The organism is Actinokineospora bangkokensis, assembly GCF_001940455.1.
In the GTDB taxonomy this organism is placed as follows: Bacteria; Actinomycetota; Actinomycetes; order Mycobacteriales; family Pseudonocardiaceae; genus Actinokineospora; species Actinokineospora bangkokensis.
In genome coordinates this window covers 237318-294988 of the sequence record NZ_MKQR01000026.1, presented here as the reverse complement: position 1 = coordinate 294988, position 57671 = coordinate 237318, and the positions used below count along the sequence as shown (strand labels likewise).

At 75.3% G+C, this 57671-nt stretch carries 47 protein-coding genes (1 of these 47 only partly in view); 31 read left to right on the top strand and 16 right to left on the bottom strand.

Annotated elements, in window-relative coordinates; all coding sequences use genetic code 11:
* The 4 genes from BJP25_RS23955 to BJP25_RS23940 form a co-directional block, all read left to right on the top strand.
* Nucleotides 1-667 carry the 3' portion of a hypothetical protein gene (locus tag BJP25_RS23955; RefSeq protein ID WP_075977247.1) on the top strand. It extends 218 nt beyond the left edge of the window, so only the last 667 of its 885 coding nucleotides appear in the window; its start codon lies beyond the left edge, outside the window; its stop codon occupies nucleotides 665-667.
* 88 nt (nucleotides 668-755) lie between these two features.
* Nucleotides 756-1352 (top strand): response regulator transcription factor, encoded by a 597-nt coding sequence (locus BJP25_RS23950; RefSeq protein WP_018682728.1) that lies wholly within the window; start codon nucleotides 756-758, stop codon nucleotides 1350-1352.
* A gap of 549 nt (nucleotides 1353-1901) precedes the next feature.
* Nucleotides 1902-2474, top strand: coding sequence for a sigma-70 family RNA polymerase sigma factor (locus BJP25_RS23945; RefSeq protein ID WP_075977246.1), 573 nt, complete (start codon nucleotides 1902-1904; stop codon nucleotides 2472-2474).
* Nucleotide 2475: 1 nt separating this feature from the next.
* Nucleotides 2476-3480, top strand: a complete 1005-nt coding sequence (locus BJP25_RS23940; protein ID WP_084794443.1) for an anti-sigma-D factor RsdA — start codon at nucleotides 2476-2478, stop codon at nucleotides 3478-3480.
* A 149-nt stretch (nucleotides 3481-3629) separates the two neighbouring features.
* Here the strand turns inward: BJP25_RS23940 and BJP25_RS23935 are convergent, their stop codons facing one another.
* A complete protein-coding gene (locus BJP25_RS23935) occupies nucleotides 3630-4097 on the bottom strand; it encodes a DUF5319 domain-containing protein (RefSeq protein WP_158075710.1) in 468 nt (155 codons plus the stop codon).
* Nucleotides 4098-4199: 102 nt separating this feature from the next.
* Here BJP25_RS23935 and guaB point away from each other — a divergent pair, with 102 nt between their 5' ends.
* The 6 genes from guaB to BJP25_RS23905 all read left to right on the top strand — a co-directional run bounded on the left by guaB (nucleotide 4200) and on the right by BJP25_RS23905 (nucleotide 11401).
* Nucleotides 4200-5711: an IMP dehydrogenase gene (gene guaB / locus BJP25_RS23930; RefSeq protein WP_075977245.1), complete on the top strand. Its 1512-nt coding sequence runs from the start codon at nucleotides 4200-4202 to the stop codon at nucleotides 5709-5711.
* A 55-nt stretch (nucleotides 5712-5766) separates the two neighbouring features.
* Nucleotides 5767-6906 (top strand): GuaB3 family IMP dehydrogenase-related protein, encoded by a 1140-nt coding sequence (locus BJP25_RS23925; protein WP_075977244.1) that lies wholly within the window; start codon nucleotides 5767-5769, stop codon nucleotides 6904-6906.
* A 4-nt stretch (nucleotides 6907-6910) separates the two neighbouring features.
* On the top strand, nucleotides 6911-7414 hold the full coding sequence (locus BJP25_RS23920) for a GNAT family N-acetyltransferase (RefSeq protein WP_075977243.1): 504 nt from the start codon (nucleotides 6911-6913) through the stop codon (nucleotides 7412-7414).
* An 80-nt stretch (nucleotides 7415-7494) separates the two neighbouring features.
* Complete coding sequence (locus BJP25_RS23915) at nucleotides 7495-9249, top strand: GMC family oxidoreductase (RefSeq protein WP_075977242.1); 1755 nt, start codon at nucleotides 7495-7497, stop codon at nucleotides 9247-9249.
* On the top strand, nucleotides 9246-9764 hold the full coding sequence (locus BJP25_RS34325) for a plasmid pRiA4b ORF-3 family protein (protein ID WP_084794568.1): 519 nt from the start codon (nucleotides 9246-9248) through the stop codon (nucleotides 9762-9764). Before BJP25_RS23915 ends, BJP25_RS34325 begins: the two co-directional genes overlap by 4 nt.
* A 65-nt stretch (nucleotides 9765-9829) precedes the next feature.
* On the top strand, nucleotides 9830-11401 hold the full coding sequence (locus BJP25_RS23905; protein ID WP_269844574.1) for an FAD-dependent monooxygenase: 1572 nt from the start codon (nucleotides 9830-9832) through the stop codon (nucleotides 11399-11401).
* 186 nt (nucleotides 11402-11587) lie between these two features.
* On the opposite strand, the gene BJP25_RS35795 is transcribed toward BJP25_RS23905, so the two are convergent.
* Nucleotides 11588-11746: a hypothetical protein gene (locus BJP25_RS35795; RefSeq protein ID WP_233158232.1), complete on the bottom strand. Its 159-nt coding sequence runs from the start codon at nucleotides 11744-11746 to the stop codon at nucleotides 11588-11590.
* A gap of 52 nt (nucleotides 11747-11798) precedes the next feature.
* Here BJP25_RS35795 and BJP25_RS23900 point away from each other — a divergent pair, with 52 nt between their 5' ends.
* Nucleotides 11799-13079 carry an FAD-binding oxidoreductase gene (locus BJP25_RS23900; RefSeq protein ID WP_233158231.1) on the top strand — a complete coding sequence of 427 codons (1281 nt, stop codon included), beginning with the start codon at nucleotides 11799-11801 and terminating at the stop codon, nucleotides 13077-13079.
* A 33-nt stretch (nucleotides 13080-13112) separates the two neighbouring features.
* Here the strand turns inward: BJP25_RS23900 and guaA are convergent, their stop codons facing one another.
* Entirely contained in the window at nucleotides 13113-14669 is a 1557-nt protein-coding gene (guaA, locus tag BJP25_RS23895; protein WP_075977239.1) for a glutamine-hydrolyzing GMP synthase, read from the bottom strand.
* A gap of 274 nt (nucleotides 14670-14943) precedes the next feature.
* On the opposite strand from guaA, the gene BJP25_RS23890 reads away from it, so the two are divergent.
* Nucleotides 14944-16401: an aldehyde dehydrogenase family protein gene (locus tag BJP25_RS23890; RefSeq protein ID WP_075977238.1), complete on the top strand. Its 1458-nt coding sequence runs from the start codon at nucleotides 14944-14946 to the stop codon at nucleotides 16399-16401.
* Nucleotides 16402-16467: 66 nt separating this feature from the next.
* Here the strand turns inward: BJP25_RS23890 and BJP25_RS23885 are convergent, their stop codons facing one another.
* Both BJP25_RS23885 and BJP25_RS23880 read right to left on the bottom strand, forming a co-directional pair.
* Complete coding sequence (locus BJP25_RS23885) at nucleotides 16468-16677, bottom strand: hypothetical protein (protein ID WP_075977237.1); 210 nt, start codon at nucleotides 16675-16677, stop codon at nucleotides 16468-16470.
* A complete protein-coding gene (locus BJP25_RS23880) occupies nucleotides 16670-17956 on the bottom strand; it encodes a PspC domain-containing protein (RefSeq protein ID WP_158075708.1) in 1287 nt (428 codons plus the stop codon). Before BJP25_RS23880 ends, BJP25_RS23885 begins: the two co-directional genes overlap by 8 nt.
* Nucleotides 17957-18033: 77 nt before the next feature.
* Between BJP25_RS23880 and BJP25_RS23875 the strand changes: the two genes are divergently transcribed.
* Together BJP25_RS23875 and BJP25_RS23870 are read left to right on the top strand one after the other, a co-directional pair.
* Complete coding sequence (locus BJP25_RS23875; protein WP_084794441.1) at nucleotides 18034-19356, top strand: ATP-binding protein; 1323 nt, start codon at nucleotides 18034-18036, stop codon at nucleotides 19354-19356.
* Nucleotides 19353-20015 carry a response regulator gene (locus tag BJP25_RS23870; protein WP_075977235.1) on the top strand — a complete coding sequence of 221 codons (663 nt, stop codon included), beginning with the start codon at nucleotides 19353-19355 and terminating at the stop codon, nucleotides 20013-20015. The genes BJP25_RS23875 and BJP25_RS23870 overlap by 4 nt, the downstream gene beginning before the upstream one ends.
* Here the strand turns inward: BJP25_RS23870 and BJP25_RS23865 are convergent, their stop codons facing one another.
* Nucleotides 20016-20903 (bottom strand): DMT family transporter, encoded by an 888-nt coding sequence (locus BJP25_RS23865; protein ID WP_075977795.1) that lies wholly within the window; start codon nucleotides 20901-20903, stop codon nucleotides 20016-20018.
* Between the two features lie 140 nt (nucleotides 20904-21043).
* Between BJP25_RS23865 and BJP25_RS23860 the strand changes: the two genes are divergently transcribed.
* Nucleotides 21044-21937, top strand: a complete 894-nt coding sequence (locus BJP25_RS23860; protein ID WP_075977234.1) for a LysR family transcriptional regulator — start codon at nucleotides 21044-21046, stop codon at nucleotides 21935-21937.
* A gap of 57 nt (nucleotides 21938-21994) precedes the next feature.
* Here the strand turns inward: BJP25_RS23860 and BJP25_RS23855 are convergent, their stop codons facing one another.
* The 6 genes from BJP25_RS23855 to BJP25_RS23830 all read right to left on the bottom strand — a co-directional run bounded on the left by BJP25_RS23855 (nucleotide 21995) and on the right by BJP25_RS23830 (nucleotide 28702).
* Nucleotides 21995-23713, bottom strand: a complete 1719-nt coding sequence (locus BJP25_RS23855) for a serine/threonine-protein kinase (protein ID WP_075977233.1) — start codon at nucleotides 23711-23713, stop codon at nucleotides 21995-21997.
* A gap of 25 nt (nucleotides 23714-23738) precedes the next feature.
* A complete protein-coding gene (locus BJP25_RS23850) occupies nucleotides 23739-25064 on the bottom strand; it encodes a serine/threonine-protein kinase (RefSeq protein ID WP_075977232.1) in 1326 nt (441 codons plus the stop codon).
* A gap of 251 nt (nucleotides 25065-25315) precedes the next feature.
* Entirely contained in the window at nucleotides 25316-26191 is an 876-nt protein-coding gene (locus BJP25_RS34320; RefSeq protein WP_075977231.1) for a hypothetical protein, read from the bottom strand.
* Nucleotides 26192-26488: 297 nt separating this feature from the next.
* A complete protein-coding gene (locus tag BJP25_RS23840) occupies nucleotides 26489-27769 on the bottom strand; it encodes a hypothetical protein (protein WP_075977230.1) in 1281 nt (426 codons plus the stop codon).
* Nucleotides 27770-27923: 154 nt separating this feature from the next.
* Entirely contained in the window at nucleotides 27924-28229 is a 306-nt protein-coding gene (locus BJP25_RS23835) for a hypothetical protein (protein WP_075977229.1), read from the bottom strand.
* Nucleotides 28230-28357: 128 nt separating this feature from the next.
* Nucleotides 28358-28702 (bottom strand): chorismate mutase, encoded by a 345-nt coding sequence (locus BJP25_RS23830; RefSeq protein WP_408607192.1) that lies wholly within the window; start codon nucleotides 28700-28702, stop codon nucleotides 28358-28360.
* A 265-nt stretch (nucleotides 28703-28967) separates the two neighbouring features.
* Here BJP25_RS23830 and pcrA point away from each other — a divergent pair, with 265 nt between their 5' ends.
* Complete coding sequence (gene pcrA / locus BJP25_RS23825; protein WP_075977792.1) at nucleotides 28968-31322, top strand: DNA helicase PcrA; 2355 nt, start codon at nucleotides 28968-28970, stop codon at nucleotides 31320-31322.
* Between the two features lie 10 nt (nucleotides 31323-31332).
* Here pcrA and BJP25_RS23820 read toward each other — a convergent pair whose 3' ends face one another.
* Together BJP25_RS23820 and BJP25_RS23815 are read right to left on the bottom strand one after the other, a co-directional pair.
* A complete protein-coding gene (locus BJP25_RS23820; protein WP_075977228.1) occupies nucleotides 31333-32457 on the bottom strand; it encodes a serine hydrolase domain-containing protein in 1125 nt (374 codons plus the stop codon).
* Nucleotides 32458-32699: 242 nt separating this feature from the next.
* The gene (locus tag BJP25_RS23815; RefSeq protein ID WP_233158230.1) at nucleotides 32700-33524 is read right to left on the bottom strand and encodes a M23 family metallopeptidase; all 825 of its coding nucleotides are present in this window, start codon (nucleotides 33522-33524) and stop codon (nucleotides 32700-32702) included.
* A gap of 499 nt (nucleotides 33525-34023) precedes the next feature.
* On the opposite strand from BJP25_RS23815, the gene BJP25_RS23810 reads away from it, so the two are divergent.
* From BJP25_RS23810 to purH, 8 genes are all read left to right on the top strand, one after another.
* Nucleotides 34024-35856 (top strand): hypothetical protein, encoded by a 1833-nt coding sequence (locus BJP25_RS23810; protein ID WP_075977227.1) that lies wholly within the window; start codon nucleotides 34024-34026, stop codon nucleotides 35854-35856.
* Nucleotides 35853-36140: a hypothetical protein gene (locus BJP25_RS23805; RefSeq protein ID WP_075977226.1), complete on the top strand. Its 288-nt coding sequence runs from the start codon at nucleotides 35853-35855 to the stop codon at nucleotides 36138-36140. The genes BJP25_RS23810 and BJP25_RS23805 overlap by 4 nt, the downstream gene beginning before the upstream one ends.
* A gap of 191 nt (nucleotides 36141-36331) precedes the next feature.
* On the top strand, nucleotides 36332-37498 hold the full coding sequence (sucC, locus tag BJP25_RS23800; protein WP_075977225.1) for an ADP-forming succinate--CoA ligase subunit beta: 1167 nt from the start codon (nucleotides 36332-36334) through the stop codon (nucleotides 37496-37498).
* A gap of 6 nt (nucleotides 37499-37504) precedes the next feature.
* Nucleotides 37505-38392, top strand: a complete 888-nt coding sequence (gene sucD, locus BJP25_RS23795; protein ID WP_075977224.1) for a succinate--CoA ligase subunit alpha — start codon at nucleotides 37505-37507, stop codon at nucleotides 38390-38392.
* A gap of 239 nt (nucleotides 38393-38631) precedes the next feature.
* Nucleotides 38632-39342, top strand: coding sequence for a DUF5336 domain-containing protein (locus tag BJP25_RS23790; protein ID WP_075977223.1), 711 nt, complete (start codon nucleotides 38632-38634; stop codon nucleotides 39340-39342).
* Between the two features lie 469 nt (nucleotides 39343-39811).
* Nucleotides 39812-41146 carry a cell division protein PerM gene (locus BJP25_RS23785; protein ID WP_084794438.1) on the top strand — a complete coding sequence of 445 codons (1335 nt, stop codon included), beginning with the start codon at nucleotides 39812-39814 and terminating at the stop codon, nucleotides 41144-41146.
* Between the two features lie 65 nt (nucleotides 41147-41211).
* On the top strand, nucleotides 41212-41844 hold the full coding sequence (gene purN / locus BJP25_RS23780) for a phosphoribosylglycinamide formyltransferase (protein WP_233158229.1): 633 nt from the start codon (nucleotides 41212-41214) through the stop codon (nucleotides 41842-41844).
* On the top strand, nucleotides 41841-43409 hold the full coding sequence (gene purH / locus BJP25_RS23775; protein WP_075977222.1) for a bifunctional phosphoribosylaminoimidazolecarboxamide formyltransferase/IMP cyclohydrolase: 1569 nt from the start codon (nucleotides 41841-41843) through the stop codon (nucleotides 43407-43409). Before purN ends, purH begins: the two co-directional genes overlap by 4 nt.
* Before the next feature lie 99 nt (nucleotides 43410-43508).
* On the opposite strand, the gene BJP25_RS23770 is transcribed toward purH, so the two are convergent.
* Nucleotides 43509-44252: a thioesterase family protein gene (locus BJP25_RS23770; protein WP_075977221.1), complete on the bottom strand. Its 744-nt coding sequence runs from the start codon at nucleotides 44250-44252 to the stop codon at nucleotides 43509-43511.
* A 305-nt stretch (nucleotides 44253-44557) separates the two neighbouring features.
* On the opposite strand from BJP25_RS23770, the gene BJP25_RS23765 reads away from it, so the two are divergent.
* From BJP25_RS23765 to BJP25_RS23750, 4 genes are all read left to right on the top strand, one after another.
* Nucleotides 44558-45268: a hypothetical protein gene (locus BJP25_RS23765; RefSeq protein ID WP_075977220.1), complete on the top strand. Its 711-nt coding sequence runs from the start codon at nucleotides 44558-44560 to the stop codon at nucleotides 45266-45268.
* A gap of 5 nt (nucleotides 45269-45273) precedes the next feature.
* Nucleotides 45274-46812: a DNA polymerase Y family protein gene (locus tag BJP25_RS23760; RefSeq protein WP_075977788.1), complete on the top strand. Its 1539-nt coding sequence runs from the start codon at nucleotides 45274-45276 to the stop codon at nucleotides 46810-46812.
* A gap of 102 nt (nucleotides 46813-46914) precedes the next feature.
* Nucleotides 46915-50256 (top strand): error-prone DNA polymerase, encoded by a 3342-nt coding sequence (locus tag BJP25_RS23755; RefSeq protein ID WP_075977219.1) that lies wholly within the window; start codon nucleotides 46915-46917, stop codon nucleotides 50254-50256.
* 245 nt (nucleotides 50257-50501) lie between these two features.
* Nucleotides 50502-51086, top strand: coding sequence for a pentapeptide repeat-containing protein (locus BJP25_RS23750; RefSeq protein ID WP_075977218.1), 585 nt, complete (start codon nucleotides 50502-50504; stop codon nucleotides 51084-51086).
* A 42-nt stretch (nucleotides 51087-51128) separates the two neighbouring features.
* Here the strand turns inward: BJP25_RS23750 and BJP25_RS23745 are convergent, their stop codons facing one another.
* Complete coding sequence (locus BJP25_RS23745) at nucleotides 51129-55133, bottom strand: glycohydrolase toxin TNT-related protein (RefSeq protein ID WP_075977217.1); 4005 nt, start codon at nucleotides 55131-55133, stop codon at nucleotides 51129-51131.
* Between the two features lie 283 nt (nucleotides 55134-55416).
* On the opposite strand from BJP25_RS23745, the gene BJP25_RS23740 reads away from it, so the two are divergent.
* From BJP25_RS23740 to BJP25_RS23730, 3 genes are all read left to right on the top strand, one after another.
* Nucleotides 55417-56403, top strand: a complete 987-nt coding sequence (locus BJP25_RS23740; RefSeq protein ID WP_075977787.1) for a helix-turn-helix transcriptional regulator — start codon at nucleotides 55417-55419, stop codon at nucleotides 56401-56403.
* 1 nt (nucleotide 56404) lies between these two features.
* Nucleotides 56405-57373, top strand: a complete 969-nt coding sequence (locus BJP25_RS23735; RefSeq protein ID WP_075977216.1) for a DMT family transporter — start codon at nucleotides 56405-56407, stop codon at nucleotides 57371-57373.
* A partial coding sequence (locus BJP25_RS23730; RefSeq protein WP_075977215.1) for a DUF3017 domain-containing protein occupies nucleotides 57370-57671 on the top strand: 302 nt, incomplete at its 3' end. The genes BJP25_RS23735 and BJP25_RS23730, both read left to right, overlap by 4 nt.

The window sequence follows — 57671 nt, the reverse complement described above, 5'->3', positions numbered from 1 at the left end:
CCAGCTCGGCGCCCACGCCGCCGCCCGCGTCCTGGACGGGCGGGGCCTGGCCGCCCTGGCCCGCGTCCCCGCGGACCACCCGCGGCTGCCCGAGGCGCGTTCCGACGTCCTGCTCGGGCTCGCCGCCGACGCGGTCGGCCTGGGGCGCGCCGACCAGGTGCGCAGGCTCCTGGCCGAGGAGGCCCGCGGCCCGGACCCGGGGTGGCGCGGGCGGATCCGGCGCGGCTGGCTGGCCGCGGAGGCCGCGCTGGGGGCGGGCAGGCCGCGGGAGGCGCGGGCCCCGGCGGCGGTCGCGCACGAGCTGGCGGCGGGCAGCGGCTCGGCGCGGCACCGGGCGAAGTCGGCGATGGTGCTCGGAGCGGTGCTGGCCGCTTCCGGTGACGCTGCGGGGGCCCGGCCGTTGCTCAGCGCAGCCCTGGACGAGGCCCGCCGCGGCGGGTTCGCGCCCCTCGGCTGGCCGTGCCACCTGGTCATGGCCGATGTCGAGCCGCCGGCCGCCGACGAGCACCGGCGGGCCGCCGCGGCGCTGCTTCACTGTGTGTTGCGACACTCCGACGCGCGCGGCAGGCAGCTCGCCGCGGACTCACCGTGGGTACCTGACCTCGTGATTCAACCGTTGCTCCGGACGGGTGACGAGGGCGAACCGGTGGGTTGGCGGATTCGTTGACAGATTTACCACCTCATCGTGTCAAGGTTCGGGGGCCGGCGTCCGATAGGGGATATGGAACGTCACTCGGCTGCAGGAAGGAGTCCCCGTGACGACGGTCTTGATCTGCGACGACCGGCGCAGCGTGCGCGAGGGATTGACCCGTGTCATGTCCGCTGTCCCCGGGGTCAGTCGCATCGACTGCGTAGCGCACGGTGACGAGCTGCTCGCCCGCTTCTCCCGCCAGCCGGTGGACGTCGTGCTGGTCGGCACGCAGCGCGCCGTGCCGACGGGCGTCGAGGCGACGCGCAGGCTCGTCTCCGCCAACCCCCAGGCCAACGTCATCGTCTTCGGCGCACCGGACGACGCGGGCAGCATCGCCGCCGCGATCGCCGGTGGTGCCCGCGGCTACCTGCGCTGGGACGCCTCGCGCCCCGAGCTGGTCGCGGCGCTGGCGCACACGCTGGCCAGCACCTCGGTGCCCGCACCCCGCCAGCCCTCGGACCCCGGGGTCCAGCTCACCGACCGCGAGCTGCAGGTGCTGCGCGGCATGAGCCAGGGCAAGAGCAACGGCCAGATCGGCCGCGAGCTCTACCTGTCCGAGGACACCGTGAAGACCCACGCCCGCAGGCTGTTCCGCAAGCTCGGCGTGCGCGACCGCGCGCAGGCCGTGGCGCACGGCTTCCGCCGCGGCCTGGTGTCCTAGCCGCCCGGCTGGTCAGCGACCGGCCGCTGGTCGACGACCAGCGCGGTCACCCGCGTCGGCGGCGAGCCGTGCGTGCCTGAGGGGAGTCAGGCCCGCACGGCTCGTCGTGCGTCCCCGTCCCCACCGCTCCACCCGCCAGACCCCGCACCACAAGACCCAGCCCCACCCGCCAGACACAGCTCCACCGAGCCAGACCCCGCCAGACCCACCCCGGACCGGTCCCGCGGACCGGCCGGGGCGCCGACGACCTCGGTCCCCCTGCGGCGGTCGCCACCACCACGACCTGCGCGGACCCGGCACCCCCGGTGCCCGGCGCGCGGCGACCCCCGTCCCACCGGTTTGGGGAAGGCAGCTACCGTGTTGTCCGTCACGCCGTTGCCCGCGCCACCGCCGCGGGCCGCTCGACCACCCGCCCCCGCGCCACCCGCGCGGCACCTCGGCGCCCCGATCGGCGCGCAGCCGGGCGGTACGGTGGACACCGGGTGTGGTCCGACCACCCCCGGAGCTGCCACGTTGACCCGACGAGTAACACCAGGGCTGCATTCTGCGATGACCACATTGGGGGACGGACTGGACGCGTCCGTGAGCGCCGCGGTCGAGGGAGACCCTCGGGCGATCGAGCGCGTGCTCGCGTCGGTCCGCCCCCTGGTGGTGCGGTACTGCCGCGCCCGTGTCGGAAGGCAGGAGCGCTCGTACGCCTCGGCGGACGACGTGGCCCAGGAGGTGTGTCTCGCGGTGTTGACGGCGCTGCCCGGCTACCGCGACCAAGGCCGTCCCTTCCTGGCGTTCGTGTACGGCATCGCCGCGCACAAGGTCGCCGACGCGCACCGGGCCTCCTCGCGTAACCGATCGGAGCCGGTGGCCGATGTCCCGGATGGGCCGGAGAGCGACGCCGGTCCCGAGCAGCGGGCCATGCAGGGCGAGCTGTCCAGGCGGATGGGCGAGCTGCTGGCGGTCCTGCCGGACAAGCAGCGCGAGATCGTCGTGCTGCGGGTCGTGGTGGGGCTCTCGGCGGAGGAGACGGCCGAAGCGGTCGGGTCCACGCCCGGCGCGGTTCGGGTGGCCCAGCACCGGGCACTTGCCAGGTTGCGCAAGACTCTGTCAGCGGAGGAGGTGGTCTGAAATGCCCGACGAGGGCGAGCGCGACGAGCGCGCGGCGGTGGACGGGACCGCGTCCGGCGCCGGACCGAGGTCGAACGTGACCCCGGTGGTGTTCGGCGGTGGCGACCGCCGCACGGCCTTCGAGGCCGCCGACCCGGACGACTTCGTCGACGACGACGGCGCCGTGGACATCTCGCTGGTGCACGCCGACGACGCCTTCCTCGACGCGCTCGGCGCCGCGCTGCGCGAGCCCGACCGCGCCGAGCACGACTTCGGCGACGACGAGCTGGCCGCGCTGCTGACCTCCTGGCGCGACGAGGTCGACGCCGAGCCCATCGGCGAGCTGGTCGACACCCAGCTCGCCCAGGCCACCGTGCTGCAGGCGCGCACCCGGCGCGGGCACCGCAAGCCCCGGCTGCTGGTGCCCTTCGCCGCCGCGGCCGCCGTGCTGGCCATCGCCTTCACCGGCGCGGGCCTGGCCGCCCGCGACGCCCAGCCCGGCGACACGCTGTGGAGCCTGACCAAGGTCCTCTACTCCGACCACGCCAAGTCCGTCGAGGCCGCCGCCTCGGTGCGCAACGACCTGGAGATCGCCCAGGCCGCGATCAACCAGGGCAGGCTGGCCGAGGCCAAGGACAAGCTGGACGAGGCCGAGAAGGGCCTGCCGTCGATCAGCAACGAGGACGGCCACGGCGAGCTGGCCCTCAAGCACGCCGACCTGGTGTCGCTGCTGAGCCCGCCCGCCGCGGGCCCGGCCACCCCGCCGCCGCTGCCCGCGCCGTCCACGGTCGCCCCGGTGACCACGACGCCGCCGGTGGCCAGCGACCCGACGACCAAGCCGTCGACCACGCAGCCGAGCACGCCGTCGACGACCACCACCCCGCCGCCGCCGTCGACGACCACCGAGGCGCCGCCGACCACCACCGAGCCGAGCACGCCCACCGAGGAGTCGCCCAAGGGCGAGACCGGCGGGTCGGGCACGGAGGGTGCCGTGGTGAACGAGGTGCCGCTGGGCCTGCCCGGCTGACACCCCCGCGCTGACGGGCCGGTGCCCCCCCCACGGGGGTGCCGGCCCGTTCGCTTTCCGGCGCACAGCCACCTGCCCGAGAACGGACGAGAGGGGCGGAACCGCGGTCGCGGTTCCGCCCCTCCGCCGTCCTGGGGTCCCCTGGCGCGCTACCTGGCGCTCTCGCTGGCGGTGACGCCGTCGGCGTAGCCGCGGCAGTACTCCCAGCTGACGTAGGCGTCCGGGTCGGGGTCGAACGCGGGCTCGTGCGGGCGCATGCGGCCGTCGTCGAGCAGCTGCTTGAGGCTGGCCGCCAGCAGCGCCCAGTCGTGGTAGTGGGGTTCGTCGCACTCACCGCAGTCGACGACGATGCCGCGGACGCCGCGGGGCTCCAGCAGGGCCTGGTAGACGGCCAGGTCGGACAGGTCGCCCACCAGGTCCTCGCGCTCCTGCGGGGTCATGGGGCGGTCGTCGTCGTGGTCGTGGTCGTCGTCGAGCAGGTCGCGGGCAGGGTCGTGCGGGTCCCCGGCGAAGGGGTCCGGGGGCAGACCGTCGCCGCGCTGCGGGTCTGGGGGTAGGTCATGCGGCACGAGCACGCACGGTACCCGCCGACCGGGGCAGTGTCCCCCGGATACCATGGGGTGACCGTGCCGCGGGGGCGCTCCCGCGGGTCCACGGCGGGGTGGCCCACCCCGGCCGCGCCCCACACGCCAGCTGTGCAGGAAGGCCCGCGAACCACCATGACCAGCGAACTCAACGCTGACGGAATCCCGCCCAAGTTCGCCACCCTCGGCCTCACCTTCGACGACGTGCTGCTCCAGCCCGCCCAGTCCGATGTGATCCCGAGCACGGTGGACACCTCCACGCGCGTCTCCCGCAACGTCACGCTGCGGATCCCGATCCTGTCGGCGGCCATGGACACCGTCACCGAGGCGCGCATGGCGATCGCGATGGCGCGCCAGGGCGGCATCGGCATCCTGCAGCGCAACCTGTCGGTGGAGGAGCAGGCGCGGCAGGCCGAGACGGTCAAGCGGTCCGAGGCGGGCATGGTCACCGACCCGGTCACCTGCTCGCCCACCGACACCCTCGCCGAGGTCGACGCCATGTGCGGGCGGTACCGGATCTCCGGGCTGCCGGTGACCGACGCCGAGGGCACCCTGGTCGGCATCATCACCAACCGGGACATGCGCTTCGAGGTCGACCACTCCCGGCCGGTGTCGGAGGTCATGACCAGGACCCCGCTCATCACCGCCCAGGTCGGCGTGTCCGCCGAGGCCGCGCTGGGGCTGCTGCGCAGGCACAAGGTGGAGAAGCTGCCGATCGTCGACGGCGACGGCAAGCTGCGCGGGCTCATCACCGTCAAGGACTTCGTCAAGACCGAGCAGTTCCCCAGCGCCACCAAGGACCCGGACGGCCGCCTGGTGTGCGGCGCCGCGGTGGGCGTCGGCGAGGACGGCTACAAGCGGGCCATGACGCTGTTCGACGCGGGCGTCGACGTGCTCATGGTGGACACCGCGCACGGGCACTCCCGGGCGGTGCTCGACATCGTCTCCCGGCTCAAGAAGGAGCTCGGCGACGCCGTCGACGTCGTCGGCGGCAACGTGGCGACCCGCGCGGGCGCCCAGGCCCTCGTCGACGCTGGCGCCGACGGGGTCAAGGTCGGCGTCGGCCCCGGCTCCATCTGCACCACCCGGGTCGTGGCGGGCGTCGGCGTCCCGCAGATCACCGCCATCCACGAGGCCGCGCAGGCCTGCGCCGCCGCTGGGGTGCCGGTCATCGGCGACGGCGGCATCCAGTACTCCGGCGACATCGCCAAGGCCATCGCCGCGGGCGCCTCCGCGGTCATGCTCGGCAGCCTGCTCGCGGGCACCGCCGAGGCCCCCGGCGACCTGGTGCTGGTCAACGGCAAGCAGTTCAAGTCCTACCGGGGCATGGGCTCGCTGGGCGCGATGCAGTCGCGCGGCGAGGCCAAGTCCTACTCCAAGGACCGCTACGCCCAGGACGACGTGCTCTCCGACGACAAGCTGGTGCCCGAGGGCATCGAGGGCCGGGTGCCCTTCCGCGGCCCGCTGTCGCAGGTCGTGTTCCAGCTCGTCGGCGGCCTGCGCGCGGGCATGGGCTTCACCGGCTCGCGCACCATCGCCGACCTCCAGCGCGCCCAGCTCATCCGGATCACCGCCGCGGGCCTCAAGGAGAGCCACCCGCACGACATCACCATGACCGTCGAGGCGCCCAACTACACCACCCGCTGAGCCCAGCGGTCTGATCGGTACCCGCCCCGGCGGGTCGCAGGAAGGACTACGCCCCATGCGGGATCTCGTCGACATCGGCATGGGCCGCACGGCCCGGCGGGCGTTCGGCCTCGACGACGTGGAGATCGTGCCCTCGCGGCGCACCCGCTCGTCCTCCGACGTGGCGACCACGTGGCAGATCGACGCCTACCGGTTCGACATCCCGCTGGTCACGCACCCGACCGACGCGGTGGTCTCCCCGGCGGCGGCGGTGGCGGTGGGCAAGCTCGGCGGGCTCGGCGTGCTCAACGCCGAGGGCGTGTGGGCCCGGCACACCGACCCCGAGGCCGCCCTGGCCCGGCTGGTCGAGGCCGCGGACAAGGGCGAGGACCCGGCGGTGCTGGTGCGCGTGCTCCAGGAGCTGCACGCCGCCCCCATCCAGGAGGACCTGGTCACCGAGGCCGTCCGGCAGGTGCGCGAGTCCGGGGTGACGGCCGCGGCGCGGGTCAGCCCGCAGAACGCCGCCGCGCTGGCCCCGCTGCTCATCGCAGCGGGCGTGGAGATCCTGGTGGTGCAGGGCACGATCGTCTCCGCCGAGCACGTGGCCAAGGGCGACGGCGAGCCGCTGAACCTCAAGAGCTTCATCGGCGGCCTGGACATCCCGGTCATCGCCGGTGGCGCGCACGACTACCGCACCGCCATGCACCTGATGCGCACCGGCGCGGCGGGCGTGGTCGTCGGCTACGGCCACGTCGACGGCGTGACCTCCACCGACGCCGCGCTGGGCATCGGGGTGCCGATGGCCACCGCGATCGTCGACGCCGCGGCCGCCCGCCGCGACTACCTCGACGAGACCGGCGGCCGGTACGTGCACGTCATCGCCGACGGCGAGGTGCACACCAGCGGCGACATCGCCAAGTCGATCGCCTGCGGCGCCGACGCGGTGATGCTGGGCGCGCCGTTGGCCGCGGCCGCCGAGGCCCCCGGCGGCGGCCTGTACTGGACCGCCGCGGCCGCGCACCCGTCGCTGCCGCGCAGCCGGGTGCTGCCGGTGGCCGAGGAGACCGGCATCCCGCTCCAGCAGCTGCTGTTCGGCCCGTCCGGCGAGGCCGACGGCCAGGTCAACCTGTTCGGCGCGCTGCGCAGGGCGATGGCCAAGACCGGCTACTCCGACCTCAAGGAGTTCCAGCGGGTCGGCCTGACCGTGCGCGGCTGAGGCCGTGCGCCGCGAGCCGCTGCGCGCCCGCGACGGCCTGGCCCTGGTCGTGCCGGGCCCGGCCGACGAGGCGGCCACCGCGGGCAGGCACGACGACGACCCGTTCGACGTCGACCCCGATGACCGCCCCAACCCGCCCCCGGCCAGCCTGACCAGGGCCACCGTGCTCGACGAGCGCACCGGCGCGCCGCTGGGCCAGGTGAGCTGGCACCAGGTGGGGTGGGGGCGCACCAGGGCGTGCGCGGCGTGGAACGTCGGCATCGCCCTGCTGCCCGCCGCGCGCGGGCGCGGGGCGGGGGCGCTGGCGCTGCGGCTGGTGGCCGAGCACCTGTTCGCCACCACCGACCTCGACCGGGTGGAGGCGGCCACCGACGTGGACAACCGGGCCGCGCGCGGCGCCCTGGAGCGGGCGGGGTTCCGCTTCGAGGGCACCGCGCGCGGCGCGCAGCTGCGCGGCGGGGTGCGCCGGGACATGGCGCTCTACGGTTTGTTGCGCGACGACGACTGAGCGGCAGGTGTGACTCGAAGTCACACAAAAATGTCCTCCGCCCCTAGCCTGCCGTGTGACCCAGCGCTTAACCTCGGTCCATGGCTGCGCAACTCACCGGTAACGGGCCGGACTACGACGTCGTGGTGGTGGGCTCCGGGTTCGGCGGCAGCGTCGCCGCGCTGCGGCTGACCGAGAAGGGCTACCGCGTCGCCGTGGTCGAGGCGGGCCGCCGGTTCGCCGACGACGAGTTCGCCAAGACCTCCTGGGACCTGCGCCGGTACCTGTGGGCGCCGCAGCTCGGCTGCTACGGCATCCAGCGCATCCACATGCTCAAGGACGTCATGATCCTCGCCGGGTCCGGCGTCGGCGGCGGGTCGCTGGTGTACGCGAACACGCTGTACCGGCCGCTCAAGCCGTTCTACACCGACAAGCAGTGGGCGCACATCACCGACTGGGAGTCCGAGCTCGCGCCGCACTACGACCAGGCGTCGCGGATGCTGGGCGTGGTCACCAACCCGACCACGACCCCCGCCGACGAGGTCATGCAGAAGGTCGCGGCCGACATGGGCGTGTCGGACACCTACCACCCGACCCCGGTGGGCGTGTTCTTCGACAAGCCCGGCGAGCGCACCGCCGACCCGTACTTCGGCGGCGCGGGCCCCGAGCGCACCGGCTGCACCGAGTGCGGCTCCTGCATGACCGGCTGCCGCGTCGGCGCCAAGAACACCCTGGTGAAGAACTACCTCTACCTCGCCGAGCAGGGCGGCGCGAAGGTCATCCCGCTGACCACGGTCACCGCCGTGCGCGAGCGCGAGGACGGCACCTTCGAGGTCGACCTGCGCAAGACGGGCACCCGCTCCCAGCGCTTCCGCACCACCGTCACCGCGGGCAAGGTCGTGCTCGCGGCGGGCACCTGGGGCACCCAGAACCTGCTGCACAAGATGCGCGACACCGGCCAGCTGCCGAACCTGTCGGCCAAGGTGGGCGAGCTGACCCGCACCAACTCCGAGGCGATCATCGGCTCCGGGCGCACCAGCGTCGACCCGAAGGCCAACTACAGCGAGGGCGTGGCGATCACCTCCTCGATCCACCCGAACGAGAGCACCCACATCGAGCCCTGCCGCTACGGCGCGGGCAGCAACGCCATGGGGCTGCTCCAGACGCTGGCCTCCGATGGCGACTCCGCCACGCCGCGGTTCGTGCAGGTGTTCAAGGCCCTGCTGAAGAACCCCAGCTCCATCCGGCTGCTGATCGGCAAGCGCTGGTCGGAGCGGACGATGATCCTGCTGGTGATGCAGTCGCTGGACAACTCCATCACGACCTACACCAAGAAGGGCCTGTTCGGCCGCCGCAAGTACACCTCCAAGCAGGGCCACGGCGAGCCCAACCCGACCTTCATCCGCGCGGGCTACGACGCCAACCAGCACGTCGCCCGGCACATCGGCGGCGTCGCGGGCGGCACGTGGAACGAGATGGCCAACATCCCGCTCACCGCGCACTTCCTCGGCGGCGCGGCGATCTCCGAGGGCCCGGACAGCGGCGTCATCGACCCGTACCACCGGGTGCACGGCCACCCCGGCATCTCCGTGGTCGACGGCGCCGCGGTGACCGCGAACCTGGGCGTGAACCCGTCGCTGACGATCACCGCGCAGGCCGAGCGGGCGTTCTCCTTCTGGCCCAACAAGGGCGAGGCCGACCCGCGCCCGGCGCAGGGCCTCGGCTACGCCAGGGTCGCCCCGGTCGAGCCCGCCCGCCCGGCCGTGCCCGCCGACGCCCCCGGCGCGCTGCGGCTGCCGATCGTCGACATCAGCCGCAACGGCCGCTCGATCGCGAAGGCGGCGCGGGAGAGCTGATCGTCCGGGTCCACGCGAGCCTGATCGAGGCGGTGCCACCGGTGTGGCGCCGCCTCGACCTGCCCGCGGCGATGTCGCTGGCCGAGGTCAGCGACGCCCTGCTCACCGCGTTCGGCTTCTCGGGCGAGCAGCAGCACCTGTTCACCACCCCCTACGGCCTGGCCGCCGACGTCGAGGCCAACCTGCCCGCCGCCGACGAGCGCACGGTGACCCTGGCCGAGGCGCTGGCCCGCGGCACCTTCCAGTACCGCTACGACCTCGGCGACGCCTGGGACGTGCTGGTGCGCGCGGAGAAGCGGCTGCCGGTCGAACCCGGCGCCGAGTACCCCCGCTGCGTCGGCGGGGAGCGCGCTGGGCCGCCCGAGCACGTGGGCGGCGTGCACGGCTACGCCGCGCTGCTCGCCGTGCTGGACCACCCCGGGCACCCCGACCACGCCCAGCTCACCGAGTTCGTCGACGACGGGTTCGACCCGGCCGCGTTCGACCTGGCGGCGGTGGACGACGCCCTGCGCTGACCGGCCGGTCGGCGGCCTGTGGGCTCGGCGGCCTGTGGACAACGTGGCGGACGTCAAGGCCCGAGTTGTCCACAGCTCCGTTCGCAGTCTGTACGCGTCCGAGCACGGATGGCACTGTCGAGTGCATGAGCGACGCACCCGTCCTGATCGTCGGCGCCGGCCCCGTGGGGCTCACCGGCGCCGTGCTGCTGGCCCGCCACGGCGTCCCGAGCGTGGTCCTGGAGGCGCGCCCGGAGCGCGTGCAGGCGGGCAGCCGGGCCATCTGCGTGCAGCGCGACGTCCTCGACGTCCTGGAGCGGGCCGGGGTCGGCCGGGCGGTCGCGGACGCGGGCGTCACCTGGTACTCGGGCCGGATCTTCCACGGGGAGCGGGAGGTCGTCGCCCAGACCCTGCCCGAGCCGCAGCCCGGCCTGTTCCCCCCGTTCGTCAACACCCCGCAGAACGTGGTGGAGCGGCTGCTGGAGGCCGTGGTCGACGCCGAGCCGCTCATCGACCTGCGCTACGGCAGCCAGGTGGTGTCCCTGGCCCAGGACGACGACGGCGTGGTGCTGGGCCTGGCGGGCGGCGGCTCGGTCGCGGGCACGCACTGCATCGCCGCCGACGGCAGCCGCTCCACCGTCCGCGCGCTGCTGGGCCTGCCGTTCGAGGGCATGTCCTTCGACGACCGGTTCCTCATCACCGACCTGCGCACCAAGCTCGACCAGCCCGAGCCCGAGCGCCGCTTCTGGTTCGACCCGCCGTTCAACCCGGGCCGCCAGGTGCTCCTGCACCCCCAGCCGGACTCCGTGTGGCGCATCGACTGGCAGGTCCCCCGCGACTTCGACCTCGCCGCCGAGACCGCCGACGGCCGCCTCGACGCCCGCATCCGCGCCGTCGTCGGCGACGCCGACTACGACCTGCTGTGGGCCTCCTCCTACACCTTCCACCAGCGCCGCGTCCCCACCATGCACGTCGACCGCGTCCTGCTCGCGGGCGACGCCGCCCACCTGATGAGCCCCTTCGGCGCCCGCGGCATGAACTCCGGCCTGGCCGACGTGGAGAACGCCGCCTGGAAGCTCGCCGCCACCCGCCAGGGCTGGGCGGGCCCCGCCCTGCTGCCCACCTACGACGCCGAGCGCGGGGCCGCCGCCGAGGAGAACCTCCGCGTCACCGCCACCACCATGCGCTTCCTCGTCCCCGCCGACGACGCCCAGCGCGCCCACCGCCTCGCCACCCTCACCGCCGCCCGCACCGACGACAGCGCCAAGGCGGCCATCGACTCCGGCAAGTTCTCCGAACCGTTCTGGTACCTGGACTCCCCCCTGACCACCCCCGCCCCCGCCGACGCCCTGGCCGCGTTCCCCCGCGGCGCCAACGAACCCCGCCCACCGCTGCCGGGCGTGCTGTGCCCGGACGTCCCCCTCCCGGGCGCCGCACGGCTGCGGGACCTCTTCGGCCTCCGCTTCTCCGTGCTGGCCGCCGCAGGCGTGGCGGTCCCGCCTGTCGAGGCGACCGTCGTGCGGGTGCCGGACGAGGTCGCCACCGCCCTGGACCTCGCCCACGACCAGGTCGCCGTGGTCCGCCCCGACGGCTACCTGGCCGCCGTGGTGGGCGCCGAGGAGGTGGGGCCCGCCGTGGCACGCGCCGCAGGCTTCTAGGCCGGACGGACTCCGCGTGGTCGGCGCGACGGGCCGACCACGGCAATCGGGCCATCCGCAGGACTGCGCGAAGGCGGACCCCGCACGCAGGAGCGTGGAGCCACAGCAGCTGGGCGCCGAACAACCTGCGGTCGGGTCTGCGCGTCGACCCCATCAGTGGTGGGATCTGCGCGAGGACTCAGGAGGTCACATGCCCGGCATGAACAGGCGCGGCGCGTTCAAGGTCGCGGGGTTGGCCGCGACCGCGTGGGCGGCGGCTGCCTGCACCGGCAGCCCGCGACCCCTCCTCACCACACCGCCCAGCAGTCCCGCCCCGACCAGCGCGCCGCCTCCGTCCACCAGCACCGCGCCGCGACCTCCTGATTGGAACGCGCTGCGGGACAAGCTGAACGGGGCCGTGTCCCTGCCCAACGACCGAGGCTTCGCCGCCGCCCACCGCCTCTACAACCCCGCGTTCGACGCCAACACCCCTGCCGCCGTCGCGCGGCCCACCACGGCCGAGCACGTCCAGGCGTGCGTCGAGACCGCGAGCGCGGCGCGCATCCCCATCGCCGCGCGCAGCGGGGGGCACAGCTACGCCGGGTACTCCGCACCCCAGGACGGTCTCGTCGTCGACCTGCGGGCGATGAACGCCGTGCAGGTCAACGCGGACGGCACCGCGACTGTCCAAGCGGGAGCGCGGCTGATCGAGGTCTACACCGCACTGGCCGCGCAGGGGCGGGCGTTGCCCGGGGGGACGTGCCCGAGCGTGGGCATCGCCGGGTTGACCCTCGGCGGTGGGATCGGGGTGCTGACGCGCAAGTTCGGGCTGACGTGCGACCGGCTGGTCAGCGCGAAGCTCGTGACGGCGGACGGCACCCTCCGCACGGTCAACGCGCAGAGCGAGCCGGACCTCTACTGGGCGCTGCGGGGTGGCGGCGGCGGCAACTTCGGCATCGTCACCGAGTTCACCTTCAGCACCGAGCCCGCGCCGCAGCTGACCACCTTCAACCTCCCGTTCGGAGCGGGGACAGCACCCCAGGTGCTCGGTGCCTGGCAGGAGTGGGTGGCAGGCGCGCCCGCGGAGCTGTGGTCGGCGGTGACCCTCAGCGCCCGGCAGACCTCGGTGCTGTCCGGGTGCTTCGTCGGGACGGAGAACGGGCTCACCCAGCAGCTCGCCCCCCTCCTGCGGGCCATCGGGGCGAACCCGACGCGGCGGGTCGTCCAGACGCGGGACTACCTGGGCGCGATGAAGTACTACGCGGGGTGCAGCGGGTGCGACCCGGATTCCGTTGCGCGGCAGAGCTTCACGGCGTCCTCGCGCGTGCTGGGCGCGCCGGTGCGCGACACCGGGGCCTTCGCCGCGCTGCTGGACGGGACGTCCGAGATGGACGTGCTGATCGACTCGCTGGGCGGGGCCGTCGCCGCGGTCGCCCCCGCCGCCAGCGCCTTCCCGCACCGGCAGGCGCTGGCGACGGTGCAGATCTACCAGAAGGGCAACAACCCGCAGGCCGTGGCGAGGGTGCGGGACGGTATGGCGGGGCTGGGCGTGGGCGGCGGGTACGTCAACTACATCGACCCGGACATGCCCGACTGGGCAGGCGCCTACTACGGGGCGAACCAGGCTCGGTTGGCCGAGACCGCCGCGCGGTACGACCCGGACGCGGTGTTCGGGTTCGCCCAAGCCGTCCGCGCGTAGCCCCCGGCACCGGGGGCCACGCGCGTCAGCGGGTCACTCCCACTCGATCGTGCCCGGGGGCTTGCTGGTCACGTCCAGCACCACCCGGTTGACGTCCGGGACCTCGTTGGTGATGCGGGTGGAGATGCGCTCCAGGGTCTCGTACGGCAGCCGGGTCCAGTCGGCGGTCATGGCGTCCTCGCTGGACACCGGGCGCAGCACGACCGGGTGGCCGTAGGTGCGGCCGTCGCCCTGCACGCCCACCGAGCGCACGTCCGCGAGCAGCACCACCGGGCACTGCCAGATGTCGCGGTCGAGGCCCGCGGCCGTCAGCTCCTCGCGGGCGATGGCGTCGGCGGCGCGCAGCACCTCCAGGCGCTCGGCGGTGACCTCACCGATGATGCGGATGCCCAGGCCGGGGCCGGGGAAGGGCTGGCGGTGCACGATGACCTCGGGCAGCCCCAGCTCCAGGCCCACCCGGCGCACCTCGTCCTTGAACAGCGCGCGCAGCGGCTCGACCAGCTCGAACTCCAGGTCCTCCGGCAGGCCGCCGACGTTGTGGTGGCTCTTGATGTTGGCCGCCCCCGCGCCGCCGCCGGACTCCACCACGTCCGGGTAGAGGGTGCCCTGCACCAGGAACCGGTACTTGTCCCCGCCCGCCTCGGCCTGCAGGTCCAGCTCCGCCTGCTCGAACACGCGGATGAACTCCCGGCCGATGGCCTTGCGCTTCTGCTCCGGGTCGGTGACCCCGGCCAGCGCGGTGAGGAACCGCTCGCGGGCGTCCACGGTGACCAGGCGCACCCCGGTCGCGGCGACGTAGTCGCGCTCGACCTGCGCCCGCTCGCCCGCGCGCAGCAGGCCGTGGTCGACGAACACGCAGGTGAGCCGGTCCCCGATGGCCTTGTGCACCAGTGCGGCGGCGACCGCGGAGTCCACGCCGCCGGACAGCCCGCAGATCGCCCGGCCGGTGCCGACCTGCTCGCGGATGCGGGCCACCTGCTCCTCGACGATCGACGACACCGTCCAGCTCGGCCTGATGCCCGCGATGTCGTGCAGGAACCGGCGCAGCACCTCCTGCCCGTGCGGGGAGTGGTGCACCTCCGGGTGGTACTGCACGCCCGCGAACCGGCGCTCCCGGTCCTCGAACGCCGCCACCGGGGCGCCCTCGCTGGTGGCGGTGACGGTGAAGCCCTCGGGGGCCTTGGTCACGCAGTCGCCGTGGCTCATCCACACCGGGTGCCGACCGGGCAGGTCGTGGTGCAGCACGCCGCCCTCGGCGCCGAGGTCGGTGCGGCCGTACTCGCGGGTGCCGGTGTGCTCGACGGTGCCGCCCAGCGCGCCCGCCATCGCCTGGAACCCGTAGCAGATGCCGAACACCGGCACCCCGGCCTCGAACAGGGCCGGGTCCACCCGGGGGGCGCCCTCGGCGTAGACGCTGGACGGGCCGCCGGACAGCACGATCGCCGCCGGGTCCTTGGCCAGCATGTCGGCGACGGCCGTGGTGTGCGGCACCACCTCGGAGTAGACCTGCGCCTCCCGGACCCGCCGCGCGATCAGCTGCGCGTACTGCGCGCCGAAGTCGACGACGAGGACCGGCCTCTCGTCCGCCATGTGTCTCCCTGGTTCTCGACGGGCGCGCGGGCGCCGGACACGTCCGGCGCACAGCCCAGCCCAGCACTGTGCGCCGACCGGTCCCTCCCTGGGTTTCTCTCCCGGAGATGCCTGCCGGTGCCCACGTCGCACCGGTTTTCCGTGACGCTCGAACCAGACCCGCCCCGCACCAGGGGGCGGCGGAACCCTAGTCACCACCGTCGGTCAGCCGCGGCCATCGTAACCCGGTGGGAGTTGCCGAGCCCGCGCCCCCGCGGCGGCCTACCGTGGTGGCATGACCGTCGAAGACACCGCCGTGGCCCCGCAGCCGCGACCGTTCTGGGTCGCGGGGCGGGCCGAGCGCGGCGAGGACACCATCGAAGTCCGGCACCCGTACGACGGGACCGAGGTCGCCACCGTGTCGGTGCCCACCCCCGAGCAGGTGGAGCGGGCGGTCGCCGCCGCGCACGGGGTGGCCAAGCGGTTCCGTTCGACGCCCGCGCACGTGCGCGCGGCCGCGCTGGAGCACGTCTCGCAGGCGCTGGCCGAGCGGCTCGACGAGGTGGCCGAGACCATCACCGCCGAGAACGGCAAGCCGCTGAAGTGGGCCGAGGTGGAGGTGCGCCGGGCGGTGTCGACCTTCCGGTTCGCCGCCGAGGAGGCCCGCCGCCACGTCGGGGAGCTCCAGCGCCTGGACACCGACGCGGGCGGCGAGGGCAGGATGGCGGTGATCCGCCGCCGCCCGCGCGGGCCGGTGCTGGCCGTGGCGCCGTTCAACTTCCCGCTCAACCTGGTGGCGCACAAGGTCGCCCCCGCGCTGGCGGTCGGTGCCCCGGTGGTCGTCAAGCCCGCCTCCGCGACGCCGATGTCGGCGCTGCTGCTGGGCGAGGTGCTGGCCGAGACCGACCTGCCGGAGGGCGCGTTCTCCGTGCTGCCGGTGCGCGGCGGGCAGATGTCGAGCCTCATCGAGGACCCGCGGCTGCCGGTGATCTCGTTCACCGGCTCCACCGGGGTCGGCTGGGGGATCATGGAGTCCGCCCCGCGCAAGCACGTGGTGATGGAGCTGGGCAGCAACAGCGCCGCCATCGTGCTGCCGGACTGGGACGACCTGGACACCGCCGCGAGCCGCATCGCCACCTTCGGCAACTACCAGGCGGGCCAGTCCTGCATCGCCGTGCAGCGGGTGATCGTGCACCGGGCGGTGGCGGAGGCGTTCCTCCCCAAGCTGGTCAGCGCCGTGGAGGGGCTGACGACGGGCAACCCGCACGACCCGTCGGTCGACGTCGGCCCGCTGATCGACGAGGACAACGCCGAGCGGGTGGCCGACTGGATCGCCGAGGCGGAGGTGGCCGGGGCGAAGGTGCTCACCGGCGGCACCCGCGACGGCGCCACGGTGGCCCCCACCGTGCTCACCGGCGTCCCCCGCGACGCCAAGGTCAGCTGCGAGGAGGTCTTCGGCCCGGTGCTGGTGGTCTCCACCGTCGACTCCGCCGAGGAGGCCTTCGAGCTGGCCAACAGCACCGACTACGGGTTGCAGGCCGGGGTGTTCACCAAGGACGTGCAGGTGGCGTTCCAAGCGGCGGCGGAGCTGGAGGTGGGCGGGGTCGTGATCGGCGACGTGCCCTCCTACCGCGCCGACCAGATGCCCTACGGCGGGGTCAAGGGCTCCGGCACCGGCCGCGAGGGCGTCAAGTCCGCGATGGACGACTTCACCGAGGAGCAGACGATGGTGCTGGCGGGCTTGCAGCTCTGACCCCGGCACGCGGCAGGGCCCCGACCGGTTCCCCGGTCGGGGCCCTGCGCCGTGCCGCGGGCGGGTTCAGCCCCTGCCCCCGCCGCGCCGCCTGCGGGAGGCGGCGAGCAGGACCAGCCCCACCAGCACCGCCACGCCCCCCAGTCCCCAGGGCGCGTGGGACACCCACCCCCAGCCCGCGCCGTCGGACAGGGCGAACCCGGCCACCCCCAGGGCCAGCAGGCCCACCACCAGCGTCACCGGGTCCACCCGGCGGCGCACGTCGCGGTCAGCCACGGCGGACCACCACCTCTCCTGGCCCGCTCACGCGGGCGGTCAGCTCCACCTTGAGGCCGCCTTCGCCGTCCGGGCCGTTGTCGTGCTTGACCTGCTCGGGGTTGAGCCCGTCGCTGTTGGCGCCCAGGCAGCTCACCGTGCCCAGCCCGGCGCCGCACTCGACCACCACGTCGGCGTCGCGCGGGACCACGACCGCCACGTTGCCCGCGTCCAGGTGGACCTCGGTGCGCGTCGACCCGCTGTTCGGCAGGGCGGTGAGGTCGACGGTGATGCCCCCGGCGTTGCGCCGGTACTCCGGCTGCACGTCCTGCAGGCTCGTCGGCTTGACGTCGATCTCGCCGAAGCCGTCGGCGCGGAAGCCCTGCGGGAAGAACAGGGTCACCGCCACCGCCGCCACGCCCATCGGGATGGCCAGGCCCACCAGGCCCCGGCCGTGCCCGCGCAGCGAGGCGAGCACCATGCCCGCGCCCAGGACCGCCATGACCAGGCCCGCGACGTGCGGGATGGTCAGCCAGCCGGTGTAGGGCATGGCCAGCGCGGCCGCGACCCCGGTGAGGACCGCCGCGGCCAGCACCACCGGCCCGGCCGCCGACCGCGCCCGGCGCGCGGGCTCGGGCCGGAAGTCCGGCTCGGGCTCCAGCGCCGACCCCGGCTCCGGCAGGTCCCAGGCGAACGGCGCGGCGCCCAGCGGGTCCCAGGCCGGGGGCGTGGTCGGCTGCCCGAACACGTCCACCGCCTGCCCCTGCTGCCCGTGCTGCCCCTCGTGCCCCGGCTGCCCCGGCTCGCCGGGCTGCGGCGGCCACGCCTCGGCGGCGGAGACCTCCGACCGCTGCACCGGCACCGGCACCTGCCCGAGGTCGGCGCGGCCGCGGTGCAGCAGGAACAGCAGCCCCAGCACCACCGCCATGCCCACGTAGCTGCTGGCGTCGTCGTCGATGAACCAGCTGAACGCCGGGATCAGCGCGATGCACAGGCCGATCGCCAGGTGCTGGGAGGTGGAGCTGCGCCCCTTGTGCAGCAGCGACTCGGCCGCGGAGACCTCGTCGCCCTCCTCGGCGAAGAACAGCCAGCCCAGCAGGTAGAGCAGCACGCCCGACCCGCCGAACACCGTCGCCACCGCGAAGGCCACCCGGATGATGACGGGGTCGACCGCGTACCGCGCGCCGATGCCCGCCGCGACGCCCGCGACCTTGCGGCCCTGGCGGGGCCTGCGCGGTCGGGTCGCCCAGAAGTCCTTGAGCGTGTCCTCCACGCCCTTCTGCGTCTGCGTCCCACTCACGGTGACCATGGTGGTCGGCGGGCACCCCCGCGCACATCCGGTGCCGACCCTGATCCTGGTCTCAGGGTCGAACCCCGATGTGGCGCGGGCGGCGCTGTGTGAGCATCCTGGGCGTGGCAGTGCAACTCCAGGAGCAGCCGGAGGCCGAGATCGAGCAGCGCTCCCCGGACGCGGTGGCGGTGGCGGACGAGGTCCGGTACCACCGGCGCCGGGACGGGCGCGCCCTCGCGGGGGTCGCGGGCGGGTTGGCCGACCACCTCGGCGTCGACGTCCTCTGGGTCCGGATCGCCTTCGCCGCGCTCGCCGCGCTGGGCGGGGCCGGGATCGCCGCCTACGGGATGCTCTGGGTGTTCGCCCCGCAGCAGCCCGCCGACGCCCAGGCCCGGCAGGTCAGCGGGCGCGAGCGGCAGCAGGCCTACGGGCTGGTCGCGGTGGGCGCCGGGCTGGCCGCGGTCTCCGGGATGCTCTCCGGGGTGGTCAGCGGCTGGGTGGCCGGGGGCATCGGGGTCGCGCTCGTGGGCGCGGCGCTGGTGTGGCGGGAGGCCGACCAGGCGCAGCGCCGCAAGGTCAAGGGCGCCGTGCTCGGCACCGGCCGCGGCGGGGGCGTGCGGGTGGCCGCGGGGGCGCTGCTCGTCGTGGTCGGCATCGGCATCTTCCTGCTGCGCAGCGCCGGGCTCGACCAGTTCCAGTTCGCCCTGCTCGCGGTGGTCGCCGCGCTGGTGGGCGTGGCCCTGCTGACCGTGCCGTTCTGGCTGCGCATGGTGCGCGACCTCGGCGAGGAGCGGCGGGCCCGCATCCGCACCGAGGAGCGCGCCGAGATCGCCGCCCACCTGCACGACTCGGTGCTCCAGACCCTGGCGCTGATCCAGAAGCAGGCCGAGGCCCCGCGCGAGGTGCTGCGGCTGGCCCGCGGCCAGGAGCGGCAGCTGCGCAGCTGGCTGTACGGGCCCGCGGGCTACGGCGCCGGGTCGGCGGTCGCGGCGGGCGGGCACCCCGAGGGCCTGGGCACCCTGGGCGAGGCGGTGGAGCGGATCGCGGGCGAGGTGGAGGACACCTTCGCGATCAAGGTCCAGCACGTGGTGGTGGGCGACTGCGACCTCGACGACCGGCTGACCTCGGTGCTGCTCGCCGCCAGGGAGGCCGTGGTCAACGCCGCCAAGCACGCGGGGGTGGCCGAGGTGTCGGTCTACGCCGAGGTCGAGCAGGACTCGGTGGCGGTGTTCGTCCGCGACCGGGGCCGCGGCTTCGACCCGGCGGTGGTGCCCGCGGACCGGCATGGCCTCGCGGACTCCATCCGGGGCAGGATGGAGCGCAACGGTGGTGAGATCCGGCTGCGCACCGCGCCCGGGGACGGCACCGAGGTCCAGCTGCACATGCCGCGCGCGAAGGTGAGCCCATGACCGAGCAGAAGCCCGTCCGGGTGTTCCTCGTCGACGACCACAGCATGTTCCGCGCCGGGGTGCGCGCCGAGCTGGAGGCGGTCACCGACGCCGTCGAGGTGGTCGGGGAGGCGGGCGGGGTCGCCGAGGCGGTCGCGGGCATCGCCCACCACCACCCCGACGTCGTCCTGCTCGACGTGCACATGCCCGACGGCGGCGGCGCCGAGGTGCTGCGCCGGGTGCGCAAGTCCGGCCAGGACGTCGTCTTCCTCGCCCTGTCGGTCTCCGACGCCGCCGAGGACGTCATCGCCGTCATCCGCGCCGGTGCCCGCGGCTACGTCACCAAGACCATCTCCAGCACCGAGCTGGCCACCGCCGTGCAGCGCGTCGCCGACGGCGACGCCGTCTTCTCCCCCCGCCTCGCGGGCTTCGTCCTCGACGCCTTCGCCGACCGCCCCGGCGCCGCCCCCATCAGCGACCCCGAGCTCGACCTGCTCACCCCCCGCGAGCGCGACGTCCTGCGCCTGCTCGCCCGCGGCTACGCCTACAAGGAGATCGCCGCCGAGCTGTTCATCTCCGTCAAGACCGTCGAGACCCACGTCTCCAGCGTCCTGCGCAAGACCCAGCTGTCCAACCGCTACGAGCTCTCCCGCTGGGCCTCCGACCGCCGCCTGGTCTGATCACGCCTTCGCCAGCTCCGGTGCGGGCGCGGCGGGCGCGGGGCGGCGGGGGACGACCCGGGTCATGCCGACGCCGAGGAGGACCACGAGCATGCCCGCGACGACCCTGGTGGTGAGGGGTTCGTGCAGGAACAGGGCGCCCAGCAGGACGGAGACGACGGGCAGCAGGTAGCCGACGGTGGTGGCCTGGGTGGCGCCCTCGTCGGTGATGAGGCGCAGGTTGATGGCGAAGGCCACGCCCGTGCCGAGCACGCCGAGGACGCCGATGGCCAGCAGCACCACCGGGTCGAGGGCGATGGCGCCGGTGTCGCTGAACGGCAGGGTCAGCGCGCCCATGGCGGTGGCGGTGGTGAGCTGGGCGGCGGACAGGGCGATCGGGTCGGTGCCCCGGTTGGCCAGCGTGCGGCCGATGTAGGCGTAGCCGACGGCGTAGCTGGCCGCGGCGGTGAGGATCGCCAGCGCGCCCCAGCTGGCCAGGCCCGCGGCGTGCCACGGGGCGAAGATCAGCACCACCCCGGCGAAGCCGAGCAGCAGGCCGCCGAGGCGCACCGGCGACAGCCGCCGGTCGGTGCCCAGCGCGACCCCGATGACCAGGGCGAACAGCGGGGTGGTCGCGTTCAGCACGCCCGCGACGCCGGAGTCGACGGTCTGCTCGCCCACCGCGAACAGCAGGAACGGCAGGGCGCAGCCGAAGAGCGCCGCCACCGCCACGTGCCCCCACGCCCGCCACGTCGAGGGCAGCCTGCGGCGGCCCCACGCGCACAGCCCCAGCACCACCGCCGCCCCCAGCGCGCAGCGCACCGCCGCGATCCACGCGGGCGGCAGCCCGCCCAGCGCGAGCTTGATCCACAGGAAGCTCGACCCCCACAGCAGCGCCAGCACACCCATCCGCGCCACCGTCCCGCGACCGCCGACCACCGGGCACCCTCCTCGTCCACTCGGTCCGACCCCGATCCGAGGTCCACCCTGCGCCCGCCGACCCGACAGGACAAGCGAATACCCGTGCAGCCACCGTTAAGCTGTGCTTCATGCTCGACGTGCGCAGGATGCAGGTGCTCCGGGCGGTGGTGACCTGCGGTTCGGTCACCGCCGCCGCCGCGAACCTGGGCTACACGCCCTCGGCGGTCAGCCAGCAGATCGCCGCCCTGGAGCGGCAGGCGGGCATCCGGCTGCTGGAGCGGCACGGCCGCGGCGTGCGGCCCACCGAGGCGGGCAGGCTGCTCACCGAGCACGCGGCGATCATCGGCAAGCACGTGGCCGCCGCCGAGACCGCGCTGGCCGACCTGCGCGCGGGCCGCACCGGGCGGCTGGGCGTGCGCTGCTTCGCCACCGCGGGCGCCACCCTGGTGCCCCCGGCGCTGGCCAGGATGCGCGAGCGGCACCCGGGGGTGCGGGTCGACCTCAAGCTGGAGGACCCGGACATCTCGGTGCCCGACGTGCTCGCGGGCCGCGCCGACCTCGCCGTCGTCCTCGACCTGCCCGACGGCGTCCCCGAGGGGCTGGCGCTGACCCACCTGCTCGACGACCCCTACCGCCTGGTGCTCCCGCGCGGGCACCGGCTCGCCGCCAGGCGGGTGGTGGACCTGGTGGACCTGGCCGAGGAGCCGTGGGTGGGCAACGAGCCGCTGTCGGGCATCTGCGCCCGCATCGTCCGCGACGCCTGCGCCGCGGCGGGCTTCACCCCCGACCGCGTGGTGGAGAGCGACGACTACCCCACCTGCCTGGGCTTCGTCGCCGCGGGCGTCGGCATCAGCCTGGTGCCGGGCCTGGGCCTGGGCACCCGCCACCCGGGGGTGGTCGTGCGCCGGGTGCGCGGCCCGGAACCGGTCCGCTCCATCTACGCCGCCGTCCGCGCCGTCGAGCAGCCCCCCGCCGCCCTGGCCGACCTCATCGAGGCCCTCCGCGAAGCCGCCACCACCTGATCCCACCCGCACCAACGCGCCAGGTGGGGACGATGCCGGGCGGGGCGGGTGGCGGGCCTAATCCTCGGACTTGCCCTGCTGGTAGGTGTCGATCTTGAAGGTGCCGCCGTCGTCGACCACCGTGTACAGGTAGGGCTCGACGGTGTCCTTGCCGTCGCGGGTCTTGAAGTGCACCTGGGCGGCGACGCGGTTGCCGTCGCCCTGCACCGCGCGCAGGTCGACCTGGTCCATGCGGTCGTAGAAGCGCTTGAACTTCTCGAAGTCGCCGGTCTTCTTCTGGGCCCGCTCCGACAGCAGCTGCCAGGCCGCCTGCGGGTTGCCGGGCAGGTTGCCGTAGTAGGCGCGCACCGCCGACTCCGAGTCGCCCGAGCTGGGGCCCGCCTTGGTCGTCGTGGTCGTGGTGGTGGTCGTCGCCTCGGTGGTCGTCGTGGTCGCCTTGGCCTTGGCGGACGTGGTGGTCGCCTGCTGGGCCTGCGCCCGCGACGTGGTGGTCGGCGCGGTCAGCCCGGCGCCGTCCTGCTGCGACGAGGCCTTCCTGCCGCCGTTGACCAGGCTCGCGCCGAGGATGCCCACGAGGATCGCGGCGATGATCGCCAGCACGGTCAGCACCACGTTGCGGGTGTCGCGCTTGGCGGGCGGCCTGGTGGCCGCCGGGCGCTGCCGGGGCCGCTGCCCGCCCGTGGGCTGCTGCGCCTGCGCGCGCCGCTGCGGCGGGGGCACGGCCCCGCGCGGGGTGTCCGGCGGGCGCACCGGCACCGGGCCGGACGGCTTGGGCTCGGCGAACGGGTGCACGTCCAGGCGGGTGCCGTGCGGGGCGGCGGGGTGGCCGTGCGGCGGCGTGCCCGGCGGCACCACCCGCGGGCCCGGCGGCAGCGCCGTGGTGGCCGCCAGCGGGCGCGGCTTGGGGTGCGGCTCGGTGCGCTGGTGGGCCAGCGCCGCCGACGGCAGCGGCCTGCCCTCGGCCACGGCGGCCAGCGCGTCGCGGGCCTCGGTCATGGTGGGCCGCTCGGTCGGGTCGGCGCGCAGCAGCTGCATCAGCAGCGCGGTCAGCGGGCCCGCCTGCCGCGGCGGGGTGACCTTGCCCGCGGCCACCGCGTACAGCAGCGCCAGGGTGTTCTCGCTCAGGCCGAACGGGGAGTGCCCCTCGACCGCGGTGTAGAGGGTCGAGCCGAGGGAGAACACGTCCGCGGCGGAGGTGGGCTGCTCGCCCTTGGCGACCTCGGGGGCCAGGTAGGCCGGGGTGCCCGCGAGCATGCCGGTGGCGGTCACGGTGACGTCGCCGGTGGCCCGGGAGATGCCGAAGTCGGTGATCTTGACGGTGTTGCCGTCCTCGCCCAGCAGCACGTTCGCCGGCTTGACGTCGCGGTGGACGATCCCCGCCGCGTGCGCGGCCACCAGCGCCGCGGCCACCTGCGCCCCGATGCGGGCCACCTCGGCGGGCGGCAGCACGTCGCGCTCGCCGAGCACCGCCGCCAGGCTCTTCGACGGCAGGTACTCCATCACCAGCCACGGGTCGCCGTCCTGCTCCACCACGTCGTAGACGGTGATGGCGTTGGGGTGCGCCAGCCGCGCGGCGATCCGGCCCTCGCGCATCGCGCGCAGCCGGGCCTCCTCGTTGAGCTCCTCGCTCACCCCGGGCTGGGCCAGCAGCTGCTTGATCGCCACCGTGCGGTGCAGCCGGGAGTCGTGCGCCTGCCACACCACGCCCATGGCCCCGGCACCGATCCGCGCGCCGAGCTGGTAGCGCCCGGCGACCGTGGTCTGCTCGCTGGTCATGAGTGCTGGTGCTCCTGGCTGGCTGCTAGTTGACGGCGGCGGCGGGGGACGTGGTGGTCGTCGTGGTCGTGGGTTGCTCGGTGGTGGTGGTCGTGGTCGTGGTGGTCGGCGGCTCGGTGGTGGTGGTCGTGGTCGTGGTGGTGGGCCGCTCGGTGGTGGTCGTGGTCGTCGGCGCCACCGTGGTGGTCGGCGGGGGCGCGGGCGCCCGCGTCGTCGTCAGCGTCGTCGTGGGGGGCGCCGTGGTGGTGGACGACACGGCGGGCACGTCTTTGACGTTCGGGGTGGTGCCCTGGTTGCCCCCCGAACCGCCGGTGGTCGTGAACAGCAGCCACGCGCCCACGCCCAGGATGGCCGCCACGCCCGCGCTGGCGAACACCAGCGGCCGGTGCGACTTGGCGGGCGGCGGCGCGGTGGCGACCGTGGCGGGCCTGCGCACCACCGAGGTCGCGTCGGCCGCGCCGACCAGCCGGGTCGCCTCGTCCTGGGCGGCGGGCACCGGGGCGGGCGCGGGCAGCGGCACCGCCGGGTCCTCGCCGCGGGCGACCGCGGCCAGCAGGTCGCGCGCCTTGGCCGCGGACGGCCGGTCGGCGGTGGCGGTGGCCAGCAGGGCGACCAGCACGTCGGTGAGCGGGCCGGCCTGCTCCGGCACGTTGATCTTGCCCGAGGCCACCGCGTGCAGCAGGCCCAGGGTGTTCTCGCTGAGCCCGAACGGCGGCTCGCCCTCGACCGCGGCGTAGAGGGTCGAGCCGAGGGAGAACACGTCCGAGGCGGCCGAGGGCTCGCGGCCCACCGCCACCTCCGGCGACAGGTACGCCGGGGTGCCCGCGATGAGGCCGGTCTTGGTGACGGTGACGTCGTCGGTGGCCCGGGAGATGCCGAAGTCGGTGATCTTCACCGAGCCGTCGTCGCCGAGCAGGATGTTGCCGGGCTTGATGTCGCGGTGCACGATCCCCGCGGCGTGCGCGGCGGCCAGCGCGGCGGCCACCTGCGCGCCGATGCGGGCCACCTCGGTCGGCGCCAGCGCGCCCTGCTCGTTGAGCACCTGCGCCAGGCTGTCCGAGGGCAGGTACTCCATGATCAGGCAGGGCACGCCGTCCTCGTCGACGACGTCGAACACGGCGATGGCGTTGGGGTGGTGCAGCCGGGCGGCGATGCGCCCCTCGCGCAGGCAGCGCGCGACGGCCTCGTCTGCCTCGTCCGGCGGCAGGCCGGGGGGCAGCAGCAGCTTCTTGACCGCGACGGTGCGGTTGAGCCGCTCGTCGAGGGCCTGCCAGACCACGCCCATGGCGCCGCTGCCGATGCGCCGCTCCAGCCGGTAGCGCCCGGCGACCAACCGGCCCTCGTCGCTCATGCCGACCGGAACCTCCCTTGCCCGCGGTGGTCTCGCGGGCGCTGTGTCTGCTGGCACCCGGTGCCTGCCTGCCCCGGGTCAGCCCGGCGCGCACGAGGGCCGGGGTCCGACCGCTCCAGGCTAGGCCCTCACGCACCGCGCACGGCCGCAGCACCGGCTTGCGGCCCGCCTGCGCCGCGGCCGGCGTGGAGCCGCGGCAACATGGTGTCACAGTCCCGCGGCACCCCCGGCCACGGCGCGGGGCGTCGACCCTACTGCGCCTGCGCGCCGAGCACCTCGGCCCGGGTGATCAGCTGGGGGACCTCGCCGCCGACGGTGAGCAGCTGGCGGACCAGCAGCGGCGAGCCGTCGTCCAGGGTCAGCCGCACCACCGCGACCACCTGGTCGCCGCCCGCGCCGTGCTCCTGCACCGACTCCAGCCGCAGGTCGCGCTCGGCGCAGGCGTCGGCGAACGCCGCCCGGTCGGCGCCGCGCAGGTCGGGGGCGAGCAGGTCGTAGGCGCCGACCGGGTCGGTGCGCACCAGCCGGTAGTACTCCCGCACCAGCTCCCGCGGCGCCAGCACCGGCCGCGCGGTGGCGCCGGCGCGGACCGGGTCGGCGCTGCTCACGCGCGGGGTGCGGGCCTGCGCGGCGGGGGTCGTGGTCGCGGCGGGCAGCAGGTCGCCGCGGCGGCCGCTGTCGCCGTAGGCGGCGACGAGCAGGTCGGGCAGCAGCGCCCGCTCACCGGTGATCTGCAGGCTGGGCGGCGCCTCGGTGGGCGCGGCCGCGCGCTGGCTGCTGACCACCGCGGAGGTCGCCACGGCCCCGCACAGCGCGGCGGCGGCCAGGCCGAGCCCGGCCAGCTGCGCCAGCGCCGAGGTGCGCGAGGCGGGGGTGGGCCGCTCGTCCGCCCGCGGGGCGGTGGCGGCCGGGTCGTCGGTCGTCGTCTCGCGTGCCATGGGCTCGTCCGTGATGCGCTCGAACTGCACCGTCGCGCGGTCGTCCACCCGCGGCCGGGGCAGCGCGGGGAGGGCGGGGTCCGCGGGCCGCCGGGGCGCGGGCCAGCGGCCGCCGATCAGCTCACCGACCCGGACCGCGCCCGTGCGCGGGCGGCGCTTGCCGGGCGTGCCGGTGTTCGGACGGTCCACGGGGCGCCTTCCTCCGCTGCGGCGTGCTGGTCAGGGTGGTGCTCGGCGGGCGGTGCGGCGCCCGCGGTGCCCGGGCGCGCACGGCTCCCGGGCTGCACGGTGCCGACTGCAAGCTGCGCGATCGGGTGAACCCCGTCCGCGCAGGGCCGGGCCCCGCACCAGTCTTTCTCGGCTACTCGCCCGGGTGAGGACAGAGGTGGCGACCAGATTCACTCCAAAAGACCAACCGTGACGGTTGGTAGTGGCCGATTGCCGCGCCGCCCCGCCCTTCGGCGCACCGGGTACGCCTGATGGCCGTCAGGACACCGGCCGTTCGGAGGTGATCATCGGGTCGTCCCCGGAGGTGAACACCAGCTCGCGGTCGAGGTCCTGGACGCTGCCGTCGGTGCCCACGACCCGCAGGGCGGCCCGGGTGGTTGCCCTCGACGGGTCGATCGTGATGGCCGTCACCTCCACGCGGCGCACGTCGGCGTAGCGCTGCTCGATGGCGCCCTGCCCGGCCTGGCGCATCGACCCGGTGGTCAGCTCGTAGGCCGCGGCGGGGTCGGCGACGACGCTGTGGAAGTACTGCTCGGTGCGGTCGCCGAGGGCCTGCGGGTCGGCCGGGGCGGCGAGCAGCACCGGGGTGCTCACGGTGGTGCGCGGCGGGGCGGAGGACGGGGTCGGCGCGCTGCTGGGGCCGCCCGCGGTGGGGGCCTGGGCGGGGGCGGAGGGGACCTCGGACGCCTGCGCGGGGGGCGCGGCCGTGGTGCTGGTCGCGCTCGGCGCGGAGCTGGGCGCGCTGCTGGTGCTCGACGTGCTCACCGCCGGGTGGTCCTGCCAGGTGGTCGGCAGCTGCGGCTCCCCGCTCGGCAGCGCGGGGAGGGCGTCGACGCGCAGCGGGTCGCGGGGGGTGCCCATGAGCGCCACCGCCGCCACCGACAGCCCGACCACCACCAGCACGGCGGCGCCCACGGCGAACCAGGCCGCCCGGCGCCAGCTGCGCGGCGGGGTCACCGAGGCGGGGATGGTGCCGAGGTCGAACTTCGCCAGGCCGGTCGCCGGGCTCTCGACCAGCGCCGGGACCTGGGGGACGAGCAGCAGGGGCAGCGGCAGGATGACGGTGTCCTCGTCGTCCTCGTCCTCCGCGCCGTCCGTGTCGTCCGCGTCGTCCGCGTCGCTGTCGTCGTCGAACCACTCCTCGGGCTCGTCCTGGAACTCGCCCTCGAACTCGTCGAACCCGCTGGCCCCAGCGACGGCACCGACGGCACCGAAGCCGTCGTCGTAGCCGTCGGGGTCGTCGTAGTCGTCACCGTCGCCGCGGGGGTCCCGCACGTCGACCGCCCGCGCGTACCGGGTGCCTCCGGACCACGTGGGGCCCGGGGGGCCGAGGACCACCGGCTCCAGCACCGCGGTCGACTCGGCGGGGCGCGGGGCGGGCGCGGGGCGCAGCCGGGGGACCGTCCGTTCCGCGCCGACCCCCGGCGCCCAGCGGGGCGCGGGGACCTCGTCGGCCTCGTCGTGCTCGGGCCACCTGGGGCTGTCGTCCGGCTCGGGGCCGGTCAGCCGGTGCCGCCCGCTCTCACCCGGTCTCGCCATCCGCTGGGACTCCTCGTTCGGTGTCCGGACAGCGTATGCGGCGGTGCGGCGGGCGCAGCACTTCTCACACCATCGTCCCGCACACCGCTCGATGGTGTGAATCGCCAGGTCAGAACCTCACGCGGCGTGGTGGAGAACTCCCCGCACGAGTGGCTCAGGACTGGCTGCGGTACCGCTCCATGGTCTTGTTCAGCGACGACCCGGCGACCGCCGCGGACGCGCCGCCGAGGATCACGGCCAGCACGTCCGGGAAGGTGCCGCCGAGCGACAGCAGCGCCGCCACCGCCGCGCCCGCGGTGGTGAGCCACGCCTGCGGCATCTTGCCGTTGACGTACTGGGCGACGGCGGAGCCGCTCATGCCCCGCTTGGCGGCGGCGGACTTGAGCAGCGAGAGGTAGCCGAGGTTGCCCAGGACTGCCACGACGGCGACGATGACCACGATCAGCGCGATGAGACCCATGGCCCCAGTCTGCCCGAACGGCCGATCCCTGCCATGGGGGAAATACCCCGGTCCCGACCCCGGCGCGCCGGTGCCCCGCACCGGGGGTGGTCGCGCTCGCGCCACCGCCCACCCGCGCCGGTCCGGCCTCAGCGGCCGAGCTTGCCCCGGCCCAGGTCCAGCAGCGCCATGGCCAGGGTGCGCCCGGCCGGGCCCAGCTCGCGGTAGCGGGCCAGCACGTCCATCTCGCGGTTGACCACGATCCGCGGCCCGCCCGCGGCCATCCGCGCGGCGCCGATCGTCCTGGACACCTCCGCGCGCCGCTTCACCAGGCGCAGGATCTCCCGGTCCAGCTCGTCGATCTCCACCCGCAGGGCGGCGATCTCCTCCGGCTGCGGCAGTTCGACCCGGCTGGCGGAGTCGGGCAGCGCCGCGGGCCGCCCGTCCTGGTTCGCGGCGCCGGTCGCGGGGGTGCTGTCGGTCATGGGGCTCATCGGTCCGTTCCTCGTCTGGTCTGCGGCGTCCCGGCCCCGGGAGTGCCGAAGCCCCGGGTCCGATCGGACTCCGGGGCTTCGCTGCGGTCTGGTGCGCCTAGGCCACCGCGGGAGCCGGAGTCCGGTTCCCGTAGAAAAACGCGTGGGTGGTCAGCACACCGCCATGGTGGCACAGGTGCACCCGTCCGGTCGACCGCCGTTCCCACGCCGTGGAACACCCGGGGCGCCGCCGCTGTCGTCCCCGGCGGGTACCGTGATCGGCACGATGGAAGCTCTCTTCGACCTCCCCGCCGACCCCACCGGCACCCCCGCGCGCCCGGCCACGGGGCCCGCCGCGCTGCTCGACGGCCTCAACGACCAGCAGCGCCGGGCCGTGGAGCACACCGGCAGCCCGCTGCTGGTCGTCGCGGGCGCGGGCTCGGGCAAGACCAGGGTGCTCACCCGCCGCATCGCCTACCTGCTCGGCGCCCGGCACGTGCACCCCGGGCAGGTGCTGGCCATCACCTTCACCAACAAGGCCGCCGCCGAGATGAAGGAGCGCGTCGGCGAGCTGGTGGGCCGCCGCGCCAACGCCATGTGGGTGTCGACCTTCCACTCCATGTGCGTGCGGGTGCTGCGCCGCGAGGCCAAGTCGCTGGGCATGACGTCGAGCTTCTCCATCTACGACGCCGACGACTCCAAGCGGTTGATCACCCTCGTCGGCCGCGACCTCGACCTCGACCCCAAGCGGTACGCGGCGCGGTCGCTGGCGGTGCACATCTCCAACCTCAAGAACGAGCTCGTCGACCCGGAGTCGGCCGCCGCGGCGGCCACCAACGACCTGGAGCGGCGGGTCGCGGAGGTCTACACCGAGTACCAGCGCAGGCTGCGCGAGGCCAACGCGATGGACTTCGACGACCTCATCATGCGCACGGTGGAGCTGCTGCAGGGCTTCCCGGACGTGGCCGAGCACTACCGCCGCCGGTTCCGGCACGTGCTCGTCGACGAGTACCAGGACACCAACCACGCCCAGTACACCCTGGTGCGCGAGCTGGTCGGCACCGGGGAGGCCGGGGTGCCCCCGGCCGAGCTGTGCGTGGTGGGCGACGCCGACCAGTCCATCTACGCCTTCCGCGGCGCCACCATCCGCAACATCGTGGAGTTCGAGCGGGACTACCCCGACGCCACCACCGTGCTGCTGGAGCAGAACTACCGCTCCACCCAGAACATCCTCACCGCGGCCAACGCCGTCATCTCGCGCAACCCCGACCGCCGCGACAAGCGGCTGTGGACCGCGCTGGGCGACGGCGAGAAGATCGTGGCCTACGTCGGGGACAACGAGCACGACGAGGCGAACTTCGTCGCCACCGAGATCGACCGGCTGGTCGACGCGGGCGAGGTGAACAACTCCGACGTGGCGGTGTTCTACCGCACCAACAACCAGTCGCGGGTGTTCGAGGAGATCTTCATCCGGCTCGGCCTGCCCTACAAGGTCGTCGGCGGCGTGCGGTTCTACGAGCGCCGGGAGATCCGCGACGCGGTGGCCTACCTGCGGGTGCTGGCCAACCCCGAGGACACCGTCAGCCTGCGCCGCATCCTCAACGTGCCCAAGCGCGGCATCGGGGACCGGGCCGAGGCCTGCGTGGCCACCCACGCCGAGCGCGAGCGGATCTCCTTCGCCGCGGCCCTGCGCGACGCCGCCGACGGCCGGGTCGCGCTGCTCAACCCGCGCTCGCAGCGGGCCATCGGCGGGTTCGTCGAGCTGGTCGACGGCCTGCGCCGGTTCGCCGACGACGGCCAGGACGTCGCGGAGGTGCTCACCGCGGTGCTGGAGCAGACCGGCTACCGCGGCGAGCTGGAGGCCTCCGACGACCCGCAGGACGCCACCCGGCTGGAGAACCTCGACGAGCTGGTCACCGTCGCCCGCGAGTTCGCCGAGGTGCCCGAGGGCGTCGAGGAGGTCGTGGGCGACGCGGTGGACGTCGGCGGGCCGGAGGCGGGGTCGCTGGCGGCGTTCCTGGAGCGGGTGTCGCTGGTGGCCGACGCCGACCAGGTGCCCGACGCCGACGACGGCGGGGTGGTCACGCTGATGACCCTGCACACCGCGAAGGGCCTGGAGTACCCGGTGGTGTTCAGCACCGGCTGGGAGGACGGGGTCTTCCCGCACATGCGCGCGCTGAGCGACCCGGTGGAGCTGGCCGAGGAGCGCAGGTTGGCCTACGTGGGCATCACCCGCGCCCGCCAGCGGCTGTACCTGACCAGGGCCATCGTCCGCTCGGCCTGGGGCCAGCCGATGACCAACCCGGCGTCGCGGTTCTTCGACGAGATCCCCGCCGACCTGCTCGACTGGCGGCGGCTGGGCCCGGAGCGGTCGAGCCCGGTGCGGGCGACGACGTTCGGCTCCGGCGGGCGCAGCGCCTTCGGCAGCCGCGGCACCCGCTCGCAGGCGACGGCGGGCTGGCAGAGCACCCCGGCGCTGTCGCTCGACGTGGGCGACCGGGTCAACCACGACAAGTACGGCCTCGGCACGGTCGTGGCCACCGACGGGCAGGGCCCGCGGGCCACCGCCACGATCGACTTCGGCACGGCGGGCACCATCCGCCTGATGCTGATCGGCTCGGTGCCGCTGGTGAAGCTGTAGCCGCCCCCGGCTACACCAGGGCCTGGTAGGCGAGGGTGTCCGCGTCCCGCACGAGGGCGGGCCCCTCGGGCGAGGTCCACAGCTGCTGGGTGAGCACGACGGTGGTCACGCCCAGCTCGGGGTCCACCCGCGCGGACGTGCCCAGCCCGCCGTCCCAGCCGAACCGGCCGGGCGTGGCGGCGAGGTCGGTGCGCGCGGTGGTGACCGCGACGCCGAAGCCCCAGCCGGTGCTCGTCCAGTCCAGGAAGCCGGGGGTCTGCTGCTCGGGCCGCACGTGCGGCACCGACATGAGCGCCACCGACGCCGGGGACAGCACGCCGCCGCCCCCGGTGAGCAGGGCGCGGCCGAACCGCAGGTAGTCGTCCGCGGTGGACACCAGCCCGCCCGCGCCGGACTCGAACGGCGGGGGCGCGGCCCACTGGCCGTCCGGGGCGTCGAAGACCTCGGTGCCCACCCGCGCCACCGGCAACCCGGAGGCCGCCCAGAAGCCGGTGGCGGTCATCCCCAGCGGCCCGAACAGCCGGTCGGCCAGGAACTCCCCCAGCGACGTCCCCGCGACCCTGGCGACGAGCACGCCCAGCACGTCGTAGGAGGTGTCGTAGAACCAGGACTGCCCGGGCTGGGCCAGCAGCGGCACGCCGCCCACCCGCCGCAGGTACTCCTCGGGGGCGGGCATCCGCGCGGGCCGCGGCGGCCCGGGGGCCAGGCCCGCCTCGGCCAGCGCCTCCTGCACGGGGTAGGTGCCGGGCGGGGCGAGCAGCTGCCCGGTGCCCAGGGTGGAGGTGAGCAGGTCGCGGGCGGTGATGGGGCGGGCCAGCGCGACGGTGTCGGTGACCGGGCCGGTGAGCGAGCGCAGCACCGGCACGTCGGCCAGTTCCGGCAGCCACGGGTCCACCGGGTCGTCCAGGCGCAGCGCGCACTCCTCGACCAGGACCATCGCGGCGGCCGCGACCACCGGCTTGGTCATCGACGAGATGCGGAACGGGGTGTCGCGGCCCACCGACCCGGCGACGACGGCGTGCGCCTCGCCGTCGCGGTCGACCAGGGCGACCAGGTCCGGGACGGAGCCGCGCTCGACGTACCCGGTCAGGCCGGTGCGCCAGCGCTCCAGGCGCCGGGGGGAGAAGCCGCTCACCCGCAGAACCTACCGCGCGGAAAACCGCTCGGGGATTGTCGTACCCCTGCGGTTCACTGTGCGGTGTGGATGGGGGGACGCGGCACCAGCGGGTGCAGTGCGAGCGGGTGCACGAGTGGGCGCTGCGCGAGCGGGTGCAGTGCGGGGGAGCCGGGCGGGGTCGCCCGGCGTCCTGGGGTGCCCCGGCACCGGGGGGTGGCCGGGGGGCGTGCGCGGTGTCGGGGTCTGGGCTTGGGGGAGGCTCAGAGCTGGACGCCGCGCGCGGCGAGCCAGGGCGCCGGGTTGACCTTGCGGCCGCTGCCGTCCCAGATCTCCAGGTGCAGGTGCGGGCCGGTGGACTGGCCGCGGTTGCCGATGTGGGCGATCAGCTGGCCCGCCTTGACCTTCTGGCCCTCGCGCACGACGTAGTCGTTGACGTGCCCGTAGACCGAGATGGTGCCGTCGTCGTGCTGCACGCGGACCCACAGGCCGAAGCCGGAGGCGGGGCCGACCTCGATCACCACGCCGTCGGCGACGGCGACGATCGGGGTGCCGATCCGGTTGGCGATGTCCACGCCGTAGTGCGTGACGCCCCAGCGGGCGCCGAAGCCGGAGGTGAAGGTGCCCTCGGCGGGCCGCACGACCTTGGGTCGCTTGGCCTCCTCCTCGGCCGCCTTCTGCTGGGCGATCCGCTGGTCGCGGGCCTGCACGACGCGCTCGGTGGAGGCCATCTTCTGCGCCTCGACGGCCGCGTCGGTGCCGCCCGCGGCCTCCAGCAGCTCGGGGGTGGTCGAGGAGGAGGTGGTGGCGTCACCGCCCAGGGCCATGGTGGCGCTGGCGTTGCGGATGCCCGCGAGGGGGACGGCGGGCTCGTCGGGGGTGCCCGCGGCGGCCGTCTGGAGGGTCTGCCCGGCCGCGGCGGCGGCGAAGGCGCCCATCGCCACGGCGGCGACGACGACCCGGCCGCGGACGGCGGAGCTGGGTGCGGCGATGCGGTGCGCGCCGCGTGCCCGGGTCGAGATGCGTTCGAGCGCCTCGTCGGGCGCGGTGAACTCCTGTTCACCGCCGGTGGAGCGATGTCGAGACAAGACCAAGCCTTCCGCGTTCGGGGAGCCGGGTCCGACACCGACCCGCGGGGGACGGGCCTGCTCGGTGCGGGGCGCCGGGCGGGGATCCCGGTCGGGTCGGCTGGATGCCTTCCCTGCCCCATTCGTGACCTGACTGTGACAACGGACCCGGGGACAGTAACGGTGCGGTCCCGCGCTGGGCAACAGCAGGCTGCGGGGCGGTGGCGGGCGCGGTTCGGCGCCGGCTGGTTGAGCAGCGGAAACGCCGCACCGTCACCGGGAAATCACCCGGTCGGTGTGACCGGGGTCTCGTTTGATGAACGCCCCCGGGTGGCAACCAAGCCCACGGATGCGCGTCACGGCGCACCCACGATCACCCCTGCGATCTTGCCGGGGTCACGGCGTTGGTTCAACGCTGTACTAGTCACGTGTCGCCGTCCCGCCAGTGGGCGCCCCCGCACCCCCGCGTCCCGCGCGCTGCCGACGGGCTCGGGTGGCGCCGGTTGCTAACTTGGCCGTGATGAACCAGCGGACCCCTGCGCCCGGCCCCGCCGCGCCCGCCGAGCCCGACCGCGCCCCGCTCACCGGCGCCGCCGACCGGGTGGGCTGGGCCGACGTGCCCCGGCGCGTCCGCACCGCCGTGGGCCTGGCCGCCGGTGCCGGGGTGCTCCAGGCGCTCGGGTACGCCGTCGGCCCGATCTCCGGCGGCCCGCCGCCCGGGTTCACCGCGCTGCCGCTGCTGGTGGTGCTGTCCCTGCTCCCGCCCGCCGCCGCGGCCGCCGCCTTCGCCCGCGGCAGGCCGGTGCTCGGCGCCGCCGTGCTGGTCGGCGCGGGCGCGCTGCTGCCCGCCCGGTTCCTGCTCGACCTCCAGTTCGCCGTCGAGCCGCTCTACACCTCCCGGCCCGAGGTCGCGCTGTTCCACAGCCTCGACCCGGTCGGCACCGGCGCGGGCACCTGGCTGCTGCTCGCCGGGCACCTGCTCGGCACCGCCGCCGCGGTGCTCGCCTTCGGCCGTCCCCGCACCGACGAGGCCACCCCGTACACCGCCGAGTTCGACGACCCCACCGGCGACCGCCCGGCCGCCCGCCGGGGCGGCTCGCTCGCGGCGGTGCTCGTGCTGGCGCCGTTCGCGGGCGCGGGCCTGTTCAGCGCCCCCTACCGCTCGGACAACCTGTTCCAGCTCGCCGACGACGCCGGGTCGGCGCCCACCCTGCCGGGCCTCGGGCTCACCCTGCTGATGGTGACCGTCCCGCTGGTGCTGCTGTGCTCCACGCCGTCGGCGCACCGCTCCATCGCCACCGGCGTGCCGCTGGGGCTGCTGCTCGGGCTCGCCGCCGTCGAGCTGCCCAACACCGCGGCCGGGCTGCGCTCCGACGGCCTGCACGCGACCTGGGGCCCGGTCGTGGCCCTGGCCGCCGTCCTGCTGCTGCTCGCCACCGCCCCGCTCGTCGCCGTCGCGGCCCGGGTCTGGCAGTCGGTGGTCGGGTACTGGCGCACCAGCGCGGGCGCAGCGATGCACGGCGTCGCCGCCCTGCTGGGCCTGGTCGCCGCCGTGCTCAGCCTGGTCGCCGCGGCCTCCGAGCAGGTCGTGGTGGACGCGGTGGCCGCGGGCCTGGTGGCGGGGACCGCCCCGCCGGACGGGCTGCGCGGGCCGGAGGTGTTCGTCGACGACCTCTTCTACCCGGTGGCGGGCCTGGTGTTCGTGCTGTCGCTGCTGCTGGCCGCCCCCCGGTTCGCCGGTGCCGTCCGCCCCGCCTTCACCGTCGCCCTGGCCGCGGTGCCGTTCGCGGGCGCGGCCACCATCGGCGCCGTGCTGGCCGAGGTCGACCGGACGCCGGTCTACGCCCCGGGCAACGGGGTGTGGGCGGCCGGGTTCGCCGTGGCCGCCGCCGCGGGGGCCGCGGTGCTCGCGGGCCTGGCGGGCAGCGCCGAGCGGTACGCCCTCGACGAGGACCCGCCGCCGCGCGAACTGCGCCTGGGCGTGGCCGCGCCGCTGGCCGCCGGGGTGCTGTTCGCCCTCGGCGCGTTCGGCCTGCCCGCGGTGCGCGCCCCCGGCTTCGCCGCGCCCGGCCTCTGGTCCACCGTGGACTTCGCCTCCGCGGGCCTGTGGGCGGCGGTGCTGTCGCTGCTGGCCGCCGCGGCCACGGCGGCCGTCGCCCGCCCGGCCCGCGCCGCCGCGCTGCTCGTCGGCGGTGCGCTGCTGGCCGCGGTGCGGTCGCTGGAGTACCCGCTGACCGCCGCCCGCGCCGCGGGCAGCACCCCGGGGCCCGGCACCTGGTTGGCGCTGGCCACCGTCGTCGCGCTGCTCATCGCCGCGCTCGTCGCGGGCACGGCCAAGGGGGCGCGCCGGTGAGCAGGCTGCGGGTGGTGGTGGCGGAGTTCGGCGCGCGCGACGCCGACGGCGCGCACGTCGTCGCCCGGCAGCTGCGCGACGCGGGCGTCGAGGTCGTGCACGCGGGCGGGCTCACCGCCGCCGAGCACGTCGTGGCCGTGGCACTGCAGGAGGACGCCGACGCCGTGGTGGTCGGCGGGCGGGTCGCGGAGGTGGCCGCGCTGCTGGCCGCCGAGGACGCCGACGACGTCCGCGCCATCGCCTACGACGACGCCCTGACCTGGGCCGACACCGCTCACGGGTGACCATCGCTACGCGTGGTGAGCCAATTCACCACCGCTCGTGACCTACCTCACCGGGTGCGAAGTGTCAACGGTAAACCGACCTCGCTAGGGTCCTTCTCGTCCGACCGCAGCACCGCCGCGCCGCGACCCCACGACGGCTCGGTTGCGCGTCCGACAGCAGCACGTCGACACCGGAGTCAGGAGACTGTCGAGTGGACCTGTACGAGTACCAGGCGAAGGACCTCTTCGCCGCCCACGGGGTCCCGGTCCTGCCGGGGCACGTGGCTGCCACCCCCGAGGAAGCGCGCGCGCACGCCGAGTCGCTGGGCCAGACCACCGTCATCAAGGCGCAGGTCAAGACCGGCGGCCGGGGCAAGGCGGGCGGCGTCAAGCTCGCCGAGACCGCCGACGAGGCGCAGGCCAAGGCGGAGGCGATCCTCGGCCTGGACATCAAGGGCCACATCACCCGCAAGGTGCTCGTGACCGTGGCGTCCGACATCGCCGAGGAGTACTACTTCTCCTTCCTGCTCGACCGCACCAACCGCACCTTCCTGGCCATGGCGTCGGCCGAGGGCGGCATGGAGATCGAGCAGCTGGCCGTGGAGCGCCCCGAGGCCCTGGCCAAGGTGCCGGTGTCGGCCATCGAGGGCGTGGACCTGGCCAAGGCCAAGGAGATCGTCGCCGCGGGCAAGTTCCCCGAGGTCATCGCCGACCAGGCCGCCGAGGTCGTGGTCAAGCTGTGGGAGACCTTCGTCAGCGAGGACGCGACCCTGGTCGAGGTCAACCCGCTGGTGCGCGACCCGCAGGACAAGGTCATCGCCCTCGACGGCAAGGTGACCCTCGACGAGAACGCGGGCTTCCGCCACCCGCAGCACGCCGACCTGGTCGACCAGGACGCCGAGGACCCGCTGGAGGCCGCGGCCAAGGCCAAGGACCTCAACTACGTCAAGCTCGACGGCGAGGTCGGCATCATCGGCAACGGCGCCGGCCTGGTCATGTCCACCCTGGACGTGGTGGCCTACGCCGGGGAGAAGCACGGCGGGGTCAAGCCCGCCAACTTCCTCGACATCGGCGGCGGCGCCTCGGCCGAGGTGATGGCCAACGGCCTCAACATCATCCTGGGCGACGCGGACGTCAAGTCGGTGTTCGTCAACGTCTTCGGCGGCATCACCGCCTGCGACGCGGTGGCCAACGGCATCGTCTCCGCCCTGGGCATCCTGGGCGACACCGCCACCAAGCCGCTGGTCGTGCGCCTCGACGGCAACAACGTCGAGGAGGGCCGCCGCATCCTGGCCGAGGCCAACCACCCGCTGGTGACCGTGGTCGACACGATGGACAACGCGGCCGACAAGGCCGCCGAGCTCGCGGCTGGGGCGTGACCTGACATGGCAATCTTCCTCACTGAGAACTCCAAGGTCATCGTCCAGGGCATGACCGGGTCCGAGGGCACGAAGCACACCACCCGGATGATCAAGTCCGGCACCAACGTCGTCGGCGGGGTGAACCCGCGCAAGGCGGGCACCAAGGCCGAGATCGAGGGCCAGCAGATCCCGGTGTTCGGCTCCGTGGCCGAGGCCATCGCCGAGACCGGCGCCGACGTCACCGTCATCTTCGTGCCGCCGAAGTTCGCCAAGGACGCGGTCATCGAGGCCGTCGACGCGGGCATCGAGCTGGCCGTGGTCATCACCGAGGGCATCCCGGTGCACGACTCGGCCTACTTCTGGGCGCACGCGGTGGCCAAGGGGAACAAGACCCGCATCATCGGCCCCAACTGCCCCGGCCTGATCTCCCCCGGGAAGTCCAACGCGGGCATCATCCCGGCGAACATCACCGGCCCCGGCAAGATCGGCCTGGTGTCGAAGTCCGGCACGCTGACCTACCAGATGATGTACGAGCTGTCCGACATCGGCTTCTCGTCCGCGGTGGGCATCGGCGGCGACCCGATCATCGGCACCACGCACATCGACTGCCTGGCCGCGTTCGAGGCCGACCCGGAGACCGAGCTGATCGTCATGATCGGCGAGATCGGCGGCGACGCCGAGGAGCGGGCCGCGGCCTACATCAAGGAGAACGTGACCAAGCCGGTCGTCGGCTACGTCGCGGGCTTCACCGCCCCCGAGGGCAAGACGATGGGCCACGCGGGCGCCATCGTCTCCGGCTCCGCGGGCACCGCGCAGGCCAAGAAGGAGGCGCTGGAGGCCGCGGGCGTGAAGGTCGGCAAGACCCCGTCCGAGACCGCCGCGCTGGCGCGCGAGCTGTTCGCCGCCAAGTAAGCAGCACGGTCCGAGGGCCGGGCACCCCCGCGCGGGGTGCCCGGCCCTCGGCGGTTCCCCGCCGGTGCACCGCGCGGGCGGCCCCCGGTGGTGTAGCGTCCGCCCACGTCCGCGGGTCCGGCGTTCGGCGGAACCGGGGCGCGCCCCGGCGCGTCCAACCGGCCCCGGGCGGACCCCCAGCGCCCGCAACGTCTCTGGCGTCGTGCCAGTCGCGTCGAGTGAGTCGAGGAGAGCACGCGATGACCTACCCAGGCGGTGCACCGGGTGGCTACCCCGGGCAGCCCCAGCCGCAGCCGCACCCCGGCTACGCCCAGCCCGCCGCCCCCGGCACCAAGCTGACCCCCGCGCAGATCCTCAGCCTGGTCGTCGCGGGTCTCGGCCTGCTCAACCTCTTCCTCGGCTTCGCCCCGGTCGCCGACGTCTCCGGCGCGGGCAACGCCTCCTACTTCGGCAACGGCCTCGGCTGGATCCCCGCCCTGCTCTGCATCGGCGGCGCGCTCTGCATCACCGCCGTGCTCCCCGGCGACAAGAAGATCGGCCTGCTCCCCCCGGTGGTCGTCGTCGTGACCACCCTGGCCTCCCTCTTCAGCACCTTCACCACCGACTACGACATGGGTGCGGGCGCGATCCTCATCCTCATCTTCAGCCTCCTGCAGACCCTCACCATCGTGGCCGCCTACCTGTTCGAGCTGGGCGTCCTCAAGCCCCCGCAGCCCTCCCAGCAGGTCCCGGTCTACCCCCACACCGGCCAGTTCCCGCCCCCTCCCGGCGGCTTCAACCCGCCGTCCGGCCAGTTCCAGAGCCCCTACGGCCAGCCCCAGCCCGCCCCCGGCCAGCAGCCCGGCCCGGGCGTGCCCCCCGCGGGGCAGCAGACGACGTTCGCGCCGCAGCAGGGCCAGTTCGGGACGCCTCCGGGGACCCCGCCCGGGGGGCACCCCCAGCAGGGCTGATCCGCTCTCCGCGCAACGGGCACTCCCCAGGTGGGGGTGCCCGTTTTGCGTTTGCCGGAAAGGCATCGAGCATTGTCGTAGCCGGGCTTCCCGCTGCGCAAGTGGTTGCGCCGTGGGCAAAGAAGGAGGTTCGGAAGGGCGCGGTGTGTGGTGGTATGAGCTGGTCGGCCGAGTTGTCCACAGCCCTGTCGCGGGGGTCGAGTTTCGTCGCTCCCTGCCGGTAACGTTGAAAACAGGGGTCCCCTTGCCCGGGGTACCTCGGCGCCAGCGTGGGTCGTGGGTGTGCGAGAGGGTGACCGCCCTCCGAGGCCCAACCGGGCTACCACCCAAGCCCCCGGGCCAAGTCCCGGCCTCGACAGCAGTACGCAAAGCCAGCGGACGCACCCGGCTCCGCCACCCACCCCAGCACCCCCGCGCCCAGCGGCGCGCCTCTGCCGTGGTGTCACCCTTCGGTGTCACAGTGGGGTGCATGGCGCTGCTCCACCCCGGTCCCCGGTCCACCCGCACCCGGGGGGCGCCCGCGCAGGCCACCGCCAGGGTTCTCGCGGTGGCCGCGCTCAGCCCCGTCCTCACGACCTACGCCGTCGTCGCGGCTGTGCTGGCCATCGGGATGGCCACCGCTGCTCGGGCGGTCTTCTCCACCACCGGGGTGTTGGCGGCCGCGGTGCCCGGGTGGTTGGCCGCGCACCAGGTGCCGTTGTCCCTCGGGGGGCGGGAGCTGGGTGTGCTGCCGCTGCTGCCGACGATCGCGGCGGCGTTGATGGTGTGGCGCACCGCTGCCACGGCGGCCGAGCGGCTGGACGCCCACACCCCGAAGCGGGCCGCGTGGATCGTCGGGACGATCGCGGGGGCGCACGGCGTCGTCGGGTTGTTGTTCGCCATCGCGTCCTCCGGGGGTTCGGCCACCGCGGACCCGCTGGCCGCCCTGTACTACCCGGCGCTGATCTCGGCGTTGGCCGCGTCGGCCGGGGTGCTGCCCAGGGCGGGGTTCGGGGTGCGGGAGCGGATCGATGAGCTGGCGTGGCGGGGGCTCAAGGCGGGGTTGCTGGCCCTGGCCGCGTTCCTCGCCATCGGGGCGACGGTCTTCCTGGCCGCGCTGCTCGGGTCGTTCGGGACCGTGCGGGACCTGTTCGCGGTCGACGGGGCGGGCAGCGGGCTGGGGATGCTGCTGCTGTCGCTGGGGTACCTGCCCAACGCGGTGATCGCGGCGACCGGGTTCGCGACCGGGCCGGGGTTCGCGCTGGGGGAGGTGGGGATCGGGCCGTTCGGCTTCACCGGTGGGCCGGTGCCCGCGTTCCCGCTGCTGGGCGTGCTGCCCGACCACGCCGCGCCGTGGTGGTTCGCGCTGCTGCTGCTCCCGGCGGCGGTGGGGGCGGTGGTCGGGTGGACGCTGCGCGACGTGGCGGTGGCGCCCGCGGGGCGGTTGCGGGCCGTCGTGGTGGCCGCGGTCGTGGTGGCGATGGCGCTCGCGGTGCTGGCGGGCAGCGCGGGCGGGGCGTTCGGCGGGGGCGCGTTCAACCCCGTCGACCTGCGGGCGGCGTGGGTGTCGCTGGCGGGTGTGCTGTGGGTCGCAGTGCCCGGGTCGGTGGTGGCCTGGACCACCGGGGAGCGCTCGCGCCCGCGCGCCGAGCCCGACCTCGACGACGACCTCGACGACGACCCCGACGAGGAGCAGGAGCCCGAGAACCCCGGCGACGACGGGGAAACCGACGCCGAACCCGGTGCCGACGACCTCGACGACGACCCGGGTGACGAGCCCGGCGACGGGCCCGAGGACGGCCCCGGAGCCGGTTCGGGCCGCTGACGAAGGTCAACTGAGCACCGCTTACCCTGGGGCGGAACCCGGTCCACCGCCCGCCCCAGGAGCCCGTGCTGAGCGCGACGTACCAGCCCGCCACCCCGGCCAGGATCGTGGTCCTGGTCTCCGGGACCGGCACCCTGCTGCAGGCCCTGCTCGACGAAGCGGCGGCCCCCGGGTTCCCCGCCACCCTCGTCGCCGTCGGCGCCGACCGGGCGGGCATCGAGGGCACCGCGCGGGCCGAGCGGGCCGGGCTGCCCACGTTCACCGTCCGGGTGGGCGACCACCCCGACCGCGCCGCCTGGGACGCCGCGCTCACCGCGGCCGTCGCCGCGCACGAGCCCGACCTGGTCGTCTCCGCGGGCTTCATGAAGATCCTCGGCCCGGCGTTCCTGGCGCGCTTCGGCGGCCGCATCATCAACACCCACCCCGCGCTGCTGCCCAGCTTCCCCGGCGCGCACGCGGTGGCCGACGCGCTGGCCTACGGCGTGCGGTGCACCGGGTCCACGGTGCACCTGGTCGACGGCGGCGTGGACACCGGCCCGATCATCGCCCAGGAGCCGGTGCCGGTGCACCCCGGCGACGACGAGGCGGGCCTGCACGAGCGGATCAAGGCGGTGGAGCGGCGGCTGCTGGTCGAGGTGGTCGTGGGCATGGCCCGGCAGGGCTACACCGTGGACGGACGAAAGGTGAGCATCCCGTGACGGATTCCCGCAGGCCGGTTCGCCGCGCCCTGGTCGGCGTGTCGGACAAGGCGGGCCTGGTGGAGCTGGCCTCGGGCCTGCACGCCGCAGGCGTCGAGGTGGTCTCCACCGGCGGCACCGCGAAGGCGATCGCCGACGCGGGCGTGCCGGTCACCCCGGTCGAGCAGGTCACCGGCTTCCCCGAGTCGCTCGACGGGCGGGTCAAGACCCTGCACCCCGGCGTGCACGCGGGCCTGCTGGCCGACACCGGCAACCCGCAGCACGTCGCGCAGCTCGGCGAGCTGGGCATCGAGGCGTTCGACCTGCTGGTGGTCAACCTCTACCCGTTCGTCAGGACGGTGGCCTCCGGCGCCACCCCGGACGAGTGCGTGGAGCAGATCGACATCGGCGGCCCGGCCATGGTGCGCGCGGCGGCGAAGAACCACGCCTCGGTGGCCGTGGTGGTCGACCCGGCCCGCTACGACTGGGTGCTGGCGCAGGTGGCCGAGGGCGGGTTCACCCTGGCCGACCGCCGCTCGCTGGCCGCCGCCGCCTACCGGCACACCGCGGCCTACGACGTGGCGGTGGCGTCCTGGATCGGCTCCGCGCTGGCCCCCGACGACGAGGGCTCCGGCTTCCCCGGCTGGGTCGGCGCCACCTGGGACCGCCGCTCGGTGCTGCGCTACGGCGAGAACCCGCACCAGCGCGCCGCCCTGTACACCAGCGGCGACGGCGGCACCGGGCTCGCCACGGCGACCCAGCTGCACGGCAAGGAGATGTCCTACAACAACTACGTCGACGCCGACGCCGCCTGGCGCGCCGCGCACGACCACGCCGACCCGTGCGTGGCGATCATCAAGCACGCCAACCCGTGCGGCATCGCGGTGTCCGAGGTGGACATCGCCGCCGCGCACCGCGGCGCGCACGCCTGCGACCCGCTCAGCGCCTTCGGCGGGGTGATCGCGGCCAACCGCGAGGTGTCGGTGGACATGGCCGAGCAGGTGGCCGAGGTCTTCACCGAGGTCATCGTCGCCCCCGCCTACGCCGACGGCGCGGTGGAGGTGCTGACCCGCAAGAAGAACATCCGCGTCCTCATCGCCGAGCCCCCGCGCCGCGGCGGCACCGAGCTGCGCCCCATCTCCGGCGGCCTGCTCCTGCAGCAGTCCGACGCCCTCGACGCCCCCGGCGACGACCCCTCCGGCTGGACCCTGGCCACCGGCGCCCCCGCCGACGAGGCGACCCTGGCCGACCTGGCCTTCGCCTGGCGCACCTGCCGCGCGGTCAAGTCCAACGCCATCGTCATCGCCACCGGCGGCGCCACCGTCGGCTGCGGCATGGGCCAGGTCAACCGCGTCGACGCCGCCAAGCTCGCCGTCGCCCGCGCGGGCGCCGACCGCGCCAAGGGCGCCGTCGCCGCCTCCGACGCCTTCTTCCCGTTCCCCGACGGCCTGGAGGTCCTCGCCCAGGCGGGCGTCAAGGCCGTCGTCCAGCCCGGCGGTTCCGTCAGCGACGCCAAGGTCCTCGCCGCCGCCGAGGCCGCGGGCGTCACCGTCTACCTGACCGGCACCCGCCACTTCGCCCACTAGGGGCCGCATTCCGCGGACCCACAACCCACCACCGCGTCCAATTCACGCGGGGTGCTCTCCAGCGAGTGGTGAGGGGCGGCTGCTCCGGGCAGCCGCCCCTCACGGCGTCTCGATGACCCGGCGGGCTTGGCGGCCGGTGGCGATCAGGTGGCCGCGGGCGTCCCAGACCTCGCTGGCGTCGACGCACCAGCCGCCGCCCGCGTGCTCGGTGCGGATGCGCAGCAGGGCCCACTCCCGGGCGTCGTAGTCCGCGGCGGCGTCGCCGAAGTGCACCGCGAGTTCGACCGTGGGCACGGGGACCGGGTCCTCGCGGATCGCGTAGAGGCCCGGGGCCAGGGCGTCGAGCATGATCACCGCCGCCGACTCCGGGCGCGGGGGAGGGGCGGGCATGCGCGCCCAGCCCACCAGTTCCGGGTCGTCGCCGCCGCTGAGCGGGAGCCTGCCCACGGGGCGGATCTCCAGGTGCTCGGCGAAGGGCACCAGGTGGCCGGGGAACTCCACGCCCGACACGTCGTCCGGCGCGGGCACGCGGGGTGCGGTCGGTCCGGGCAGCCCCGGGCCGCTGACCGAGGGGCCGAAGGTGCCGGTGGCCAGCACGGACACGCGGTCCTCGGCGATGAGCTGCGCGGTCACCACCGACGCGCTGCGGCCCGCCTTCACCAGCGTGGTCTCCACCAGCACCTCGGGCGCCCGGACGGAGCTGAGGTAGGTCAGGTGCAGCGCCCTGGCCGCGGCGCCGGGGACGCGGCGGCCCGCGTGGTCGAGCAGCAGGCCGCCGAGCAGGCCGCCGTGGGCGCCGGTCCAGGAGCGCCAGCTGGCGGGGATCGCGTCGGTGTCCGGCATGTCCTGCTCCCAGGGTCAGTGGCGCAAAGCAACTGCCCGCAGCCTAGCGGTCCCCGGCGCGCCGGGGACGTGCTCCCGGTCGCGCTTGACACCTGCGCTGATCTCGGTATTCTGATGCCAGTCGAACAAGTGTTCGAGCTGAGCCCGGGGTGTCGTCGAGACCACCCCGATCCGCCGTCTCCCCACGGCTCCGCGCGTATTGAGCGGTACGCGCGGCGACGTGGGAGGTGTGCGGTGGGGCGTCCGGGGGCCTTCAGGTCGGGGAGACACCTGAGGGCCCCCGGCTCCCCGTCCCGGGGGTCGTCGTGACCTCGCCGGGCCCCGTGCCGCTGCCGTCCACAGTGGACCGGCTGGCGGCCGCCCTCGCCGGGTCCGCGCCCGAGGTGCGCACCATCCCCGTCCGGGCCGACCTGGCCGACCTGTTCCCCTGGGGCGGCCTGCGCCGCGGCGGGACCGTCGCCGTGCACGGCGCCGCGCTCCTGCTGGCGCTGCTGGCCGAGCCCACCCGCGCCGGGTCCTGGGCCGCCGTCGTGGGGCTGCCCGCCCTCGGCCTCGTCGCCGCCGAGGAGGCGGGCGTGCGCACCGACCGCGTCGCGCTGGTGCCCAGCCCCGGCGGGGACGTCGGCGCGGTGGTGGCCGCGCTGCTCGACGGGTTCGACCTCGTGGCAGTCTCGGCCTCCCGGGTCGCGGAGGCGTTGGCGCGCAAGCTCTCCGCGCGCGCCCGCAGCCGCGGCGCGGTGCTGCTGCCGCTGGGCGGCTGGCCCGCCGCGGAGGTGGAGCTGCGCGTCGACGGCGACCGCTGGTGGGGCCTGGGGGAGGGGCACGGGCACCTGCGCGGGCGCGAGGTGCGGGTCAGCGCGACCGGGCGCGGCGCCGCGGCGCGGCCCGTCGTCCGCACCGTCACGCTGCAAGGTGAACCGCCGCCGAGCCGCTTGACGCGCCCGGTGTTCGAACATATGTTCGACCCATCGACCGGGGTGGGCCCGGCCGAGGTCCGCGGGGGAGGTGCCGGGTGAGTCGCCTGTTCGTCCTCTGGTGCCCCGACTGGCCCGTGGTCGCCGCGGGCCAGGTCGCCGGGCTGCCCGTGGACGTCCCCGCCGCGGTGGTCGCGGCCAACCGGGTGCTCGCCGCCAACGCCGCCGCCCGCGGCGAGGGGGTGCGCCGGGGCATGCGCCGCCGCGAGGCCCAGGGCCGCTGCCCGGACCTGGCGGTGCTGCCCGCCGACGCCGACCGCGACGCCCGGCTGTTCGAACCGGTCGCCGCCGCCGTGGAGGAGCTGGCCCCGGGCGTGGAGGTCGTGCGCCCCGGCGTGGTCGCGGTGCCCGCGCGCGGCCCGGTCACCTACTACGGCACCGAGGAGCGGGTGGCCGAGCGGCTGATCGACGCGGTGGCCGCCGCGGCCGACGCCGAGGCCGTGGTCGGCGCCGCCGACGGGCTGTTCGCCGCCACCCTGGCCGCCCGCCGCGGCCTGCTGGTGCCCGCGGGCGCCACCCCCGCCTTCCTCGCCCCGCTGGCCACCGCCGAGCTGCTGCCCGAGCGCGCCGAGCTGGTCGACCTGCTGCGCAGGCTCGGCCTGCGCACCCTGGGCGCGTTCGGCGCCCTGCCCGAGCACGACGTCGCCTCCCGCTTCGGCGCCGACGCGGTGCTGGCCCACCGGCTCGCCCGCGGCCTGCAGGAGCGCCCGCCGAGCCGCCGCACCCCACCGGCCGACCTCACCGCCGCGCACACCCCGGACGAGCCGCTGGAGCGGGTCGAGGCCGCCGCGTTCGCCGCCCGCGGCCTGGCCGAGCGCCTGCACGCCACCCTCGCCGCGCACGGCCTGGCCTGCACCCGCCTGGCCATCGAGGCCACCACCGCGCGCGGCGAGCACCTGCGCCGGGTCTGGCGCTGCGCCGACCCGCTGACCCCCTCGGCCATGGCCGACCGCCTGCGCTGGCAGCTCGACGGCTGGCTGCGCGCCGCCGACCGCCCGTCGGCGGGGGTGGTGGAGCTGCGCCTGGTGCCCGAGGAGCTGGTCACCGGCACCGCCCTGCAGGTCTCGCTGTGGCAGGAGGGCGACGACGAGGCCACCGCCCGCGCCGCCAGGGCCATGGCGCACGTGCAGGGCCTGCTCGGCCCGGACGCGGTGCGCACCCCCGTGCTCGGCGGCGGCCTGGGCCCGGCCGACCGCGTCCACCTGGTGCCGTGGGGCGACGAGCGCACCCCGGCCACCCCGCCGGACCGTCCCTGGCCCGGCCGCGTCCCCGCGCCTTCGCCCGCGGTGGTGCCCACCCGCCCGCTGCCCGCCACCGTCCTGGGCCCCGGCGGCGGCCCGGTCGGCGTGGACGGCCGCTTCGCCCTCACCGCCACCCCCACCGACGTGGCGGTGGACGGCGCACCGGCCCGCCCGGTGCTGGCCTGGGCCGGGCCCTGGCCCGCCGACGAGACCTGGTGGGACCCGGCGGCGGCGCACCGGCGCGCCCGCGTGCAGGTCCTGCTGCGCTCCGAGGAGGGCGCGCACAGCGCGTACCTGCTGGTGCGCGAGAACCTCAAGTGGACGGTGGAGGGACTGTACGAGTGAACCCCGACGACGACCTGGCCGTGGCCGAGTGGTGGGACCTGGTGGACCTGGCCGCGCTCATCCCCGAGCAGCGCCGCCCACCGGAGGACGAGCTCTAGGCCGGTGGGCTGGAACAACCCCCCGGTGCGCTGGTCGGAGCTGGAGCGCATCCTCTCCGGCCGCGCCCCGGAGACCGGCGACGGCGGCGACAGCCCGGCGTGGACGCGCAAGCGCGAGCGCTACGCCCCGCCGGTGGGCACCGCCGCGCCCGCGCCCACCGACCACCCCGACGGCGACTCCCGGGTCCCCTACGCCGAGCTGCACTGCCACTCCAACTTCAGCTTCCTCGACGGCGCCAGCCACCCCGAGGAGCTGGTGGAGGCCGCGTCCCTGCTCGGCCTGGACGCCCTGGCGATCACCGACCACGACGGCATGTACGGGGTGGTGCGCTTCGCCGAGGCGGCCAGGGAACTGGGCGTGCGCACGGTGTTCGGCACCGAGCTGAGCCTGGGGCTGACCGCCCCGCAGAACGGGGTGGCCGACCCGGAGGGCGAGCACCTGCTGCTGCTGGCCGACGGCACCGAGGGCTACCACCGGCTCTGCGGGGTGCTCACCACCGCGCACCTGGCGGGCGGGGAGAAGGGCAAGCCCGCCTACGACCTGCGCGAGGTCGTCGAGCAGACCCGCGACCACTGCGTCGTGCTCACCGGCTGCCGCAAGGGCGCCGTCCGCCGCGCCCTCGACCGGGAGGGGCCCGCGGCCGCGTTCGCCGAGCTGGCCGCGCTCAGGGCCTGCTACGGCGACGAGCGGGTGTTCGTCGAGCTGACCGACCACGGCCTGCCCGAGGACTCCACCCGCAACGACCTGCTGGCGGCGATGGCCGCCGAGCTGCGGCTGCCCACCGTGGCCACCAACGCCGTGCACTTCGCCCAGCCCGCGCGCGGCAGGCTGGCCGCCGCGGTGGCCGCGGTGCGCGCCCGGCGCAGCCTCGACGACCTCGCCGGGTGGCTGCCGCCCGCCCCCACCGCGCACCTGCGCACGGGGGCGGAGATGCTGGCCCGGTTCCACCGCTACCCCGGCGCGGTGCAGCGCTCGGCCGTGCTCGGCGTGCAGCTGTCGTTCGACCTGCGCCTGGTGGCCCCCGAGCTGCCCCCGTTCGACGTGCCGCCGGGGCACACCGAGACCACCTACCTGCGCGAGCTGACCTACCGGGGCGCCGCGGCCAAGTACGGCTCGGCCGCGGAGGCCCCGCGCGCCTACGACCAGATCGCCCACGAGCTGCGGGTGATCGAGGAGCTGGGGTTCCCCGGCTACTTCCTGGTGGTGTGGGACATCGTGGAGTTCTGCAGGCGCTCGGGCATCTACTGCCAGGGCCGCGGGTCGGCGGCGAACTCGGCGGTGTGCTTCGCGCTGGGCATCACCAAGGTCGACGCGGTGCGCTGGGAGCTGCTGTTCGAGCGGTTCCTGGCCCCGGCCCGCGACGGGCCCCCGGACATCGACCTGGACATCGAGTCCGACCGGCGCGAGGAGGCCATCCAGTTCGTCTACCGCAAGCACGGCCGCCGCCACGCCGCCCAGGTCGCCAACGTCATCACCTACCGGGCGAAGTCGACGGTGCGGGACATGGCCAAGGCCCTGGGGTACTCCCCGGGCCAGCAGGACGCGTGGAGCAAGCAGATCGACCGGTGGGGCCCGCTGGCCGAGACCGCGGGCGACAACCACCTCGACGTGCCGCCCGCGGTGCTGGAGCTGGCCGGGCAGCTGGAGGACTTCCCCCGGCACCTGGGCATCCACTCCGGCGGCATGGTCATCTGCGACCGCCCGGTGAGCGAGGTGTGCCCGGTGGAGCCCGCGCGGATGGCCGACCGCACGGTGCTCCAGTGGGACAAGGACGACTGCGCCGCGGTGGGCCTGGTCAAGTTCGACCTGCTGGGCCTGGGGATGCTCTCGGCCCTGCACTACGCCGTCGACCTCGTCCGCGACCACCACGGCGTCGAGGTGGACCTGGGCGGGCTGGACCTGGCCGACGCGCGCGTCTACGACATGCTCTGCGCCGCGGACTCGGTCGGGGTGTTCCAGGTGGAGAGCCGCGCGCAGATGGCGACCCTGCCCCGGTTGCGCCCGCGCGAGTTCTACGACCTGGTCGTCGAGGTCGCCCTGATCCGCCCCGGCCCCATCCAGGGCGGGTCGGTGCACCCCTACATCCGCCGCAAGAACGGCGAGGAGGAGCCGCACGTCGACCACCCGCTGCTGGCCAAGGCCCTGGACAAGACGCTGGGGGTGCCGCTGTTCCAGGAGCAGCTGATGCAGATCGCCGTCGACGTCGCGGACTTCACCCCCGCCGAGGCCGACGAGCTGCGCCGGGCGATGGGCGCCAAGCGCTCCACCCGCCGGATGGAGCGGCTGCGCGAGCGCTTCCACACCGGCGCCCTGGCCAACGGCCTGCCCCCGGAGGTGGCGGAGCGCGTGTACGAGAAGCTGCTGGCGTTCGCCAACTTCGGCTTCCCGGAGAGCCACGCGCTCAGCTTCGCCCTGCTGGTCTTCGCGAGCGCCTGGTTCAAGCTCTACCACCCGGCGGCGTTCTGCGCGGCCCTGCTGCGCGCGCAGCCGATGGGCTTCTACTCCCCGCAGTCCCTGGTCGCCGACGCCCGCAGGCACGGCGTCGAGGTCCGCGGCCCGGACATCAACGCCAGCACCGAGCACGCCCGCCTCGAACCCGCCGCGTGGACCGGCGTCGACCCCCTCGGCGCCCGCCGCGACCGCGGCAGCGCCCTGCGCACCGGCCTGTCCACCGTCCGCCTCATCGGCGAGGACCTGGCCACCCGCATCGTCACCGCCCGCGGCACCACCCCCTACCGCGACCTGGTCGACCTCGTCCGCCGCGTCCCGCTCACCCGCCCCCAGCTGGAGGCCCTGGCCACCGCGGGCGCCTTCGAGTCCCTGGGCCTCACCCGCCGCGAAGCCCTCTGGGCCGCGGGCGCCGCCGCCACCGACCGCCCCGACCACCTCCCCGGCACCACCGTCGGCACCACCCCCCCGACCCTGCCCGGCATGGACGCCCTGGAACGCGCCGCCGCCGACGTCTGGTCCACCGGCCTGTCCCCCGACACCTTCCCCACCGAGTTCCTCCGCCCCCACCTCACCCGCCGCGGCGCCCTCCCCATCGCCCAGCTCCCGCACACCGAGCACGGCACCCGCGTCCACATCGGCGGCGCCGTCACCCACCGCCAACGCCCCCAGACCGCGGGCGGCGTCACCTTCCTCAACATCGAGGACGAGACCGGCATGGCCAACGTCGTCTGCTCCCCCGGCCTCTGGCTCCGCTACCGCAAGGTCGCCCGCACCAGCTCCGCCCTCCTGGTCCGGGGCACCCTCCAGAACACCCACGGCGTCACCACCCTCGTCGCCGAGCACCTGGAACCCCTCCACCCCCACATCCCCACCAGCTCCCGCGACTTCCGCTGACCCCCGCCGAGCTGCGCCCACCCACCCGAGTTGTCCACAGCCCTTCCGCGTGGGTCGAGTTCCGTCGCCCCCCGCCGGTAACGTTGAAAACAGGGGTCCCCTTGCCCGGGCTACCCCCGCGCCAGCCTGGGCCGTGGTCGCATGAGAAGGCACCAAGGCGCCCCACCCCCCAAGCGGACCCACCCCACCGGTCCACAACGCGAGCCCCGCACACCCCCACTGGGCACCATGCCAAGCTGACCACCGTGGAAACGGGCGAGGACTACACCGACGCGGACCTGCACGAGCAGGTGTGGGAGCAGCGGCACTTCACCGCGTGCGCCTTCACCGAGGCGGACCTGCGCGGCGTGTCGACCACCGGGTGCACGTTCACCGACTGCGACTTCACCCGGGTGGACCTGGGGGAGTCGGTGCACGCCAGTTCGGCGTTCCGGTCGTGCTCGTTCGACCGGGCGACGTTGACCGACAGCCGGTTCTCGGGGTGCACGTTCCTCGGGTCGACGTTCCTGGACTGCCGGTGGATCCCGGTGTCGCTGTCCGACACGGACTTCACCCTGGCGAGCCTGTCCGGGGCGGCGCTGCGCCGGACGACGCTGGCGGGGTTGCGGTTCCGGGAGGCCAACCTCGTCGACGCCGACCTGCGCGAGGCCGACCTGCGGGGCGCGGACCTGACCGGGGCCCGGCTGACCGGCGCCAAGCTCACCGGGGCCGACCTGCGCGGCGCGCGCCTCGACGCCGACGGGCTGGTGCAGGCGCAGCTGCGCGGCGCCAAGGTCGACCTGGACACCGCCATCGCCTTCGCCGCCGCGCACGGCCTCGTCATCAGCTGAGGCCGACCGCGCCCCCGGGGCGGACCCCGGGGGCACGGCGCGTCACGGTCGGGTCGGTGCCTCGCGGTCGTTGACCTCGATGAGGTGCCCGGTGTCGAGCAGCTCGGCGATGGAGCCCGCCAGCAGGTAGGCGGTGCCGCCGCCCGGCTGGTCGAACCAGGGGATCGCCACCCCGGTCAGCACCTCGGTGGGCTTGATGACCCGGTAGGCCCGGTAGGGCCGCCCGACCCAGTCCGGCACCAGGGAGCGGCGCTCGAACGGGGTGCCCGCGGCGTAGGTGAGGTTGCCGCTGGGCTCGCCGTAGCGGTCGATCTCGGTGCCGGGGGGCAGCTCCAGCAGCTGCTTGCCGCGGAACAGGGTCAGCGGCGGCTCGCCCTGGCGGGGCTGGATGGGCCAGTCCTGCGGCCTGCGCGAGGCACCCTGCTGCTGGGCCTGCTGCACCTGCTGGGCCGGGTCGGGCCTGCGGGCGGGGGCCGGGCGGGGCTGGGCGAACACCTCCTCCGGCACCGGCGCGGGCGCGGGCTGGCGGGTGGGCAGCCCCGGTTCCTGGCCGCCGAACCCGCCGGGGGGCGGGCCGAACCGCTGCTGCGGCGGGGCCTGCTCCTGGGCCTCGTCGTCATCGGCCATCAGGTCGGCCAGCGACGCCTGCATGGTGGACTGCCCGACCTCGGCGGCGGTCTGCCCGGTGTCGAGCAGCACCTTGCCGAGCAGGAACGCCGACGCGTCGGCCACGTCCTCGAACACCGCGGGGGCCACGAAGCCCTGGTCGTACCAGCCGACCCGCCAGCCCTCGCCGGTCTGCTCCAGCGTCCAGGCCCGCGGCCCGGCGGCGCCGAGCTGGTAGCGCTGCGCGGGCACCCCCAGCTCGTCGAGCCGGGCGCGCAGCCCCGCCACGGCCTGCGCCGGGTCCCCGGACGAGGGCAGCGCGGCGGCGGGCGGCGCGCTCTGCTGCGGCGCGCCCTCCCCGGGGTTGGACTGGTCGGGGTGGGTGAACAGCTCGACGGGCTCCTCGGCCGCGATCGGCCGCTCGGGCGCCCCGGCCGCGGGCTGGAACGGCGCCCCGCCGAAGTCCGGCCGCTCCTGGCCGAACCCGCGCCCGCCGAACTCCGCCCCGCCGTCGAAGCCGCCCTCCGGCGCCTGCCGGAAGCCCGCGTCCCGACCGGCGAACCCGCTGTCGCCCTCGGGGTGCTGGCGGAAGTCGTCCTGCGCGCCGCGGGCCTCGCTGTAGTCGCCTTCGGCGGTGTGCTGGGCTGCCGGCGCTTCGCCGTAGCCGCCCTCAGCGGTGTGCTGCTGCCCGTGCGCGCCTGGGGTTTCGCCGTAGCCGCCCTCGGGGTGCTGCTGGCCCTGCGCGGCGAACTGGTTGCCCTCGGCCGTGTGCTGGTGGCCGAAGGCGTTGTCCTGCCCGAACTGCGCACCCTGGGCGTCGCTGTAGCCGCTCTCGGCGGGCTGGTGGCCCTGCGGGGCGAACTGGTCGCCGTAGTTGCCTTCTGCGGTGTGCTGCTGGTCGTGCGCGCCCGGGGTGTCGCCGTAGCTGCCCTCGGCGGGCTGGTGGCCCTGCGGGGCGAACTGGTCGCTGTAGTCGCCTTCGGCCGTGTGCTGCCTGCCGAAGTCGTTGTCCCGTGCGAACTGCGCGTTGCGGTCGTCGTCGAAGCCGCTTCCGCCGCCCTGCTGGGCGAACTGGCCGCCCTGCGCCTCCGCGTAGTCGCCCTCGGCCGTGTGCTGCTGGCCGAAACCGTTGTCCTGCGGGGCGAACGGCGTACCGGGGGCCTCGCCGTAGCCGCCCTCGGTCGTCTGGCCGAAGGCGGGCCCGGAGTCACCCTGCGGCGCGAACCCGTCACCGTGGTCACCCTCGGGGCGCTCCCCGTGCGCGGGGGCGCCACCCCGCTCGTCGAACTGTCCACCCTGGACCGGCGCGTCGCCGTGACCGGGGGCGTCGTGCGTGCGGAAGTCCTCGCCGCCTGCGAACGCGGCACCCCGGCCGCCGAACGCTTCGCCCCGCGGGGCGAAGCGGTCGTCCTGGTCGGGGGCCTCGTGCTGGCCGAAGTCGGGGCCCTGCGCGCCGAACCCGGCGGCGCGGCCCTGCGGGTCGTCGAAGCCGCCCGGCTCGCGGAAGTCGCCGCCGCCGTGCGCGGGCTGCTGGTGGCCGAACCCGCTGTCGTCCGCCGCGGGCTCCTCGCTCCGGCGCCTGCGACCGCCCTCGGCCGCGGGCTCGGCGGCGTGCTGCCCGTGCTCGGCCTGCTCGCCCGCGTCGTCGCCCTGCGCGGCGAACCCGGGACCACCGTGGCCGCCCTCGTCCTCCCGGCCGCCGAAGCCGCCGGGGGTGAACTCCTCGCGGCCCCGCTCGTCCTGGTGGGCGTCCCGGGCCCGGAAGTCGTGCCCGTTGCCCGCCTGCCCGCCGTCCCCGGCGCGGAAGTCGTGGCCGTTGCCCGCCGGGGCGAACCCGCCCGGCGCGGCGCCGCGGCCGCCGAAGCCGCTGTCCTGCCGGTCGCGCCCCTCGAACGCGGGCGCGTCGCCCGCCTCGGCGCCGAACGCCGCCGGGGCGAAGTCCGCCCGCTGCTCGGCCGCGCCCTGGGCGGCGTAGTCCTCGGGCTGGTCGGCGTCGCGGCCGCCGAACCCGCTCGGCTCGCCCGCGGCGAAGCGCGGGTCGGGCTGCTCCTGCTCGACCTCGGGCTCCTGCCCGGTGTACTCGGCCTGATCGTCGGCGGGCTGCCTGCCAAACGCCGGGTCCGGCGGCGGGGCCTGCTCGGCGCGCGCCGCGAAGGCCGGGTCGCCCGCGTGGTCCGGCGCGGCGGGCGCCTGCTCGCGGGAGTCCTCCTCGGCCTGGAACGCGGCGGCCTCCTGGAACGGCGAGTCGTCCGCGCGCAGCGCCCGCCTGCCCTCGGCGGGCTGCTCGAACAGCCCGCCCGGCTGGCCACCGGCCAGCCCGCCCGGCTGCGGCGCGGCCGCGGCCTGCTCCGGCGCAGCGGCGGCGCCCGGCAGGCCACTGGCCCCGGCCCACTGCGCCGGGCGCGGGGCGTCCTCGGCGGGCGGCCGGTCCCACGGCGCGGGCGCCTGCTCGGCGGGCCGGGCGTCGGCGAAGGCGTCGAACGAGCGCTCCGAAGAGTGCCCGGCTTGTTCAGCCTGCCCGGCCTGCTCGGGCGCCGCGGGCGGCTGCTCGGGCTCCGGGGCTGCGGGCGGCTCGGGTGCCTCGGCGGCGGGCGGCTGCTCGGCGGGGGCCTCCGGCGGCACCGGCGGGCGCGGCGGGCGGCCCCTGGTCAGGAACGACGCCGCGCCGTGCAGGGCCTGCTCGGGCACCTCCGGCACGGTGAACTCCGCGCGCCGGGCGTGCTCGACCAGGTCCGGCTCGGGGGCCACGCCGTGCGTGCGCAGGTAGTAGTTCACCGCCGCGTGCCAGATCCACACCCCGTCGGTGTGGAAGGCGACCGGCACCGACTGCGCGCCCGCCTCGTCGAGCAGGTCGGTGTCGTAGCCGCGCGGGGGCAGCGGCAGCGGGGCGCTGTCGAGGTAGCGCAGCACGGCCTCGCGGTCGGCGTCGGTCACCGGCGGGCGGTTCACCGACGGGCGGCCGTCCGGGCCGGGGCCGTCGAAGATGCGGGCGACCCGGAACGGCGGCTTGAGCGCGGCCATCCGCCGGGTCAGCCACTCCGGCACGTTCTCCTCGTCGCGGGGGAAGGTGCGCAGGTCGTCGGCGTAGGCCGGGGGCGGCGGCGGGTTCGTCCACTGCGGCTCGTCCCGGTCGTACTCCAGGTTGTAGGCCGAGGGCTGGTCGAGCTGGTAGCGGGCGTTGTACCAGGTGCCGCGGCCCTCCCGGTACATCCCGGCGCGCAGCCGCCCGAACAGCGCAGCGGTCTCCTGGGCGATCGGGACCGGCTCGGTGCCGCCGCCCGCGAACGCCACCCGGCCCACCACCTCGGTGTACCGGCCCAGCGCCCGGTACTCCACGGTGATCGACTGCCAGCCCTCGGGGGCTGCCCGCAGCAACGCCAGCCCGATCTGCTTGACCAGGGCGTCCTGTTCGGTCGGGTTCAGCTGCGTCGGTTGTGCCACGGTGACATCTTCTCCTGCCGGTATGCGCCTGGCATACGGTGGACCCGGCGCTCGCCCGCTGCCTGCGGTGATGACGCAGGGTCAGCGCGCGGCCGGGACAGCGCGGGTCACGGGTCGGTTACGGCCCCCAGGACGGTATCCCGAAACGGCCCCCGCGCGCTCCCCCCGTCCACAGCGACCACCCAGCTGTGACCCTCACCGCACGCGCATCACCCGACCGTGGGATCCGACGGTTCAGGGCCACATTTGTGTCACCGGCACAAACGTGCCAGTGTTGGCGCCCGTGTCGGATGGTGATCTCGCGCCCCACCTGACCCGGCTCGGCCTGCCCGGGACCGAGATCAGCGTGTACACCCACCTGCTGCGCACCGGACCGCAGACCGCCGAGCAGGTCGCGGACGGGCTGGCCGCCGACCCCGCCGGGGTCGGGGCGGCGGTGCGCGCCCTCGTCGACGCCGGGCTCGTGGGCGAGGGCGGCGACGACGGCAGCGTCGTGACCCCCGTGCCGCCCGGCTCCGGCCTGCAGATCCTCAGCCGCAGGCGCGAGTCGGAGCTGGAGCAGGCCAGGGTGGCGACCCTCAACGCCTACGACAGCTTCCGCCGGGCCATCTCCCCGCAGCGCACCGACGACCTCATCGAGGTCGTCACCGGCACCGCGATCGCCCAGCGCATCCAGCAGATGGAGCTCTCCGCCCGGCACGAGGTGCGCAGGCTGGACTCCCCGCCCTACTTCACCGAGGGCCACGTCAACAACGCCGAGCTGGAGCAGCTGGCCCGCGGCGAGGTCACCTACCGGGTGGTCTACGCCCGCGCCTCCATCGAGGACCCCGGCCGCTACCAGCAGAACGTCCAGCCGTGCGTGGCGGCGGGGGAGCAGGCCAGGGTGCTGCCCGAGGTGCCGGTGAAGCTCACCATCGTCGACCAGCAGTTCGCCACCGTGTCGCTGCCGGTGGCCGAGGCCGACGTCAACCGCCAGCTGCTCGTGGTGCGCCCCAGCAGCCTGCTCAACGCCCTGGTGGGGCTGTTCGAGGCGTCCTGGCGGCTGGCCGTGCCGCTGCACGCCGGGGCGCGCGCCACCTCGCCGGTGCAGCCGATCGAGCAGCGCCTGCTGGGACTGCTCGCCGCGGGCGCCAACGACGACTCCATCGCCCGCCAGCTCGGGGTGAGCAGGCGCACGGTGTTCCGCCACCTGCAGCGGCTGATGGACCACGCGGGCGCCACCTCCCGCTTCCAGCTCGCCGTGCACGCCGTCCGGCACCGGTGGATCTGAGGTGACCGCACCGGCGCGCCGCGCGGACCGCCGGGCCGCGGGCGCCGTCGCCGCCGCGGTGGGCGGGGTGGCGCTGGCCGTGCAGAGCCGGGTCAACGGCGAGCTGGGCACCCGCCTGGCCGACGGGGTGCTGGCCGCGCTGATCTCCTTCACCGGCGGCCTGGTGGTGCTCGCCGCCGTCGTCGCCGCCCGCCCCGCGGGCCGGGCCGCTGCCCGCCGCTGGGCCGGGGCCCTGCGCACCGGCGCGCTCAAGCCCTGGCAGTGCCTGGGCGGCGCGGCGGGCGCGTCGTTCGTCTCCGCCCAGGGCCTGACCGCCTCCACCCTCGGCATCGCGCTGTTCACCGTCGCGGGCGTGGGCGGCCAGGTCGTGAGCAGCCTCGTGGTGGACCGCTCCGGCTTCGGCCCCGGCGAGCCGCGCCCGGTCACCCCCGCCCGCGCCGTGGGCGCCGCCCTGGCCGTGGTGGCCGTCGGCATCGCCGTCTCCGACCGCCTCGGCGTGCCCGGCCAGCTCTGGCTCGCCCTGCTGCCGGTGCTGACCGGGGCCGCGCTGAGCTGGGCCCAGGCCGCCAACGGCCTCGTCGGCCAGCACTCCGGCGACGTCGTCTTCGCGACCCTGGTGAACTTCGGCGTCGGCGCGGTGGTGCTCGTCGCGGTCAGCACCGCCGAGCTGCTCACCCGCGGCCTGCCCGCCGCCTTCCCCACCGACTGGCACCTCTACCTGGGCGGCCTACTCGGCATCGTCGCGCTGTCCACCTCGGTCTTCGCCGTCCGCCTCATCGGCGTGCTGCTCCTGGGCCTGTGCGCGGTGGCGGGCCAACTCGTCGGCGCCGTCCTGCTCGACGCCGCCACCCGCGGCGTGCCCACCGCCACCCTCGTCGGCGTCGCCCTCACCCTCGTGGCCGCCGCCGTCGCCGCCCTCCCCCCGCGCCGCCACCCCGCCCACCCCGGGTGGGAGGATGCTCCACCGTGAGCGGAGCCCCTCAGCGCGGCGGCAAGCACCCCGCCCTGGTCCACCTGCCGTTCGCCCTCGTCATGGCGGTCGTCGCCGTGGGCCTGGTCCGCATCGCCATGTACAACTGGCGCGAGGGCTCCATCTGGATCGGCCTGGCCCTCCTGCTCGCCGCGGGCCTGCGCGTCCTGCTCCGCGACGAGCAAGCGGGCCTCATCGCCGTCCGCAGCCGGGTCGTGGACACCTTCCTCTACACCGGCTTCGCCGTCATGGTCCTGTTCGTGGCCATCACCATCGAGGGCGGCCCCCTCACCCGCTA

Excerpts from the sequence above, each read along its gene's own strand:
- BJP25_RS23770 (WP_075977221.1), bottom strand. The coding sequence starts at position 44,252 with ATGCCGGACACCGACGCGATCCCCGCCAGCTGGCGCTCCTGGACCGGC.
- BJP25_RS23870 (WP_075977235.1), top strand. The coding sequence starts at position 19,353 with ATGACCGAGCAGAAGCCCGTCCGGGTGTTCCTCGTCGACGACCACAGC.
- BJP25_RS23935 (WP_158075710.1), bottom strand. The coding sequence starts at position 4,097 with ATGGTATCCGGGGGACACTGCCCCGGTCGGCGGGTACCGTGCGTGCTC.
- BJP25_RS23865 (WP_075977795.1), bottom strand. The coding sequence starts at position 20,903 with ATGGGTGTGCTGGCGCTGCTGTGGGGGTCGAGCTTCCTGTGGATCAAG.
- BJP25_RS23855 (WP_075977233.1), bottom strand. The coding sequence starts at position 23,713 with ATGACCAGCGAGCAGACCACGGTCGCCGGGCGCTACCAGCTCGGCGCG.
- BJP25_RS23860 (WP_075977234.1), top strand. The coding sequence starts at position 21,044 with ATGCTCGACGTGCGCAGGATGCAGGTGCTCCGGGCGGTGGTGACCTGC.
- BJP25_RS23785 (WP_084794438.1), top strand. The coding sequence starts at position 39,812 with ATGGCGCTGCTCCACCCCGGTCCCCGGTCCACCCGCACCCGGGGGGCG.
- BJP25_RS23830 (WP_408607192.1), bottom strand. The coding sequence starts at position 28,702 with ATGAGCCCCATGACCGACAGCACCCCCGCGACCGGCGCCGCGAACCAG.
- BJP25_RS23840 (WP_075977230.1), bottom strand. The coding sequence starts at position 27,769 with ATGGCGAGACCGGGTGAGAGCGGGCGGCACCGGCTGACCGGCCCCGAG.
- BJP25_RS23850 (WP_075977232.1), bottom strand. The coding sequence starts at position 25,064 with ATGAGCGACGAGGGCCGGTTGGTCGCCGGGCGCTACCGGCTGGAGCGG.
- BJP25_RS23925 (WP_075977244.1), top strand. The coding sequence starts at position 5,767 with ATGCGGGATCTCGTCGACATCGGCATGGGCCGCACGGCCCGGCGGGCG.
- sucD (WP_075977224.1), top strand. The coding sequence starts at position 37,505 with ATGGCAATCTTCCTCACTGAGAACTCCAAGGTCATCGTCCAGGGCATG.
- guaA (WP_075977239.1), bottom strand. The coding sequence starts at position 14,669 with ATGGCGGACGAGAGGCCGGTCCTCGTCGTCGACTTCGGCGCGCAGTAC.
- BJP25_RS23835 (WP_075977229.1), bottom strand. The coding sequence starts at position 28,229 with ATGGGTCTCATCGCGCTGATCGTGGTCATCGTCGCCGTCGTGGCAGTC.
- pcrA (WP_075977792.1), top strand. The coding sequence starts at position 28,968 with ATGGAAGCTCTCTTCGACCTCCCCGCCGACCCCACCGGCACCCCCGCG.
- BJP25_RS23915 (WP_075977242.1), top strand. The coding sequence starts at position 7,495 with ATGGCTGCGCAACTCACCGGTAACGGGCCGGACTACGACGTCGTGGTG.
- guaB (WP_075977245.1), top strand. The coding sequence starts at position 4,200 with ATGACCAGCGAACTCAACGCTGACGGAATCCCGCCCAAGTTCGCCACC.
- BJP25_RS23810 (WP_075977227.1), top strand. The coding sequence starts at position 34,024 with ATGAACCAGCGGACCCCTGCGCCCGGCCCCGCCGCGCCCGCCGAGCCC.
- BJP25_RS23875 (WP_084794441.1), top strand. The coding sequence starts at position 18,034 with ATGTGGCGCGGGCGGCGCTGTGTGAGCATCCTGGGCGTGGCAGTGCAA.
- BJP25_RS23790 (WP_075977223.1), top strand. The coding sequence starts at position 38,632 with ATGACCTACCCAGGCGGTGCACCGGGTGGCTACCCCGGGCAGCCCCAG.
- BJP25_RS23890 (WP_075977238.1), top strand. The coding sequence starts at position 14,944 with ATGACCGTCGAAGACACCGCCGTGGCCCCGCAGCCGCGACCGTTCTGG.
- BJP25_RS23940 (WP_084794443.1), top strand. The coding sequence starts at position 2,476 with ATGCCCGACGAGGGCGAGCGCGACGAGCGCGCGGCGGTGGACGGGACC.
- BJP25_RS23945 (WP_075977246.1), top strand. The coding sequence starts at position 1,902 with ATGACCACATTGGGGGACGGACTGGACGCGTCCGTGAGCGCCGCGGTC.